General features: G+C 65.0%; 50 protein-coding genes (1 of these 50 only partly in view). 35 read left to right on the forward strand and 15 right to left on the reverse strand.

Annotated features, from left to right (window positions below; all coding sequences use genetic code 11):
* Nucleotides 1-24 precede the first annotated feature (24 nt).
* Nucleotides 25-1,311, reverse strand: coding sequence for a citrate synthase (gene gltA / locus JF515_RS03825; protein WP_203101162.1), 1,287 nt, complete (start codon nucleotides 1,309-1,311; stop codon nucleotides 25-27).
* Between the two features lie 568 nt (nucleotides 1,312-1,879).
* Here gltA and sdhC point away from each other — a divergent pair.
* From sdhC to sucD, 9 genes are all read left to right on the forward strand, one after another.
* Nucleotides 1,880-2,254, forward strand: coding sequence for a succinate dehydrogenase, cytochrome b556 subunit (gene sdhC, locus JF515_RS03830; RefSeq protein WP_203101163.1), 375 nt, complete (start codon nucleotides 1,880-1,882; stop codon nucleotides 2,252-2,254).
* A complete protein-coding gene (gene sdhD, locus JF515_RS03835; protein WP_203101164.1) occupies nucleotides 2,248-2,619 on the forward strand; it encodes a succinate dehydrogenase, hydrophobic membrane anchor protein in 372 nt (123 codons plus the stop codon). Before sdhC ends, sdhD begins: the two co-directional genes overlap by 7 nt.
* Before the next feature lie 3 nt (nucleotides 2,620-2,622).
* Nucleotides 2,623-4,398 carry a succinate dehydrogenase flavoprotein subunit gene (gene sdhA / locus JF515_RS03840; RefSeq protein WP_203101165.1) on the forward strand — a complete coding sequence of 592 codons (1,776 nt, stop codon included), beginning with the start codon at nucleotides 2,623-2,625 and terminating at the stop codon, nucleotides 4,396-4,398.
* A gap of 15 nt (nucleotides 4,399-4,413) precedes the next feature.
* Nucleotides 4,414-5,130: a succinate dehydrogenase iron-sulfur subunit gene (locus JF515_RS03845; RefSeq protein WP_203101166.1), complete on the forward strand. Its 717-nt coding sequence runs from the start codon at nucleotides 4,414-4,416 to the stop codon at nucleotides 5,128-5,130.
* A 372-nt stretch (nucleotides 5,131-5,502) separates the two neighbouring features.
* Nucleotides 5,503-8,337, forward strand: coding sequence for a 2-oxoglutarate dehydrogenase E1 component (locus JF515_RS03850; RefSeq protein WP_203101167.1), 2,835 nt, complete (start codon nucleotides 5,503-5,505; stop codon nucleotides 8,335-8,337).
* A gap of 36 nt (nucleotides 8,338-8,373) precedes the next feature.
* The gene (odhB, locus tag JF515_RS03855; protein WP_203101169.1) at nucleotides 8,374-9,636 is read left to right on the forward strand and encodes a 2-oxoglutarate dehydrogenase complex dihydrolipoyllysine-residue succinyltransferase; all 1,263 of its coding nucleotides are present in this window, start codon (nucleotides 8,374-8,376) and stop codon (nucleotides 9,634-9,636) included.
* Nucleotides 9,637-9,724: 88 nt separating this feature from the next.
* Nucleotides 9,725-11,167 (forward strand): dihydrolipoyl dehydrogenase, encoded by a 1,443-nt coding sequence (gene lpdA, locus JF515_RS03860; protein WP_203101171.1) that lies wholly within the window; start codon nucleotides 9,725-9,727, stop codon nucleotides 11,165-11,167.
* 98 nt (nucleotides 11,168-11,265) lie between these two features.
* Nucleotides 11,266-12,435, forward strand: a complete 1,170-nt coding sequence (gene sucC / locus JF515_RS03865; protein WP_203101173.1) for an ADP-forming succinate--CoA ligase subunit beta — start codon at nucleotides 11,266-11,268, stop codon at nucleotides 12,433-12,435.
* Entirely contained in the window at nucleotides 12,432-13,307 is an 876-nt protein-coding gene (sucD, locus tag JF515_RS03870; RefSeq protein ID WP_203101175.1) for a succinate--CoA ligase subunit alpha, read from the forward strand. The genes sucC and sucD overlap by 4 nt, the downstream gene beginning before the upstream one ends.
* A gap of 76 nt (nucleotides 13,308-13,383) precedes the next feature.
* Here sucD and JF515_RS03875 read toward each other — a convergent pair whose 3' ends face one another.
* From JF515_RS03875 to JF515_RS03890, 4 genes are all read right to left on the reverse strand, one after another.
* Nucleotides 13,384-14,622 (reverse strand): hypothetical protein, encoded by a 1,239-nt coding sequence (locus JF515_RS03875; protein WP_203101177.1) that lies wholly within the window; start codon nucleotides 14,620-14,622, stop codon nucleotides 13,384-13,386.
* Nucleotides 14,619-15,818 (reverse strand): MbnH family di-heme enzyme, encoded by a 1,200-nt coding sequence (locus JF515_RS03880; protein ID WP_338015166.1) that lies wholly within the window; start codon nucleotides 15,816-15,818, stop codon nucleotides 14,619-14,621. Before JF515_RS03880 ends, JF515_RS03875 begins: the two co-directional genes overlap by 4 nt.
* A gap of 6 nt (nucleotides 15,819-15,824) precedes the next feature.
* Complete coding sequence (locus JF515_RS03885; RefSeq protein WP_203101179.1) at nucleotides 15,825-16,808, reverse strand: MbnP family protein; 984 nt, start codon at nucleotides 16,806-16,808, stop codon at nucleotides 15,825-15,827.
* 258 nt (nucleotides 16,809-17,066) lie between these two features.
* Entirely contained in the window at nucleotides 17,067-17,303 is a 237-nt protein-coding gene (locus JF515_RS03890) for a PA3496 family putative envelope integrity protein (protein WP_203101181.1), read from the reverse strand.
* Nucleotides 17,304-17,662: 359 nt separating this feature from the next.
* Between JF515_RS03890 and JF515_RS03895 the strand changes: the two genes are divergently transcribed.
* From JF515_RS03895 to sixA, 5 genes are all read left to right on the forward strand, one after another.
* Nucleotides 17,663-19,222, forward strand: a complete 1,560-nt coding sequence (locus JF515_RS03895; RefSeq protein ID WP_203101183.1) for a hypothetical protein — start codon at nucleotides 17,663-17,665, stop codon at nucleotides 19,220-19,222.
* Nucleotides 19,219-20,118 carry a TIGR01777 family oxidoreductase gene (locus JF515_RS03900; RefSeq protein ID WP_203101185.1) on the forward strand — a complete coding sequence of 300 codons (900 nt, stop codon included), beginning with the start codon at nucleotides 19,219-19,221 and terminating at the stop codon, nucleotides 20,116-20,118. Before JF515_RS03895 ends, JF515_RS03900 begins: the two co-directional genes overlap by 4 nt.
* Nucleotides 20,119-20,213: 95 nt before the next feature.
* Nucleotides 20,214-22,085 (forward strand): molecular chaperone HtpG, encoded by a 1,872-nt coding sequence (htpG, locus tag JF515_RS03905; RefSeq protein ID WP_203101187.1) that lies wholly within the window; start codon nucleotides 20,214-20,216, stop codon nucleotides 22,083-22,085.
* Between the two features lie 123 nt (nucleotides 22,086-22,208).
* Nucleotides 22,209-23,240, forward strand: coding sequence for an NAD(P)H-dependent glycerol-3-phosphate dehydrogenase (locus tag JF515_RS03910; protein WP_203101189.1), 1,032 nt, complete (start codon nucleotides 22,209-22,211; stop codon nucleotides 23,238-23,240).
* Nucleotides 23,237-23,698 carry a phosphohistidine phosphatase SixA gene (sixA, locus tag JF515_RS03915; RefSeq protein WP_203101191.1) on the forward strand — a complete coding sequence of 154 codons (462 nt, stop codon included), beginning with the start codon at nucleotides 23,237-23,239 and terminating at the stop codon, nucleotides 23,696-23,698. Before JF515_RS03910 ends, sixA begins: the two co-directional genes overlap by 4 nt.
* Before the next feature lie 5 nt (nucleotides 23,699-23,703).
* On the opposite strand, the gene JF515_RS03920 is transcribed toward sixA, so the two are convergent.
* Both JF515_RS03920 and xthA read right to left on the reverse strand, forming a co-directional pair.
* Nucleotides 23,704-24,714, reverse strand: coding sequence for an ion transporter (locus tag JF515_RS03920; protein ID WP_203101196.1), 1,011 nt, complete (start codon nucleotides 24,712-24,714; stop codon nucleotides 23,704-23,706).
* Nucleotides 24,711-25,535, reverse strand: coding sequence for an exodeoxyribonuclease III (gene xthA / locus JF515_RS03925; protein ID WP_203101200.1), 825 nt, complete (start codon nucleotides 25,533-25,535; stop codon nucleotides 24,711-24,713). Before xthA ends, JF515_RS03920 begins: the two co-directional genes overlap by 4 nt.
* A 146-nt stretch (nucleotides 25,536-25,681) precedes the next feature.
* On the opposite strand from xthA, the gene JF515_RS03930 reads away from it, so the two are divergent.
* Entirely contained in the window at nucleotides 25,682-26,521 is an 840-nt protein-coding gene (locus tag JF515_RS03930; RefSeq protein WP_203101202.1) for an alpha/beta hydrolase, read from the forward strand.
* Nucleotides 26,511-27,365, forward strand: a complete 855-nt coding sequence (locus JF515_RS03935) for an alpha/beta fold hydrolase (RefSeq protein WP_203101204.1) — start codon at nucleotides 26,511-26,513, stop codon at nucleotides 27,363-27,365. The genes JF515_RS03930 and JF515_RS03935 overlap by 11 nt, the downstream gene beginning before the upstream one ends.
* A 9-nt stretch (nucleotides 27,366-27,374) precedes the next feature.
* Here JF515_RS03935 and JF515_RS03940 read toward each other — a convergent pair whose 3' ends face one another.
* Entirely contained in the window at nucleotides 27,375-28,556 is a 1,182-nt protein-coding gene (locus JF515_RS03940; protein WP_203101214.1) for a saccharopine dehydrogenase family protein, read from the reverse strand.
* 109 nt (nucleotides 28,557-28,665) lie between these two features.
* On the opposite strand from JF515_RS03940, the gene JF515_RS03945 reads away from it, so the two are divergent.
* Nucleotides 28,666-29,175 carry a DUF2505 domain-containing protein gene (locus JF515_RS03945; RefSeq protein ID WP_203101216.1) on the forward strand — a complete coding sequence of 170 codons (510 nt, stop codon included), beginning with the start codon at nucleotides 28,666-28,668 and terminating at the stop codon, nucleotides 29,173-29,175.
* A gap of 69 nt (nucleotides 29,176-29,244) precedes the next feature.
* Here the strand turns inward: JF515_RS03945 and JF515_RS03950 are convergent, their stop codons facing one another.
* From JF515_RS03950 to JF515_RS03970, 5 genes are all read right to left on the reverse strand, one after another.
* Nucleotides 29,245-30,051, reverse strand: a complete 807-nt coding sequence (locus JF515_RS03950; RefSeq protein WP_203101218.1) for an SDR family NAD(P)-dependent oxidoreductase — start codon at nucleotides 30,049-30,051, stop codon at nucleotides 29,245-29,247.
* A gap of 2 nt (nucleotides 30,052-30,053) precedes the next feature.
* The gene (locus JF515_RS03955; RefSeq protein WP_203101219.1) at nucleotides 30,054-31,343 is read right to left on the reverse strand and encodes a dicarboxylate/amino acid:cation symporter; all 1,290 of its coding nucleotides are present in this window, start codon (nucleotides 31,341-31,343) and stop codon (nucleotides 30,054-30,056) included.
* Nucleotides 31,344-31,414: 71 nt separating this feature from the next.
* Complete coding sequence (locus tag JF515_RS03960) at nucleotides 31,415-32,032, reverse strand: hypothetical protein (RefSeq protein WP_203101220.1); 618 nt, start codon at nucleotides 32,030-32,032, stop codon at nucleotides 31,415-31,417.
* On the reverse strand, nucleotides 32,029-33,327 hold the full coding sequence (locus JF515_RS03965) for an ammonium transporter (RefSeq protein ID WP_203101221.1): 1,299 nt from the start codon (nucleotides 33,325-33,327) through the stop codon (nucleotides 32,029-32,031). Before JF515_RS03965 ends, JF515_RS03960 begins: the two co-directional genes overlap by 4 nt.
* A gap of 180 nt (nucleotides 33,328-33,507) precedes the next feature.
* Complete coding sequence (locus JF515_RS03970) at nucleotides 33,508-34,008, reverse strand: EVE domain-containing protein (protein ID WP_203101222.1); 501 nt, start codon at nucleotides 34,006-34,008, stop codon at nucleotides 33,508-33,510.
* 157 nt (nucleotides 34,009-34,165) lie between these two features.
* Here JF515_RS03970 and prmB point away from each other — a divergent pair, with 157 nt between their 5' ends.
* The 8 genes from prmB to JF515_RS04010 all read left to right on the forward strand — a co-directional run bounded on the left by prmB (nucleotide 34,166) and on the right by JF515_RS04010 (nucleotide 43,663).
* Nucleotides 34,166-35,092, forward strand: coding sequence for a 50S ribosomal protein L3 N(5)-glutamine methyltransferase (gene prmB / locus JF515_RS03975; RefSeq protein ID WP_203101223.1), 927 nt, complete (start codon nucleotides 34,166-34,168; stop codon nucleotides 35,090-35,092).
* A gap of 21 nt (nucleotides 35,093-35,113) precedes the next feature.
* Entirely contained in the window at nucleotides 35,114-36,211 is a 1,098-nt protein-coding gene (gene aroC / locus JF515_RS03980) for a chorismate synthase (RefSeq protein WP_203101227.1), read from the forward strand.
* Between the two features lie 9 nt (nucleotides 36,212-36,220).
* Nucleotides 36,221-37,360: an MFS transporter gene (locus JF515_RS03985; protein ID WP_203101228.1), complete on the forward strand. Its 1,140-nt coding sequence runs from the start codon at nucleotides 36,221-36,223 to the stop codon at nucleotides 37,358-37,360.
* Nucleotides 37,361-37,464: 104 nt separating this feature from the next.
* Complete coding sequence (gene gtdA / locus JF515_RS03990) at nucleotides 37,465-38,502, forward strand: gentisate 1,2-dioxygenase (protein ID WP_238400825.1); 1,038 nt, start codon at nucleotides 37,465-37,467, stop codon at nucleotides 38,500-38,502.
* 17 nt (nucleotides 38,503-38,519) lie between these two features.
* The gene (locus JF515_RS03995) at nucleotides 38,520-39,377 is read left to right on the forward strand and encodes a fumarylacetoacetate hydrolase family protein (RefSeq protein ID WP_203101230.1); all 858 of its coding nucleotides are present in this window, start codon (nucleotides 38,520-38,522) and stop codon (nucleotides 39,375-39,377) included.
* Between the two features lie 26 nt (nucleotides 39,378-39,403).
* Nucleotides 39,404-40,591: an FAD-dependent monooxygenase gene (locus JF515_RS04000; RefSeq protein ID WP_203101231.1), complete on the forward strand. Its 1,188-nt coding sequence runs from the start codon at nucleotides 39,404-39,406 to the stop codon at nucleotides 40,589-40,591.
* Nucleotides 40,592-40,708: 117 nt separating this feature from the next.
* Complete coding sequence (locus JF515_RS04005) at nucleotides 40,709-41,674, forward strand: TAXI family TRAP transporter solute-binding subunit (protein WP_203101232.1); 966 nt, start codon at nucleotides 40,709-40,711, stop codon at nucleotides 41,672-41,674.
* 18 nt (nucleotides 41,675-41,692) lie between these two features.
* Nucleotides 41,693-43,663, forward strand: coding sequence for a TRAP transporter permease (locus JF515_RS04010; protein ID WP_203101233.1), 1,971 nt, complete (start codon nucleotides 41,693-41,695; stop codon nucleotides 43,661-43,663).
* Between the two features lie 148 nt (nucleotides 43,664-43,811).
* Here JF515_RS04010 and JF515_RS04015 read toward each other — a convergent pair whose 3' ends face one another.
* Entirely contained in the window at nucleotides 43,812-45,023 is a 1,212-nt protein-coding gene (locus JF515_RS04015; protein ID WP_203101234.1) for a DcaP family trimeric outer membrane transporter, read from the reverse strand.
* Between the two features lie 236 nt (nucleotides 45,024-45,259).
* On the opposite strand from JF515_RS04015, the gene pcaQ reads away from it, so the two are divergent.
* Nucleotides 45,260-46,189 (forward strand): pca operon transcription factor PcaQ, encoded by a 930-nt coding sequence (pcaQ, locus tag JF515_RS04020; RefSeq protein WP_203101236.1) that lies wholly within the window; start codon nucleotides 45,260-45,262, stop codon nucleotides 46,187-46,189.
* Here the strand turns inward: pcaQ and JF515_RS04025 are convergent.
* A complete protein-coding gene (locus JF515_RS04025) occupies nucleotides 46,154-47,047 on the reverse strand; it encodes a LysR family transcriptional regulator (protein WP_203101238.1) in 894 nt (297 codons plus the stop codon). The two genes, pcaQ and JF515_RS04025, sit on opposite strands and share 36 nt — an antisense overlap.
* Before the next feature lie 137 nt (nucleotides 47,048-47,184).
* On the opposite strand from JF515_RS04025, the gene leuC reads away from it, so the two are divergent.
* The 9 genes from leuC to trpB all read left to right on the forward strand — a co-directional run.
* On the forward strand, nucleotides 47,185-48,600 hold the full coding sequence (gene leuC / locus JF515_RS04030; RefSeq protein ID WP_203101239.1) for a 3-isopropylmalate dehydratase large subunit: 1,416 nt from the start codon (nucleotides 47,185-47,187) through the stop codon (nucleotides 48,598-48,600).
* Nucleotides 48,601-48,612: 12 nt separating this feature from the next.
* Nucleotides 48,613-49,251 (forward strand): 3-isopropylmalate dehydratase small subunit, encoded by a 639-nt coding sequence (gene leuD / locus JF515_RS04035; RefSeq protein ID WP_203101241.1) that lies wholly within the window; start codon nucleotides 48,613-48,615, stop codon nucleotides 49,249-49,251.
* A gap of 22 nt (nucleotides 49,252-49,273) precedes the next feature.
* Nucleotides 49,274-50,350 (forward strand): 3-isopropylmalate dehydrogenase, encoded by a 1,077-nt coding sequence (gene leuB / locus JF515_RS04040; protein ID WP_203101243.1) that lies wholly within the window; start codon nucleotides 49,274-49,276, stop codon nucleotides 50,348-50,350.
* Nucleotides 50,351-50,422: 72 nt separating this feature from the next.
* Nucleotides 50,423-51,535, forward strand: a complete 1,113-nt coding sequence (asd, locus tag JF515_RS04045; RefSeq protein ID WP_203101245.1) for an aspartate-semialdehyde dehydrogenase — start codon at nucleotides 50,423-50,425, stop codon at nucleotides 51,533-51,535.
* Nucleotides 51,535-52,551, forward strand: coding sequence for an aspartate-semialdehyde dehydrogenase (locus tag JF515_RS04050; RefSeq protein ID WP_203101255.1), 1,017 nt, complete (start codon nucleotides 51,535-51,537; stop codon nucleotides 52,549-52,551). The genes asd and JF515_RS04050 overlap by 1 nt, the downstream gene beginning before the upstream one ends.
* Nucleotides 52,552-52,707: 156 nt before the next feature.
* A complete protein-coding gene (locus JF515_RS04055; protein ID WP_203101257.1) occupies nucleotides 52,708-55,728 on the forward strand; it encodes a FimV/HubP family polar landmark protein in 3,021 nt (1,006 codons plus the stop codon).
* 100 nt (nucleotides 55,729-55,828) lie between these two features.
* The gene (gene truA / locus JF515_RS04060; RefSeq protein WP_203101259.1) at nucleotides 55,829-56,638 is read left to right on the forward strand and encodes a tRNA pseudouridine(38-40) synthase TruA; all 810 of its coding nucleotides are present in this window, start codon (nucleotides 55,829-55,831) and stop codon (nucleotides 56,636-56,638) included.
* A 37-nt stretch (nucleotides 56,639-56,675) separates the two neighbouring features.
* Complete coding sequence (locus JF515_RS04065; protein WP_203101261.1) at nucleotides 56,676-57,353, forward strand: phosphoribosylanthranilate isomerase; 678 nt, start codon at nucleotides 56,676-56,678, stop codon at nucleotides 57,351-57,353.
* Nucleotides 57,337-57,382, forward strand: partial view of a tryptophan synthase subunit beta gene (trpB, locus tag JF515_RS04070; protein WP_203101263.1) — the 5' end (the start) only. It continues 1,166 nt past the right edge of the window; 46 of the gene's 1,212 nt are visible here — the first part of the coding sequence; the start codon lies at nucleotides 57,337-57,339; its stop codon lies off the right edge, out of view. The genes JF515_RS04065 and trpB overlap by 17 nt, the downstream gene beginning before the upstream one ends.

Here is a 57,382-nt window from a genome sequence, read left to right on the forward strand (position 1 = left end):
CCTTTCTGATCGGACGACGGGCGCTTATTTGCGCTCGTTGAGCGGCACCAGGGTGCGCTCGGTCTCGCCGGTGTAGAGCTGGCGGGGACGGCCGATCTTGTAGGGATTGGAAATCATCTCGTTCCAGTGCGCCACCCAGCCCACGGTGCGGGACAGGGCGAAGATCACAGTGAACATGGAGGTCGGGATGCCGATCGCCTTGAGAATGATCCCGGAGTAGAAGTCCACGTTCGGGAACAGCTTCTTCTCTTTGAAGTACGGGTCGCTCAGGGCGATTTCCTCGAGCTTCATGGCAAGCTCGAGCTTGGGATCGTTGACGCCCAGCTCGTTGAGCACCTCATGACAGGATTCGCGCATCACGGTGGCGCGCGGGTCGTAGTTCTTGTAAACCCGGTGGCCGAAGCCCATCAGCTTGAACGGATCGTTCTTATCCTTCGCCTTGGCGACGTACTTCTCGATCTGGCTGACGTCGCCGATCTCGTCGAGCATGTTCAGCACCGCTTCGTTGGCACCGCCGTGGGCGGGGCCCCACAGGGCGGAAATGCCGGCGGCGATGCAGGCGAACGGGTTGGCGCCGGAGGAGCCCGCCAGACGCACCGTGGAGGTGGAGGCGTTCTGCTCGTGGTCGGCGTGCAGGATGAAGATCTTGTCCATGGCCCGCGCCAGGGTGGGGCTGACCTGGGTTTCCTCGCACGGATTGCCGAACATCATGTGCAGGAAGTTTTCCGCGTAGCCGAGGTCGTTACGGGGGTACATCAGCGGTTGGCCGAGGCCGTATTTGTAGCACATGGCCGCGATGGTGGGCATCTTCGCGATCAGCCGGAAGGCGGTTACCTCACGGTGTTCGGGATTGGTGATGTCCAGCGAGTCGTGGTAGAAGGCGGACAGCGCGCCGACCACGCCGCACATGATCGCCATGGGATGGGCGTCACGGCGGAAGCCGTTGAAGAAATTGCGAATCTGCTCGTGCACCATGGTGTGGTTCTTCACGGTGCCGACGAATGCCTCTTTCTGCTCGGCATTGGGCAGTTCGCCGTTGAGCAGGAGGTAGCACACCTCAAGGTAATCGGACTTGGCGGCCAGTTCCTCGATGGAGTAGCCCCGGTGCAGCAGCTTGCCGACTTCACCGTCGATGTAGGTGATCTTGGATTCGCAGGAGGCGGTGGACGTAAAGCCCGGGTCGAAGGTAAACAGGCCGTTGGCGGTCAGGGAGGAAACGTCGATCTCTTCGCGGCCCAGGGTGGGCGTCAGGATCGGCAATTCCAGATCGTCGCGGCCCTCTACCTTGAGAATGGCTTTCTTCTCGGTCATGGGAATTTCTCCTCGGTGAATAGAGGTACGCCTCCGGGATGCCGGCCAATGCAGGGTCTTGGTCGCGTTTCCCGGTGGGAAGGTCCTCCAGAGCGCGGGGGACGTTAAAGTTTTGATGGGTCTTTGTCAACGAGAAGCCGGCCCGGGCGCGGCTGGCACTTTTTCAGGGTAAACAGTGTATTAGCGCGCACCTTCGCGGGGCATTGGCGTACCCGGTACCGGTGTCGGCGGGCAAAGAGCTTTGCAAAACAAGCGATTAAGCGGGCCGCGCTAAAATGGGTCCCGGCCCTTCACGGGGCGGCCACCCCGGTGGCGGCTAATATAAAAGTCGCAGTTTGGCGTTTGTTTTGCCGCAGGCGCGGCGATATACTGCCGCCCGCGACGAAGCCTCCACCCGACGCTCCGGACCCGCCGGCCCGGCGTGGCACGGTTCAGGCTTCAGTGGGCTCCAACCCCGGCCCGGGCAGCATCGGCCTCTCCACCCAGGTGTTTCGACGCCGCCGGTGATGCCAAGTTCCCGACAACCGCTCCGGCGTGCCGCCGGAGCCCGGCAAAAGTGTAGGCTACCGTGAACGATAAGAGACCCGTTAACCTCGATCTGACGACGATCAAGTTCCCGGTCACCGCCATTGCGTCCATCACCCACCGTATCACCGGCGTGGCCATTTTCGTGGCCCTGCCCGTGTTGCTGTGGATGATGGATCGTTCCCTGGCGTCTCCGGAGAGCTTTGCGGACCTGAAACAGCTGATGACCTCGCCCCTGGCCAAACTGGTGCTGTGGGCGATTCTCGCCTTTATCTCCTACCACCTGGTGGCCGGCATCCGCCATCTGATCATGGATGCGGGCGTGGGCGAGACCCTGGAAGGCGGTCGTCGTGGCGCCACCGCCACGTTCATCGTCACCGCGGTACTGATTGTATTGGCAGGAGCCTGGGTATGGTAACGAGCGTAACAAGCCTGGGCCGTAACGGCCTTTATGACTGGCTGATTCAACGTGTGTCCGCCGTGGTGATCGCCGTGTACGTGATCGGCATGGTGGGCTTTCTGGTCTGCAGCGGCGATCTGGACTACCGCGCCTGGAGTGCTTTCATGGGTTCCGCGCCGATGCGGATCGCCAATACCCTGATGGTGTTCTCCGTGGCCGCCCATACCTGGATCGGCCTGTGGGGTGTCACCACCGACTACCTGACCGGCATGACCTTCGGCAAGGCGGCCACCAGCGTGCGTCTGATCGCGCAAATGGTGATTGCTCTGCTGCTGCTGGTTTACATCCTTTGGGGTCTGCTGATGATCTGGGGAGGCGCATAATCCATGTCCATTCGTACCATCACCTTTGACGCGATCGTCGTTGGCGGCGGGGGCGCGGGCATGCGTGCTTCCCTGCAAATGGCGCAGTCCGGTTTCAAAACCGCGCTGATTTCCAAAGTATTCCCGACCCGTTCGCACACCGTGTCCGCCCAGGGCGGCATCACCTGCGCGATCGCCTCCGCCGATCCCAATGATGATTGGCGCTGGCACATGTATGACACCGTCAAGGGCTCCGATTACATCGGTGACCAGGACGCCATCGAGTACATGTGCCAGGTGGGCCCGGAAGCGGTGTTCGAGCTGGACCACATGGGGCTGCCGTTCTCCCGTACCGAGGAAGGCCGCATTTACCAGCGCCCCTTCGGTGGCCAGTCCAAGAACTTCGGTGAAGGCGGTCAGGCCGCCCGCACCTGTGCCGCCGCCGACCGTACCGGTCACGCGCTGCTGCACACGCTGTACCAGCAGAACCTGAAGAACGGCACCCAGTTCTATAATGAATGGTACGCCGCCGAGCTGGTCAAGGACGCCGACGAGAATGTCTGCGGCGTGATCGCGATCAGCATCGAAACCGGCGAGACGGTGTTCTTCAAGGCCAAGGCCACGGTGTTCGCCACCGGCGGTTCCGGTCGTATCTACGCCTCCACCACCAACGCCCTGATCAACACCGGCGACGGCGTGGGCATGGCCCTGCGCGCCGGTTTGCCGGTCCAGGACATTGAGATGTGGCAGTTCCACCCCACCGGCATCGCCGGCGCGGGCGTCCTGGTGACCGAGGGCTGCCGGGGCGAGGGCGGCTACCTGATCAACAAGGACGGCGAGCGCTTCATGGAGCGCTACGCGCCCAACGCGAAGGACCTGGCGTCCCGCGACGTGGTGGCCCGCTCCATGATGATGGAGATCCTGGACGGCCGCGGCGACGGTCCGGATGGCAGCTACGTGTACTTGAAGCTCGACCATCTCGGCGAGGAGGTGCTGCACAGCCGCCTGCCGGGCATCTGTGAGCTGGCCATCACCTTCGCCCAGACCGACCCGGTCAAGGAGCCGATCCCGGTAGTGCCCACCTGCCACTATATGATGGGCGGCATTCCCACCAACGTTCACGGCCAGGCGCTGAAGATGAGCGGCGGCCACGAAGGCGACGCCCAGCCGGTGAACGGTCTGTTCGCGGTGGGCGAGGTGGCCTGCGTGTCGGTGCACGGGGCCAACCGTCTGGGCGGCAACTCGCTGCTTGACCTGGTGGTGTTCGGTCGCGCCGCCGGCCTCTATATCGAGGACGCGCTGCGCCAGGGCATGACCCAGTACGAGCCCGGCAACGATGACATCGACGCGGCCCTGGCCCGGGTCAACCGCTGGAATGAGTCCAAGGGCGGCGAATCCGTGCCGGCTCTGCGCAAGGAACTGCAGAGCACCATGCAGAATCACTTCGGTGTATTCCGCAAAGGCGACCTGATGGAAGAGGGCGTGGAGAAGCTGGCCAAGCTGCGCGAGCGCATCGCCAACGCCCACCTGGAGGACAAGAGCCAGTCCTTCAACACCGCCCGCGTGGAAGCCCTGGAGCTGGACAACCTGCTGGAAGTGGCGGAAGCCACCGCGATCGCGGCCTACAACCGCACCGAGAGCCGCGGCGCCCACTCCCGCTATGACTACCCGGACCGGGACGACGAGAACTGGCTGTGCCATTCCATCTTCGACCCGCGCTCCAAGCAACTGGGCAAGCGTGAAGTGAACTTCAAGCCGAAGACCGTGGACACCTTCCAGCCCAAGGTCCGGACCTACTAACGGAGACGTGTAGCCATGAAAGTCAGTATTTACCGCTACAATCCGGATACCGACCGCGAACCGAGCATGAAGGAGTACGAGGTCGACACTCAGGGCAAGGACCTGATGGTGCTCGATATTCTCGCTCTGGTGAAGGAACAGGACGAAAGCCTGGCCTACCGGCGCTCCTGCCGCGAGGGCGTGTGCGGTTCCGACGGCATGAACATCAACGGCAAGAACGGCCTGGCCTGCATTACCCCGCTGTCGGCGGTGGCGCCGGGTGTCAAGGAAGGCAAGAAGCCGCTGGTGCTGCGGCCGTTGCCGGGCCTGCCGGTGATCCGCGACCTGGTCGTGGACATGGGCGTGTTCTACCAGCAGTACGAGAAAGTGCAGCCGTACCTGCAGAATGAGTCGCCGGCGCCGGCCATCGAGCGCCTGCAGACGCCGGAGGATCGGGCCAAGCTGGACGGTCTTTACGAGTGCATTCTGTGCGCGTGCTGCTCCACCAGCTGCCCCAGCTTCTGGTGGAATCCGGACAAGTTCCTGGGCCCGGCGGCCCTGTTGCAGAGCTACCGCTTCCTGGCGGATAGCCGTGACGAGGCCACCGAGGAGCGGCTGTCCCGGCTGGACGACCCGTTCAGTCTGTTCCGCTGCCACGGCATCATGAACTGCGTGAGCGTCTGCCCGAAGGGGCTTAACCCCACCCGGGCGATCGGGCACATCCGGTCCATGCTCCTGGAACGGGGCGTGTAAGACGCAAAGAGGCGGCCCGCGGGCCGCCTTTTTTGTTTCCGAATGCGACGGGGTGGGGCCGGGAGACGCGGCTTTCGCTAAGCTTGAGCCGGTTTATGGATGGTTCGTGGCGATGTGCCGGGGTGAACCCGCCATATCGAGGCAAATTAGGCCCTACCATGGTCTTGTAGTGCCTAACAATGGCCCCATAAACGTATTACAATACCGGGCGATTCCGGCAACCCCGGAATCGCGACAGCAGGGTGGGGACGGTGCTTAAAAGGCGCCGTTTCCGTAAACAGCGATAAGCACGGGTAACAGGGTCGCGGCCCTGTGGACAGAAGCATGCATGCCCACAGGCGTGACGTTCGCCCGGCTAAGGAACGAGCGACGATGCAAGACAGTTCCATGTACCGCCAATGGCAGTCTTCCCATATCGGGGGCGCCAACGCGGCCTATGTTGATGAACTGTACGAATCCTACCTGACCGATCCCAACTCCGTGCCGGAAGACTGGCGCGCCTATTTCGAGAAACTCCCCAGCGTCAACGGCGCGGTGGAATCCGATGTGCCCCATTCGGCGGTACGCGAGCACTTCCTCCTCGAAGCCAAGAACCGTTCCCGGGTCCAGAAGATGGGCGCCAGCGCGGTCAGCTCCGAACATGAACGCCGCCAGGTGCGGGTGCTGCATCTGATCGCCGCCTACCGCAACCGGGGCCACCAGGTGGCCAAGCTCGATCCCCTGGGCATCATGGAGCGCGAGGCGGTACAGGATCTCGAACTGGCCCACCACGGCCTGAGCAAATCCGACCTGGACACCGTGTTCCAGACCGGCAATCTGTTCCTGGGCAAACCGGAAGCCACGCTCCGTGAGATCATGGACTGCCTGCAGGGCACCTATTGTTCCACGGTAGGCGCGGAGTACATGCACATCGTCAACACCGCCGAGAAGCGGTGGCTCCAGCAACGGCTGGAGGGCGTGCGCAGCCATCCGCAGTACGGTGCCGACATCAAACAGCACATTCTCGAGCGTCTGACCGCCGCCGAGGGCCTGGAAAAGTACCTGGGCAGCCGCTACCCCGGTACCAAGCGCTTCGGCCTGGAGGGCGGTGAGTCCCTGATCCCGCTGATGGACGAGATGATCCAGCGGGTGGGCAGCTACGGCGCCAAGGAAATGGTCATCGGCATGGCCCACCGTGGCCGCCTCAACGTGCTGGTGAACACCCTCGGCAAGAGCCCCCGGGACCTGTTCGGCGAGTTCGAGGGCAAGAGTTTCAACGAGAACGGCTCCGGTGACGTGAAATATCACCAGGGCTTCTCTTCCAACGTGCAGACCTCCGGCGGTGAGGTTCATCTGGCGATGGCCTTCAACCCCTCGCACCTGGAGATCGTTTCTCCGGTGGTGGAAGGTTCGGTGCGCGCCCGCCAGGACCGCCGCGACGACAGCGGTGGCGACCAGGTGGTGCCGATTCTGATCCACGGTGACGCCGCCTTCGCCGGCCAGGGCGTGGTGATGGAAACCTTCCAGATGTCCCAGACCCGGGGCTACCACACCGGCGGCACCCTGCACGTGATCGTCAACAACCAGGTGGGCTTCACCACCAGCCGTCGCGACGACGCACGCTCCACGGAGTACTGCACCGACGTGGCGAAGATGGTTCAGGCGCCGATTTTCCACGTCAACGCGGACGACCCGGAAGCGGTCTACTTCGTCACGCAGCTGGCGGTGGACTACCGCATGCAGTTCAAGAAGGATGTGGTCATCGACCTGATCTGCTACCGCCGCGCCGGGCACAACGAGGCCGACGAACCGTCCTCCACCCAGCCGTTGATGTACAAGCAGATCAAGTCGCACCCGTCCAGCCGCAGCCTGTACGCGGAGCGTCTGATCAACGAGCAGGTGTTGTCCGAGCAGGACGCCCAGAAGATGGTGGACGACTACCGGGACGCCCTGGACGAGGGCAACCACGTGGTCAAGTCCCTGGTGCGCGAGCCCAACAAGGCGCTGTTCGTGGACTGGTCCCCCTACATCGGCCACGACGTGGAGGATGACTGGGATACCGGCTACCCGCTCGCCAAGCTGCAGGATCTGGCCAACCGGCTGGAGACCGTGCCCGAAGGGCTGGTGTTGCAGCGTCAGGTGAAGAAGATCGTCGAGGACCGCCGCAAGATGACCGCCGGCGCCATGTCGATCAACTGGGGCTACGGCGAGACCCTGGCCTACGCCACCCTGCTGGACCAGGGCGTGATGGTGCGCCTGACCGGTCAGGACTGTGGCCGTGGCACCTTCTCTCACCGTCATGCGGTTCTGCACAACCAGAAGAACGGCGAGGACTACGTGCCGCTGCAGCACCTCCACGAGGGCCAGCCGCGTTACGACATCTACGACTCGCTGCTCTCCGAGGAAGCGGTGCTGGGCTTCGAATACGGCTACGCCACCACCACGCCCGGGGCACTGATTCTGTGGGAAGCCCAGTTCGGTGACTTCGCCAACGGTGCCCAGGTGGTGATCGACCAGTTCATCTCTTCCGGCGAGGCCAAGTGGGGCCGTCTCTGCGGTCTCGGCCTGCTGCTGCCACATGGCTATGAAGGGCAGGGGCCGGAGCACTCCTCCGCGCGCCTGGAGCGTTTCCTGCAATTGTGCGCCGAGCACAACATGCAGGTGTGCGTGCCCACCACCCCGGCGCAGATTTTCCATCTGCTGCGTCGTCAGGCGGTGCGCCCGCTGCGCAAGCCGTTGGTGGTGATGACGCCGAAGAGCCTGCTGCGCCACAAGCGCGCCACTTCCTCCCTGGAGGATCTGGCGGAAGGCCGCTTCCAGACCGTGATCGACGAGCACGCCGACCTGGACGTCAAGAGCGTCAAGCGCGTGGTGATGTGCTCCGGCAAGGTGTACTACGACCTGCTGGAAAAACGGGAAAGCGATGATCTGAACGACACCGCCATCGTGCGCATCGAACAGCTCTATCCGTTCCCGGAGCAGCGTCTCACCGAGACCCTGAAGCGCTACCCGAACCTGGAAACCCTGGTGTGGTGTCAGGAAGAGCCCATGAATCAGGGCGCCTGGTTCAGCACCCAGCACCATTTCCTGCGGGTGGCGAAGGCGGTCGGCAAGGACACGGTGCACTATGCGGGCCGCGACATGGCGGCGGCGCCGGCGGTGGGCTCCATGTCCCTGCACGTGGAACAGCAGCAGCGTCTGGTCGAAGACGCATTCCAGATCAAATGAGCGAAAGCGAACCGAAAAGGGTTTAAAGGAATCAGCATGGCGACAGATATCAAGGCCCCACAGTTTCCGGAATCCGTGGCGGACGGCACCGTGGCCACCTGGCACAAGAAAGAAGGCGAGGCGGTCAAGCGTGACGAACTGCTGGTGGACATCGAGACCGACAAGGTGGTGCTCGAGGTAGTGGCCCCCAGCGACGGCGTGATGGGCAAGATCCTCAAGGACGAAGGCGAGACCGTTGAGAGCCAGGAAATCCTGGGTCAGTTGGAAGCCGGTAGCGGCGCCAGCGGCGGCGCCAAACAGGAACAAAGCAGCGACGAGGGCAAGGCCGAGGCCAAGGACGATGGCAAGCAGGAAGCCGCCGCCGAGAGCGCGCCCCAGGCCGACGACAAGGGCGGTGACGACGATGCCCAGGCCGGCCCCGCCGCGCGCAAGATGATGAGTGAGCATGGCCTGTCCGCCGGTGACGTGAAAGGCACTGGCCGCGACGGTCGCATCACCAAGGAAGACGTGGAGAAGGCCCTGGCCAACCGCCAGGAGAAGCCGGCTTCCTCCTCCGCCGAATCGAAGGCGGCTCCGATCCCCGAAGCGGAGCCCGGCGAGCGCGAAGAGCGCCGCGTGCCCATGACCCGCTTGCGCAAGCGCATCGCCGAACGGCTGGTGTCCGCGCAGCAGAACGCGGCCATGCTGACCACTTTCAACGAGGTCAACATGAAGCCGATCATGGAGATGCGCAAGAACTACAAGGAAGCCTTCGAGAAGGCCCACGGCGTGCGCCTGGGCTTCATGGGCTTCTTTACCCGCGCCTGCGTGGAAGCGCTCAAGCGCTACCCGGAAGTGAACGCTTCCATCGACGGTGACGACGTGGTTTACCATGGCTACTACGACGTCGGCGTGGCGGTGTCCACCGAGCGTGGTCTTGTGGTGCCGGTGATTCGCGACGCCGACCAGAAAGGCCTGGCGGAAGTGGAATCCCAGATCATCGACTACGGCCAGAAAGCGCAGAAGGGCAAACTGTCCATCGACGAGATGACCGGCGGCACCTTCACCATTTCCAACGGCGGCGTGTTCGGCTCGCTGATGTCGATGCCGATTCTCAACCCGCCGCAGACCGCCATCCTGGGCATGCACAAGATCCAGGAGCGGCCCATGGCCGTGGATGGCAAGGTGGAAATCCTGCCGATGATGTATCTGGCGCTGTCCTACGACCATCGCCTGATCGACGGCAAGCAAGCGGTGCAGTTCCTGGTCACCGTTAAGAACTTCATCGAGGATCCGGCCCGGCTGCTGCTGGACATATAGTGAACGCCGGCACGCCCCACGCCTGCACGCTGACACGCAATGGGCGGCGTGCCAGCGTGAAGCGTGATAGTGAACCAAGGGATTTATTATGAGTGACAAATACGACGTCATCGTCATCGGCGGTGGACCGGGCGGCTACGTGGCCGCGATCCGCGCCGCGCAGTTGGGTTACAAAACCGCCTGCATCGAGAAACGCATCAACAAACAGGGCAAACCGGCCCTCGGTGGCACCTGCCTCAACGTGGGCTGCATTCCCTCCAAGGCACTGCTGGATTCCTCCTGGAAATACCACGAGGCCGAGGAAGCCTTCGCCGACCACGGCATCAAGGTGGGCAAGCTGGATCTGGACGTGAAGGCCATGCAGGAGCGCAAGGACAAAGTGGTCCTGCAGCTCACCGGCGGCGTGGCGTCCCTGTTCCAGGCCAACAAGGTGACCTGGTTGCAGGGCACCGGCCAGCTCAAAGCCAACAAACAGGTGGTTTTCACCCCCAACGAGGGCGGTGACGAGCAGACCCTGGAAGCGGACAACGTGATCCTGGCCGCCGGCTCGGTGCCGGTGGAGATCCCGCCCGCCGAGGTGGATCAGAAGATCATCGTCGATTCCACCGGTGCCCTGGAGTTCGATTCCGTGCCCAAGAAACTGGGTGTGATCGGCGCCGGCGTGATCGGTCTGGAGCTGGGTAGTGTGTGGTCGCGCCTGGGCAGCCAGGTCACCGTGCTGGAAGCGGTGGATACCTTCCTGCCCGCGGTGGACAAGCAGATCGCCAAGGAATCCCAGAAGCTTTTCACCAAGCAGGGACTCGACATCAAACTCGGTGCCCGGGTCACTGCTACCAAGAAAAACAAAAATTCCGTGCGTGTCACCTATACGGACAAAGACGGAGAGCACGAGGAAACCTTCGATCGTTTGATCGTGGCGGTGGGCCGCCGTCCCTACACCGAGGGCCTGCTTAGTCAGGACGCCGGTGTCACCCTGGATGAGCGTAATTTCATTTACGTGGACAACCAGTGCCGTACCGATGTGCCCGGCGTTTATGCCATTGGCGATCTGGTGCGCGGTCCCGCCCTGGCTCATAAAGCCATCGAAGAGGGCGTGATGGTGGCGGAGGTGATCGCCGGGGAACATACCCAGGTGAATTACGATGCCGTGCCCGGCGTCATTTATACCCATCCGGAAGTGGCCTGGGTGGGTAAAACCGAGGAAGAGGTGAAGGAATCCGGCGAACCGTACAAGGTTGGCGCCGTTCCCTTCGCCGCTAATGGCCGTGCACTGGCCGCCGGCGAAGCCGCCGGGCTGGTGAAATTCGTGGTCGACGAGAAGACCGACCGGGTGCTGGGCATGCATGTGCTTGGCCCGCAGGCCTCCGAGCTGATTCAGCAAGGTGTTGTCGCCATGGAATTTGGCGCCAGCATCGAAGACCTGCAGCTGATGGTGTTCGGCCACCCGAGCCTGTCCGAGACCGTCCACGAAGCCGCTCTGGCCACGGACTACAAAGCCATTCACGTGGCGCAACGCCGTCGTAAGAAGTAGGGCCCGCGAAAGAAACGGGCCCCACGCGGAGCGGGGCCCGAACGGCCCCGACTCTGCGCGGGAGCGCTATTCACAGACATTTTGATGGAAGTTAAGGCATGAATCTCCACGAGTATCAGTCTAAACAGCTGTTTGCTGATTACGGCCTGCCGGTTTCCACGGGATTCGCCTGCGACACCCCTGAAGAGGTGGCCGCCAAGGCGAAGGAAATCGGTGGCGATAAATGGGTCGTCAAGGCCCAGGTACACGCCGGTGGCCGCGGCAAGGCCGGCGGTGTGAAACTGGTCGACAGCCCCGAGGAAGCGGCGGAATTCGCCAAGAAGTGGCTGGGCCAGCGCCTGGTTACCTTCCAGACCGACGAGCATGGTCAGCCGGTGTCCAAGATTCTGGTGGAAACCTGCACCGACATCGCCCGGGAACTGTACCTGAGCGCGGTACTCGATCGCGCCACCCGCCGGGTGGTGTTCATGGCGTCCACCGAAGGCGGCGTGGAAATCGAGAAGGTCGCCGAGGAAACCCCGGAAAAAATTCTCAAGGCGGAAGTGGACCCGCTGGTCGGCGCGCAGCCCTACCAGGCCCGTCAGATCGCGTTCCAGCTGGGTCTGGAAGGCAAGCAGGTCGGTCAGTTCGCCAAGATCTTCACCGGTCTGGCCAAACTGTTCGACGACAAGGACCTGGCGCTGATCGAGGTTAACCCGCTGGTGATCACCGAGCAGGGCGATCTGCACTGCCTGGACGCCAAGATCAACGTGGATGGCAGCGCGCTGTTCCGCCACCCGGACATCAAGGCCCTGGAAGATCCCTCCCAGGAAGACGAGCGTGAGCGTCGCGCCGCCGAGTGGGAACTGAACTACGTGGCCCTGGAAGGCAACATCGGCTGCATGGTCAACGGCGCCGGCCTGGCCATGGGCACCATGGACCTGGTCAAGCTGAAGGGCGGCCAGCCCGCCAACTTCCTGGACGTGGGCGGTGGCGCCACCAAGGAGCGCGTCACCGAAGCGTTCAAGATCATCCTCTCCGACGACCAGGTGCAAGCGGTTCTGGTCAACATCTTCGGCGGCATCGTCCGTTGTGACCTGATCGCCGAAGGCATCATCGGCGCCGTGGAAGAAGTGGGCGTCGAAGTGCCGGTGGTGGTGCGTCTGGAAGGCAACAATGCCGAACTGGGCGCCCAGAAGCTGGCCGACAGCGGCATGAACATCATCGCCGCCAAGAGTTTTGACGACGCCGCCGAGCAGGTGGTGAAAGCCGCGGGAGGTGCCAAATGAGCGTATTGATCGACAAGAACACCAAGGTGATCTGCCAGGGTTTCACCGGCAGCCAGGGCACCTTCCACTCCGAGCAGGCCATTGAGTACGGTACGCAAATGGTCGGCGGCGTGACCCCGGGCAAGGGCGGCCAGACCCATCTGGGCCTGCCGGTGTTCAACACCGTGGCCGACGCGGTCAAGGAAACCGGCGCCACCGCCTCCGTGATCTACGTACCGGCGGCGTTCTGCAAGGACTCCATCATCGAGGCCGCCGATGCGGGCATCGAGCTGATCGTCTGCATCACCGAGGGCATCCCCGCCCTGGACATGCTGTACGTGAAGGAATACATCGTCCGCAAGGGCAATGTGCGCCTGATCGGCCCGAACTGCCCCGGTGTGATCACCCCCGGTGAGTGCAAGATCGGCATCATGCCCGGTCACATTCACAAGCCGGGCAAGGTGGGCATCGTGTCCCGTTCCGGCACCCTGACCTACGAGGCGGTCAACCAGACCACCAAACTGGGTTACGGTCAGTCCACCTGCATCGGCATCGGCGGCGACCCGATCCCGGGCACCACCTTCATCGACGCCCTGGAAATGTTCCAGAACGATCCGCAGACCGAAGCGATCGTGATGGTCGGTGAAATCGGCGGTACCGCCGAGGACGAAGCCGCTGCCTACATCAAGGAGCACGTGACCAAGCCGGTGGTCAGCTACATCGCCGGTGTCACCGCGCCTCCGGGCAAACGCATGGGCCACGCCGGCGCGATCATCGCCGGTGGCAAGGGCACCGCGGACGAGAAGTTCGCCGCCCTGGAAGCGGCCGGTGTGGTCACCGTTCGCAACCCCGCCGAAATCGGCGAGGGCGTGAAGAAGGCCACCGGCTGGTAAGTCAGCACCTTCCTCACCATAAAAAAGCCCGCCATCCGGCGGGCTTTTTTTGTACGCCTGGGCGTATCCGGAGCGATCAGTGATTATGGCCGACAGGTCCGACCGGCCAGAGACGCTGCTGCCAGATCACGCCCAGGGTCCAGCGGTTTTCCGTTTCCGGCAGACTTTCGTCGCGGACCGCCTCGGCGCGCAGCGCCACGTTGTCCCGCCACTGCCAGCGCCAGATCGCCGTAAAGCGGCGCGGGTCGTGTTCCTCCGGGTTGGCCAGGCCGGATTCGTCGCCCAGCTGTGGCGCCGCCGGACCCACCATATCGTTGTCGGTGGTCAGCTGTTCGGCGCGTACCGCGAAGGTGTGTTGCCGCCAGTGCACGGACGGTTGAATCCAGCCGCCGTCCTGGGTGCCGTCCAGGTCCGCCTGTCGACCAATGGCATCGTGCACCACTCCGTCCAGTTTCGCCCGCATCCATTCGCCTTCCAGAGCCAGACGCCAGTCGCGGCTAACACGATAGGCGAGTTCCATATGCAGGCCCTGGATGTCCGTATCCCCGGTGTAGCGAATATCGGAGAAGGCGGTGGCGGTTTGCCCCGGCGGCGCCACCGGCACATGCTGATGGCCGCCGCCGTAGCGGTGGTCCGCCCGTGCTTCGGCGGCGGCGCTGTAGAACCAGCCGCCGGCCTGGAAGGACCACCGCTCGCCTTGCCATTGGTAACGGGCGAACACATCCCAGGCGCCGCCGTCGCCGCTGTCGGTGGCGGGAAACGCCTTGCCGCGCCAGATTTCCGCGCCGGCGGAGACGCCGGCGGTTTCATGCCACCACAGGCGTGCGCCGTCGTCGTGGAAGTGCCGGCCGAAAAACACATCGTTGGCGAGTGGTGCCTCGCTGGCCAGACGCTGGGCGGCGTGGGCCATCAATGAGGGGGAGAACGCGGCGGAAAGCCGGCCCACCTCGGCCACCCAGGGGCCGTCACTCTGAATCCAGCCCACATAGGCGTGCTCCAGCTCGACGCCTCCATGGCTGTCGTCGCCTTCCGGATGGCTGGCCAGGCCGACCCCGCCAAACAGGTTTTCATCGATGCGATGATTCAGGGACAGGTTCATTTCATCCACCTGCACGCCTTCCCGGGCCGGCCAGGCATGGCCACCCATCAGCGTGCCGGGCACCTGCCAGTAGTCGTATTCCTCCACCAGGCTGGCGGAGCGCCAGGTGGCCACCAGATCCGCGTCCACGGTGGTGGGGGTCTGCGTTGTTGGGATGTAGTGGGCCTGGGCGGCGCCCGCCAGCGCCACCGTGGAAAACAAAAAAACACGTTTCATGGAGCGGTATCCTGAACAGTAACCTCGAGCCACGGATTGGAATAACGCGGGTCGTCGATGAGTTCGTGATCGGTGAGCGATTCAAGGAAAGCCACCACGTCGTCGATCTCCGCTTCACTGATGGTGAACGAGACGATGAACGGGTCCTTGTTCACGTTCATGCGGCCGTCGCCCACATGGGGCGGGGTGGTGATATTGCGGCCGCCGGCGGCGTAGTTGCGGATCACATCGCGGAGCGTGGCGGTGGAACCGTCATGGTTATAGGGGGCCGTGAGCGCCACGTTGCGCAGCGATTGTGGCCGGAACCGGCCCATGTCCGCCGGGTTGCCACTGAGTTCGTACTTGCCGGTATTGGGGGCCGGGTAGCCACTGATGCCGTCGATGTTGTACAGCCCGGTGTTGTTGAACGGCGCCGGCACCGTGGGCGTGATACGGCGGTCACGGACCGAGGCGGTGAGGGTGTAGCCCTCGTGGCAATGGAAGCACTCCAGGCGTTCGCTATTGAACAGGTTCATGCCACGTTTGGCGGACGCGCTCAGCGCCCCGACCTCGCCAGCGTTGTAACGGTCGAAGTCGCTGCGGAACGAGGTTATGCCGCGCACGAAGCTGGACAGTGAGCGCACGATGTTCTGCCACGCCAGTTCGCCGAACAGTGGATCGTCCTGCTCCGGGTAGGCAGCGGCGAACAGGCTCTGGTATTCCGGCTTTTCCTGCAGGCGCGCCAGCACCATGTCCTGGTTCGCTTCGTTGATGCCGTGTTCCACCGGATCAATGCCGAACAACGGCACCACGATTTGCTGCTCGATCTCGGTCAAGGCCGGGTTACCCCAGGTCAGGGTACGTAGCCAGGCCGCATTGGCGATGGATTGGGCATTACGGGGATGCACTTCGCCGGTGGCACCCACCGGGCGCACGCGACCGTCGGTGAAGGCCTTGTCCTGTTGGTGGCAGGACTCGCAGCTGATGGTGCCGTTGCCGGACAGATCGGTGTCGTAGAACAGGTGCCGGCCAAGCTGAAACTTTTCTTCAGTGATCCGGTTGTTGGCGGGTTCCATGGGCAGCGGCACCCAACCGGGCATGTTCCAGTTGAAATCCGACGCCGAGGCGTTTTGATCGTCCACGCGGGTGCTGCTGCCGCCGCCACAGGCGGCCAGCAGCAGACACAGGGCTGGAAGGAAAAGCCGGGTTGGGATCACGGATAATCAATCCGCGTCCACGGCACTGAACACCGGCGCGAAATCGCCGTCCGGATCGCCGCCGGGGAAGGGCAGACCCAGCCGTTCGAAGATCGGCAGGCAATCCAGGTCCACGTCCGAGGACATGCAGCCGAACGGGCCGCCCTGGTTCACGGTGATGTCGTTACCGGACAACAGGCTCGCCAGGTCCATCCGCACCACATGCTGCCGGAGATCGAAGCCGTCCACTTCCACATCCGGACGGTTGCCGTTGGCGCAGGTGCGCTCGCCGTTCACCGCTTCGCCTTCGCAGGCGGTACTGCCCAGGTGGATATAAAAGACGTTGCTGCTCGCCGGCACCTGCATTTCCAGGCGTGCGTGCACGTAGCCCATGGCCCAGCTCCAGTGCATGCCGCCGGCGCCCATGCCGCTGGCGATCAGTGGGCCGGTGGCTTCGCTACCGGGAATCGGTTCACCGGAGTCCGCGTCGATTTGCGGCTGGCCGCCCTGGGCGTCGATATGGTTGTACTTTTCTGGCACGCCCACGGAGAAACGCAGAGCGCGGATGTTTTCGTCGGCGATGTCGGCCCGGCCGGTCACCGTGTCGTAGTAATCCGGATTGGCGTCCTCGCCGGTGCAGCCCAGGCTTTTATCGCGCAGGTCGATCAGCGCAATGCCTTCTTCTCCTGCCCCCGCCTTCTGATGATCGGCGACCTGGTCGTCCAGGGTAACCGGAATTTCCCGATCGTCGTTGGTGACGAAACGGACATTGTGAATGAACAGGCGGGCGTCATTGCCGACCGCGTTATTGCCGCCGTTCAGGCCGATGCCGGCATAGGTCCGTCCGCACTCGAAGGGCTCGTTGCCGACCATGGCGCGGAACGGAATGGACACCTGGGTGGCGCCGGGCTGGCCGCCTCCGGAGCCATTGTCGGAAGAAGAAGAGCTGGAGCCGCCGCAGCCGGTGAGCACCACGCCCAGGCCCAGCAGGGCGGGAAGAACGATACGCATGGAAGGTCCCCTGGTTGGTCACTGTTGTTATCGAACCGGGGCGAGTATAGAAAAAGCGGGCGGCGGGGCGGATGTGGCAAAACGCCCCCGTGGCGCGGCAAAACGCCACGTCATGACAGGCAGGCAAAGTCTGATCAAACAATAAAAAACGACCACGGCGTTGGGGGGCGAAATGCGTATCGTCCGGGGACGCCGCGGCCCGGGCGATAAGTTCGGCGGCGGCGCCGCGTTAGCGCCGCCGCTGTCTTGCCGACCCTGTCAATGCAGGACGTCGTCGTCCTCCAATCCAAAGAACTCGTAGTCGTTCAGCTCGCGCTTGAGACGACGTTCCTCCAGCCGATCCTCGATACGATGGCGCATGTCCATATTGAAGCCGCGGGCGCGGGCCGCCTTTTCCTCCTGGACATCCTCTTCCAGATCGTCATCCACTTCATAGTCATCATTCATCAGTAGTTCATCCGACTCATAGTCTGTCTCAGCGCGTCGGTTACTCATGGTCGCCTCCTTCAGGAAATGGGGAACGGCCTTAAACAACCGGGTGCCAAGGAGCCGAACCGGGCGGCGCGGTGCTGAGTGCCTTCGTCGCCGGTCGTTTTCCTGATCACCTCAGCGCCTATATAACGTCTGATTTTCGTCCAGACAAGCATTTTTTGATGAAATCCGATGACCGGAAAAGCGCTTGTGGTCACGGCCATCCGGGCCGCCTGTCCGGTGCGGGTGTGACCACCGTCAAACCCCGGCCAGCCGGTGCCCATCGCGCCGCTCAAACGGTGGATTGCGCCGGGCCCCCTTTGTAAGCTGAGTGCTTGATGGCGGCGTGGTTGGCCGCCGCGCGGTGGGGAGACGACAACAACATGGCGGAATGGCTTGTGGTGGCCGGGGGCAGCATGTTGATCATGGCCACGGTGGGGTTGGTCAGGCAGGCGGTGTTCCGTGGCCACAGTGCGTTGCTGTTCATGATGCCGCTGGCCGGCTGGCGGCAGGTTCAGGAGCATTGGGATGCCTACGGGGTGCTGGCGTTGCTGCGGGTGCTGGGCGTGGTTTGCCTGGCCACCGGGTTGGGGCTGTTCTATGTGCAGCATCAGGTGCTGGTGCCTTCGGTGCCGGGGCCGGTGCTGAGCGGTGCCAAGGGCTCCGCCGCCCCCTCTTTCGCGCGCTCACCGGAGGCGTCGCTGTTGATGGTGCGGGGAGAGGGCCGGCCGCTCGCCGGCCGTCTGCACGGCGAACGTCTGGACGGCCCCCGGGTCACCCTGATCAATGGCGTGCTCAGTGTTCAGCAGGGTGAGGGTTTCCTGCCTGATCTGTCGGTGAGCGTGTTGCTTGACTGGGACGCGGACCGCATCGAGGAACGCCGCACCCTGCTCATCGACCCGGCGGACAGCGGGGCGCCGCCGGTGCATCTGTCCTGGACGCCGGATGGTGGCAGTTACCCGGAAACCCGCATTTTCCACGATGGCTATCGCCTGGAGCTGGCTCTGGCGCCGCTCGGCGAGGGGCAGTTCAGTGGTGCCCTGCAACTGGTGCTGCCGGATCGGGACCGCAGTTATCTGGTGGGTGACTTCACCGCCCACGCTGATCATCTGCGTTACCGTGACGGCAAGGTGGATCTGACCTTCGATCATCCGGACACCCTGGCCTACGTGGCCCGTCAGCAGCTTCTTACCCAGTACCCGGACGGCGCCGTGCAGCGCATCGTGGTGGAGAACGTGAACCTGCGCCGTGCCGCCAGCGAAGGCCAGGTGCAGGCCCGGGTGGTGCTCCGTGATGGTACCGTGGAACGGCGTCGCATGACCCTGGAGGAGGGGGGCGTGGGCTGGGCGGTGGTGCCGGGCAGCATGGAATCCCGGGTTCTCAGCGAGGCTGGAGAGGACCGTCCGGCGTCGGGTTCGGTCACCGAGGCGCCCTCACCGGCGCGGGAACCGGAGCGGCGGTTGCCGGCCTTCACGGCACTGGCCGGTTACACCGGGCAGAGTGTCACGGTGATCGCCTCGGACGGCGAGGCCACTCGCGGTCTGCTGTCCCGGGTCGGGGAGGACCGTCTCTGGCTGCGCTTGACCCTGGGGGCCGGTGAGGCGGAAATTACTCTTCGTGAGGAACGCCTGCGGGCGGTTCGCCTGGCCGACGGGACCCGGCTGTCCTGGCCCCGGGCCGGGGAGGACGCCCCGTCGCCGGCGTCCCCACGGGCGGCGAGCGGGCCGGCCACGCCGGTCAACGACCCGGCGACACCGGATGGCGATTACGCCGGCCTGGTGGGCCGCCGGGTGACGGTGACCCTGGCCGATGGTGATCGCCGCACCGGCTTGCTGCGGGCCGCCGACGACCGTCGCGTGACCCTGGCGGTGCCCATGGGGAGCGGCAGCATGGAGTATTTTTTCCCGCTCACCGAGATCGATACGATCGAGGAGGTGCAATGAAGGTGCTGATCACCGGTGGCAGCGGTTTCATCGGCCGCGCTTTGTGTGCTCGTCTGGCCGCCGGCGGCCACCGTCTGATCGTGCTCAGCCGGCGGCCGGAGAAGGCCCGGCCGTTGCTGCCGGCGGATACCCGGCTGGTGGCCTCGCTGGACGAAATCGACGATGAGGAAGTCATCGACGGCATCGTCAACCTGGCCGGGGAAAACCTGTTCGCGGGCCGTTGGACGGCGCCCCGCAAGGATCGCCTGATGGCCTCCCGGGTGGAAACCACGGCGGCGGTGATCGCCCTGGCCCGGCGGCTGCGGCATACGCCGGAGGTGCTGGTGAACGGCTCGGCGGTGGGCTTCTACGGCGATGCCGGCGACGCCGAGCTCACCGAGCACAGTTCGGCGCGCCGCAAGGACTTCGGCTACCGCCTGTGCGACGCCTGGGAGCAGCGCGCCCGCGACGCCGTTGCCCTGGGCATGCGGCTGTGCGTGATCCGTACCGGTATCGTGCTGGGCCGCGACGGTGGCATGCTGGCCCGGCTTTGGCCGGTATACCGGCTCGGGCTGGGGGCGCGCCTGGGCAAGGGCAGCCAGTGGCTGAGCTGGATTCACATCGAGGACATGGTCACCATCCTGGAGCGGGCGCTGGAAACCCCGGGCGTGGAAGGGGTGTTCAACGCCACCGCCCCGCATCCGGTGACCCAGCGGGATTTCCACCGCGCCCTGGCCGCCGCCGCCCATCGCCCGGCGCCCTGGGTGGCGCCGGCGCCCTTGCTCAGGCTCACCCTTGGCGAGCTGGCCGGTCTGTTGCTCGGTGGTCAGCGGGTTTATCCGCGCCGTCTGGAAGACCAGGGCTTCGCGTTCCGCTACCCCTACCTGCCGGACGCGCTGGCCGATCTGGCCGGCTGAACCGGACCGTCCGACCGGCGGCCCCTCTTGAAATCCGCGTGCGCGGGCCTATCTTTGCCCCAGCCGAACCATGAATTCCGCTGGAGACAACAACGATGAGTCATGACCGCGAAACCCGTGGTTTTCAGGCGGAGGTATCCCGCCTGCTGCACCTGATGGTGCATTCCCTCTACAGCAACCGGGAAATCTTTCTGCGCGAATTGATTTCCAACGCCTCCGACGCCTGCGACAAGCTGCGTTTCCAGGCCCTGGACGATGACAGCCTGATGGAAGGGCAGGGCGATCCCTGGATTCGCCTGTCCGTGGACCCGGACGCCGGCACCTTGACCATCGCCGACAACGGCATCGGCATGAACCGCGAGGAAGTGGTGGAGAACCTGGGCACCATCGCCCGCTCCGGCACCGAAAAATTCCTCGCCAGCCTCACCGGCGACCGCCAGAAGGACGCTCAGCTGATCGGTCAGTTCGGCGTCGGTTTCTATTCCGCTTTCATCGTCGCCGACCGGGTCGAGGTGTTCAGCCGGCGCGCCGGCGAGGCCGCTGACCAGGGCGTGCACTGGGAGAGTGACGGCAAGGGCGAGTTCACCGTGGAAACCCTGGAGCGCGAGCAGCGTGGTACCGCCGTGGTGCTGCACCTGCGTGACGACGCCAGGGAATTCGCCGACGAGCACAGGGTGCGCGCCATCGTGCGCCAGTACTCCGATCACGTGGCCTTCCCGATCCGCATGCCCAAGAACGCCGAGGCCGGTGACGGCGAGGAGGGGGAATGGGAAACCCTGAACTCCGCCACCGCCCTGTGGCAGCGTTCCCGTCAGGACATCAGCGACGAGGAATACCAGAATTTCTACCGCCACCTGAGCCATGATTTCCAGGACGCCCTGACCTGGAGCCACAACCAGGTGGAAGGCAACCTGGAATACACCAGCCTGTTGTACGTGCCCGCCCGGGCGCCGTTCGATCTCTACCACCGGGAAGCCAGCCGGGGCCTCAAGCTGTACGTGCAGCGTGTGTTCATCATGGACGATGCGGAGCAGTTCCTGCCGCTGTATCTGCGTTTCATCAAGGGCGTGATCGACGCGCCCAACCTGCCGCTCAACGTGAGCCGCGAGCTGCTGCAGGACCATGGCCCGGTGCGCAAGATTCGCGCCGCGCTCACCAAGCGGGTGTTGCAGATGCTCAAGAAACTGGCCGGCGACGACGACAAGTACGCTACCTTCTGGAGCCAGTTCGGCGAGGTGCTCAAGGAAGGTATTGGCGAGGACCCGGACAACCGCGAGGCGATCGCCGCGCTGCTGCGTTTCCCGTCCACCGAGAACACCGCCCCCGGCGCCGTGTCCCTGGATCAGTACCTGGAGCGGGCCGCCGAGGGGCAGGACAAGATCTACTACCTGCTCGCCGACAACCTGGAGGCCGCCCGCCACAGCCCGCACCTGGAAGTTTTCCGCAAGAAAGGCATCGAGGTGCTGTTGCTCACCGGTCGGGTCGACGAGTGGATGGTCAACTATCTGGACGAGTACCAGGGCAAGAAGCTGGTCAACGCCGCCCGGGGGCAGTTGGACATGGACGACCGCGCGGAAGAGGCCAAGGCCGAGCAGCAGGATAACCCGCTGATCGGTCGTCTTACCGAGACCCTGGGCGAACGCGTGGCCGAGGTGCGTCCCACCGGGCGGCTGGTGGAATCGCCGGCCTGTCTGGTGCTCGGCGAGGACGAACTGGGCCCGCAAATGCGCATGATGCTGGAAGCCGCCGGCCAGCCGGTGCCGGAGAGCAAGCCGGCCCTGGAGGTCAATCTGTCGCACCCGTTGCTGGAGCGCCTGCAGAACATCCAGGACCCGGAGGACTTCGCGGAAATGGCGGAATCCCTGCTCGATCAGGCGCTGCTTGCCGAGGGGCAACTGCCCAAGGACCCGGCGGCCACCGCCCGTCGACTCAACCGCCTGCTTCAGGAGCACGCCGAACGCACCTGAGGCGCCGGCCGCGCTCCGGCGCGGCCATCGCATTTTGCGCCAACAGGTCCTATGATGCCCAAAATTTTCCGCGCGCCGCGTCCGCCACCGCCGGCGGCGCGGGCACCGATTGGGGGCCCGCCCATGGAGCAGAACAAACACACCGCCGCGATCCTCGGCGGCGGCAGTTTCGGCACCGCCATGGCCAGTATCCTGGCCGAGAACGGCCACCACACCCGGCTCTGGGTGCGTGATCCGGAAACCGCCGCCGCCATCAACGAGGACCGTGAGAACCCGCGCTATTTGCCCGGTCAGTCGTTGCCCGAGGGCGTGCAGGCCACCGAGCAGCTCGAAGCGGTGCTGGAAGGGGCGGATCTGGTGTTCATGGCGGTGCCCTCCAGCGCCTTCGTTGAGGTGTTGCGTCAGGCGCGGCCGATGGTCGCGGAAGGGACCCTGGTGGTGAGTTGCACCAAGGGCATCCACGAGGATGGCTTTCTGCTCATGAGCCAGGTGCTCAAGCGTGAGTGGGACCACACCCGCATCGGCGTGCTCAGCGGCCCCAACCTGGCTCGCGAGATCGTGGAACGGAAGTTCACCGGCACCGTCATCGCCAGCCCCGATGAAGCGCTTTGCCAGACCGTGCAGAAAGCGCTCAGCTGCGATTACTTCCGGGTTTACGACAACCCGGATATCTATGGCGTGGAACTGGGGGGCGCCCTCAAGAACATCTATGCGGTGGCCTCGGGCATGGCCGCCGCCATCGGCATTGGCGAAAACAGCCGCAGCTTCATGCTCACCCGGGCACTGGCGGAAATGAGCCGCTTCGCCGTGGAACTGGGCGCCAATCCGCTGACCTTCCTGGGGCTGTCCGGGGTCGGCGATCTGATCGCTACCTGCTCTTCGTCACTGTCGCGCAACTACCGCATGGGGCATGCCCTGGGCAGCGGTCGTGATCTCAACGAGGCCCTGCAGGAACTGGGGCAGACCGCCGAAGGCCTTAACACCATCCGTCTGGTGGCCACCCGCGCCCGGGAACTGAACGTCTACATGCCCCTGGCCACCGCTCTTTACGAGATCATCCACGAAGACAAGCCGCTGAACACCATGATTGCCCGCCTGATGAGTGGCGAGCACAAGCATGACGTGGAATTCAGCTTTCACGGAGGCACGGCTTGAGAGTCTATCTGTGCCGCCACGGCGAAGCCGTGGCCCAGGCACCCACCGACGCGGAACGCCCGCTCACCGAGCGTGGTCGTCTGGAAGTGATGTCCCTGTGGCAGGATCTGCGCGCGGAAGGCGTACGCATGGAACGGCTGATCGCCAGCCCTTACCGGCGAGCCCAGCAGACCGCCCTGTGCATCGCCCGGGCGTTCGGCGGCATGGATCAGCAAGCCTGTGGCTATCTGGTGCCGGAGGCCCGCCCCGAGCAATTCCTGGACTGGCTGATCCATCAACCGGAGCAGGACAACACCGTGCTGGTCAGCCACATGCCGCTGGTGTCGCTGCTTACCGCTGCCTGGATCGGCGACCCTGGCGCCCGACCGGCGTTCCGGGTCGGCAGCGTGGCCGCCCTGGACGTGGAGGTAGCGGCGCCCGGTGGCGCGCGGCTGCTGTGGACGCGCTCGCCCGGTTAAGCGGCTCAGTCCCGTTCTTCTTCCTTCCAGTGCTGCACCGCTACCTGATCCTTCACGTGATCGAGGATTTCCAGCAGCGTCTGCTTGACCATTTCGTTGAGCTGTTCGGTGCCGCCGTGGCTGGCGCTGAGCAGGTCATCAATGAGCGCGTCCAGGCGCGGCCGGTTGGCCGGTGAACCGATATCCTCCACCAACTGATCCACCAGGGCGGTACCAGCGTCGCGCACGGTATCGCCGAGCAGGTCGATGGCGCGCGGGCCGGCCACTGGAATCGCCGCCAGGCGGCGCCCGGCGGCGGTGCGGTGCACCGCCTCGTCGGTGAGATAGACCAGGTAGTCGGAGAGCCGGTCGCGGTACTGGTCATGGCTGCGCCGGGTGGCGTCGGCGATGCGCCCGGCCAGGTAATCCACCAGTTGCTCGCGGCGTGGCGCCAGCACATCGCGCTCGATGCGGTGCATCATCGGGCCGCCGGTGCGGATTTCCCGCTGCGCCCCTTCCAGGACGTTGATCACCACCCGGTCGGAGATTTCCTCCACCAGAATGCCGTAGTACTTGATCACCGAGCGGCCGATGTAGGTGTCGCGGAAGTCCACCACGCCCAGTTTCTGCAGGCGGAACATCAGGCTCACCACGCGCAGTACCCGTAGCCAGCGGAAACTGCCCACCGGGATGCAGCCAAGCAGGTCGTACCAGTGCACGAACGGGTAAAAGAACCAGCGGTGATAGGTGTGCCGGCCGATGGCCACCGCCCAGCGGATCACGAACTCGGTGAGGTAGACGGTGACGAACGCCAGATCAATCTCGAAGAAGTTGGCGTGCACCTGCTCCTTGTAGACGCTGAAAAAGCCGGGCACCCAGGCGCGCAGCAGTTCCTGCACGCTGTCCACCCGAAACACCCAGTCGAACAGAATCAACGACAGATTGACGACCACCAGCAGGATCATCAGGACGTCGATCAGGAAACCCAGGGAATCCAGGCCGGGGCGCAGCTTTTTCAGGTGGACATGAACGCTCATGAGGGCAGGTTATCGAACCGGCTCCACACCGGACAGTGGTCCGACGGTTTTTCCATGGCGCGGATGTCGTAGTCGACGCCGGTATCGCTGAGCCGTTCCAGCAACGCCGGCGTGGCCAGCACGGTGTCGATGCGCAGGCCGCGGCGCGGGTCGCGCTCGAACCCCCGGGAGCGGTAATCGAACCAGGAGAACACGTCGTCGGTGTCCGGATAGCGGTGGCGAAAGGTGTCCACCAGCCCCCAGTCGGTGAGCCGTTGCCACCAGTCGCGTTCCTCGGGAAGGAAGCTGGTCTTTCCCTCGCGCAGCCAGCGCTTGCGGTTCTGTTCGCCGATGCCGATGTCGCGGTCGGTGGAGGAAATATTGAAATCCCCCATGACGGCGAGTTGTTCGGTGGGGTCGTGCTCGGTCTCCAGGTAGCGCTGCAGGTCCTCGTAGAACTTGCGCTTGGCCGGGAACTTGACCGGATGCTCGCGGTTCTCGCCCTGGGGAAAGTAGCCGTTGAGCACCGTCAGCGGCGCGCCGCCGGCGTCCTTGAGGCGGCCGATGATCATGCGCCGCTGGGCGTCCTCGTCGTCACCGGGAAAGCCGTAGCGCACCGCCTCCAGCGGCTCGCGGGTGAGCAGGGCGACGCCGTAATGGCCTTTCTGGCCGAAATAGTAGGGGTGGTACCCCATGTCGCGCACCGCCTGTTCCGGGAACTCGCTGTCCTGGACCTTGGTTTCCTGCAGGCCCACCAGGGTGGGGCGGTACTTGTCGAGCAGTGTCTCCAATTGATGGAGACGGGCGCGAATGCCATTGATGTTGAATGAAACCAGCGTCATATCACCTCCGTTTGCGGCGCATTGTACACCACCGGACCGGCCGCTGAGCGAATCGGTAAATGAGTTTGACCGACGGGAAAGGTATCATCGGCGTTTTCGTGGCGACGCCGCCGTTTTCGCGTCGCCCGGTTTCGAGGAGAGAGGCAATGAACGACGCGGCCCCTTTGGCCGACGCCAAGCCGGTGCTGGCTTTCGCCCACGCCAATGGTATCCCCGGCCACAGCTACGACACCTTTCTGGACCCGCTGCGCGAACACTATGACGTGCGCGTGGTGGAATGCCTGGGTCAGGACCCCCGCTATCCGGTGGACGGCAACTGGGAGAGCCTGAGCCTGGAACTGGAAGCCTTCCTGGAGCCGTTGCCCAAGCCCATCATCGGCCTCGGCCATTCCATGGGTTCGGTGCTGATGTTCTGGGTGGCGCACCGTCATCCGGACTGGTTCCGGGCCCTGGTGATGCTCGATCCGCCGGTGGCCAACGGCCCCCAGGGGCTGGTCTACCGGCTGGCCAAGGTCACCGGCTTGGGTGACCGTTTCTCGCCGGCGAAAAAGAGCAAGGGCCGGCTGGACTACTGGGCCACCTGGGACGACGTGGAGAGCTACTTCAACTCCCGGGGCCTGTTCAAGGCGTTCGATCCGCGCTCGCTGAAGCATTACCTGGAGCACGGCCTGGAACGTCACGGTGACGGCTGGCGCCTGCGCTTCCGCCCGGAGGTGGAGGTGGCGGTGTTCCGCGAGACGCCCACCGGCGTCACCTCGCTGCCGCGTCTCAAGGTGCCCGGCGCCCTGGTCACCGGCGAGCAATCCCCCAAACTGTTCCATCAGGGTGGCGCCCGCCATGCCCGCCGTCACCGCATGAAGCGGCTGTTCGCCCCGGGCAGCCACATGTACCCGCTGGAACGCCCGGAGCAGACCGCCGCCCAGGTACTGGGCATTCTCGACGATCTGCTCGGTGCCCGGCATCGGGAGACCGCCGATGAGCGCTGAAACTCCCCGCGAACGACGCTTCACCGCCTTCGGGCAAACCCTGGCCGGCCTGCAGTGGGACGGCGACGATGGCGACGCGCTGCCGGTGCTGGCCCTGCACGGCTGGCTCGACAACGCGGCCTCGTTTCAGCCCCTGGCGGGCTACCTGGGCCGGCCCCTGGTGGCGCTGGACTTCGCCGGCCACGGCCACTCCGATCATCGCCCGCCCAACCAGGCCACCCACTACGTGGACCACGTGCGCGACGTACTGGCGGTGGCCGACGAGCTGGGCTGGGAGCGCTTCATCCTGATGGGACATTCCATGGGGGCCGGGGTCGCCTGCCTGTTCGCGGGCACCTTCCCGGAGCGGGTCGAGAGGCTGGTGCTGATCGAGGGGCTGGGGCCGCCGGCCACCGCCGCCAAGGACGCGCCGGAGACCCTGCGCAAGGCGATCAACCAGATGCTCACCCTGGGGGAGAAACGCAAGCCGGTCTACCAGGACCCGGAACAGGCGGTCGCCGCGCGCCTGCCCGCCCTGGGCGGGCTCGCCGAAAGCTCCGCCCGGCTGCTCTGCGAGCGCGGCCTGGAACGGGTGGCCAAGGGCTGGACCTGGCGCACCGATGCACGCCTGCGTCTGACCTCGTCGCTGCGCCTCACCGAGGAGCAGGTGGAAGGCTTCGTGCGCGCCATCGTGGCGCCCACGCTGCTGCTGATGGGCGAGCAGGGGCTTGGCGGCGATGGCCGTTTCGATCATCGCATCGACTGGCTGGAGGATGTCACCGTGGGCCGCCTGCCCGGGCGCCATCATTTGCACATGGACGACCCGGCGCCGGTGGCCGCCGAGGTGCGGAAGTTTCTGGGCTGACGTCCAGCGTCATTCCCGCTCAAACACCATGCCCGCCGCTTGCAGGCGCTCGATCAGGCGATCGCCCAAAGCCATCACCGGCGTTACCACGCCGGTGTGATCCGGCGGCGTGGTGTCCAGCCCCAGCCCCATCACCGTTTCCGAGAGCATCTTGGCGGTCTCGTCATAACCGGGGTCGCCGCCGGCCACCCGGCAACGCACCTCGGTGTCGCCGCAACGGCCCCGCAACCGTACCTGGAACCAGGACCGGGCCCGGGTGGCCGGGTCCGGTCCGACTCCGGCGGGGCGGCTTTTCAGCAGGCGGCGGCGTAGCGGGCCGATCTGCGCGGCGAGCACCAGGCCGCCCACGCCGGCGGCCCCGCCGACCAGCTTGGGCAGGCTGGATGTAACCAGATAGTGGCCGTAACGGAACGACGGCCCGTAGTCCTCGATGGCCCGCGCCGAACGCATCACCACCAGCGGGTCGATGGTCGGCATGGGCGCCAGCCAGCCACCCAGCTCGTCGTCCTTGCGCGGCCGCATTGACAGGGCTCCCACCGGGCGCGGGTACCACCGTTGCAGCCGGCTTTGGGCATCGCGCAGCCGGTCGCGGTTGGCCCGGGGCCGGGCGAAGGCCTCCAGGGCGGAGTGCCAGGTGCCGCCGGAGAAGGAGCCCGAGAACGACACCGCTCCTTCCAGCGTCACCGGAGCGTTCAGGCGCCCGCCGTGGGCCTTTTCCAGCTCCCGCACGGTGAACAGGGCCCCGGCGTCGTAGGGAATGGAATCAAATCCGCAGCAATTGACGATGGCGCAGCCGGCTTTTTGCGCCGCCTCGTGATAGCGCGGGATCAGGGTATTCACGAATTCCGGTTCGCCGGTAAGATCGCAGTAGTGGGTGCCATGCTCCACGCAGGCACGCACCAGCGGCTCGCCATAACGTACATAGGGGCCGACGGTGGTCGCCACGGCGCGGGTTTGGGCGGCCAGTTCCGCCAGGCTCAACGGGTCGCCGCTGTCCGCTTGCAGCAGGGCAGGGGCGTCGGCGGTGCCCTCCAGGCCGGCGGCCACCTGTTCCAGACGGGCGCGGTCGCGACCGGCCAGGGCCCAGGGGGTGCCGGAGGGCAGATGGCGGGATAAATAGTGGGCGGTGAGTCCACCGGTGAAGCCGGTGGCGCCGAACAGGACCACCGCGTAGGGGCGGGATGTGGCCATGGAGCCTCCTTGAAGGGGGGAAGTGGCATTGGCTGTGACGGCAGTGTAGCGTTGCCGGCCCGGGCTGGCCCATGACCGTACCGCCCGGGTTTTGCATTCGGGAGAGAATATGGAAGAGAAAGTCGAACGCCGCTATCCGGTGAACGTGGAAGAGCTGTACGCGATTCTCACCAGCAAGGCGTTTTTCGAACAGCGCTATGCCTGGGGAAAGGTGGAGGATTACCGTTTCGAGGCCTTCGAACCCCAAGGCGACGGCTTCCTGATCCGCATCGTGCAGCCCATGGCGATCCGCCTGGACAAGGTGCCGGGCTTCGCCCGCAAGTTTCTGCCCGAGCAGGCGGAACTGACCACCGAATTCCGTTGGCACCCGGCCAGCGGTGGCTACCAGGCGGAGTACCGCTTCGTGCTCGGCCATGTGCCGGTGAAGGTGGGCGGCACCATGACCCTGCGCCAGGATGGTGACCAGGCGTTGCAGAGCACCCGGGTGGCGGTGAAATCCTCGGTGCCGCTGGTGGGCCGCAAGCTGGAGAGTTTGATCGCGGAACGCTTCGAGCAGGCCCTGGAGGGGGACTACCGCCACACCATCCGTTACATCGAGGAGCACCACGACGCCGGTTAAGGAGCCTCTGAATAACGCCTTGCGCACTTCAGGCCACGCTGAGCACGTAAGGCGTTGTTCAGAGGCTCCTTAGGAATGGCGGCGCAGCCGCCGGGCCTGTTCCATCATCTTTTTCACGAACCAGCGCGGGCGCCAGCGCTTGCGGCGCCAGGCCCGTTTCGCTTCCGGCTGTGGAAAAATATGCAGCGGTCGCCCGGGCAGCGCCTGGAGAATGCGTTCGGCGACCGCGCCGGCGGATTCCGGCGCCCGCTCCAGGGCCCGCTGCAGCCGCGCCCGGCTGAGGGCATCGGCGGCCGGCATGCGGCGGCCCAATTCGCTGGGGAACAGGTCCGGGCATACCACCGAGACGTGAATATTCAGCGGCGACAGCTCCGCCGCCAGGGCCTCGCTGAGACGGATCAGGGCGGCGTTGCAGGCCACGTAGCCGGCCATGCCCGGTGGCGCGGTGATGCCGGCCAGGGCCGCCACGTTGACCAGATGGCCGTGGCCCTGGCGCTTCATCAGGGTCAGCGCGGCCTGGCAGCCATGCACCGCGCCCATGACATTGACCCGCCAGAGTTGATCCCAGCCGCTCTCGTCCAGGGCCTCGAAGGGCCCGGCGGCGGCCAGCCCGGCGTTATTGATCACCACGTCCAGGCGCTCCCAGCGCCGCTGGATGCGTTCCACCGCCTGGCGCAGGTCGCGCTCCCGGCTTACGTCCGCGGCCAGGAACAGCACCTCGCCGCCGGCCTGACGCAGTTGCTCGGTCAGCGCCTGGCCGGCGGCTTCCTCCCGGTCCAGCAGGGCGACCCGGTAATCGCCCACGGCGCGCTCGGCCAGAGCCCGGCCCAGGCCGTGGGCGGCGCCGGTGATCAGCATCACGGGATGGCCCTTCATTTTCAGAGTGGGTCCGCGTCCAGCTCGCGCATCGGCGAGCGCAGCACGTCTCCCTCGCCCTCGCTGCGCGCCAGCAGCACCGCGCCGACGCTGTCGCCCCACACGTTCACCGCGGTGCGGCACATGTCCAGCAGCCGGTCGGTGACCAGAATCAGACCGATCGCCTCCGCCGGCAGGCCAATCACGCCCAGGATCACGGTGATCGCCACCAGACTGGCGGCGGGGATGCTGGCCACCCCGATGGAGGTGAGCAGGGCGGTCAGCACGATCACGAACTGGGTGGTCAGGCTCAGATCCAGACCGTAGGCCTGGGCGATGAAAATCGCCGCCACGCATTCATACAGAGCGGTGCCGTCCATGTTGACGGTGGCGCCCAGCGGCAGTACGAAGCTGGCGGTGCGGTTGGACACTCCGGAGCGTTTCTCCACGCATTCCATGCTCAGCGGCAGGGTGGCCGCCGAACTGGCGGAAGAGAAGGCGGTGAGCAGCGCCGGAGTCATGGCCTGCAGGTGGCGCCACGGTGAACGCTTGGCGAGAAAACGGATCAACAGCGGCATCACCACGAACATGTGCAGCCCCAGGGCCAGCAGTACGGTGATGAAGAACAGGGCCAGCGGCTCCACCGCGTCCAGCCCGGTGCGGGTCACGGTGGCGGCGATCAGCCCGAACACGCCCAGCGGCGCGAAGCGGATGATCACCATGGTGATGCGCAGCACCACCTGGTAGATGCCTTCCACGGTCTGGCGCAGGTGCTCGCCGGGGGCGCCGCCCAGGGTGCGCAGGAAGTAACCGAAGAACAGGGAGAACACGATCAGCCCCAGCATCTGGGTCTCGGCGGCGGCCTGGAACAGATTCGGTGGCAGCAGCTGGCGCAGGATCTCCGTGAAGTCCGCCGCGCCACGGCCCTCGATGCTTTGCAGCGCCTGGTCGGTTTCCTTGGCCAGGCCGAGCAGATCCTTGGCCGGTTGCCCGTCGATGACGCCGGGCACGATCAGGTTGACCACCACCAGCCCGACCAGGATGGCGATCAGGCTGGTGGCGAGATAGAACACCACGGTCTTGGCGCCCAGACGACCCAGGTTGTCGTCGTCGCCGACATTGATCATGCCGCTTATGATCGCCGTGGTGATCAGAGGCACCACCACCATCTTCAAGGCGTTGATGAACAACTCGCCGACCAGGTCGTAGGCGGGCAGCAACGGCAGGCCCAGCAGCCGGGTGCCTTCGGAGGTGACCGCGCCGGCCAGACCGCCCAGCACCATGGCCAGAAAAATCTGGTGATGTAATTTCATTCAGCGGCCCTTCACGCCGGTAGGAACCGGCAAGCTTAAAGACCCGGTGGAACCCTTGGCAACCCGCCCGGCTAGAGCAGGGTACCGAGAGCGCCGCCCAGCTCCGGCCGGTCCCGGCGTACCTGGTCGGCGGCGGCCTTGAGCAGACGGTCCGCGCGCACCGGGCCGAAACGCTCGCACAGCAGCACGTAGCCACGGTTGACCAGCGCCGCCAGGGTGCCCCGGTCCAGGGGGATCAGATCGGCGCGGGGGTGATTGAACCAGTATTCCACCCCCTGGCGGTGATCGTCGGGCAACCCGGCACGGCGCAGGTCGGTGAGCTGGTCGAGCCGTAGCTGGCTGGCCTCGGCTTCGTTGAGTTGCGCCCAGAGCGCGCTCATCAATGCCTGGAACGCCGCCGTGCAGGGATGTCCGGCGGCGTTGGCCCGCTCCGGGTGGGCCAGCGGATCGGCGGCCAGGCGGCGTTCCGGCAACGACATGGCCTGCACCAGGTTGAGATGCAGGTCGTGGCGTCGCCCGGCCAGGTCGAAGCGCTTGCACAGGTCGCTCACATAGCCCTGTAGGGAAAAGCGTGGCCGGTCGGCGTATTCGCGCTGCCACAGGGCCACCGCCTCGACCACGTCCCGGGCGTCCAGGTAGGGCGCCAAACCGGTGGCCAGGGCCCGGCGGCGGCGCTCCTCCGGGCTCATGGCCGGGTCTCCAGGCCGTCGGCCACCTCCGCGTCATAGAGATGGGGCTGGGCGAATTCCGGGTAGCCCAGTTCCGCGTGCTCGCTGACGTCCAGGCCCCGTTGTTCATGTAAGGGCGGCGCCCGCAGGCCGGCGGTGAGCGATACCACCATGTACAGAATCAGCGCCACGAAGAAGGCCCAGGCGAAGGCCACCACGATGCCCAACAGTTGCACCGTGATGCGCTGGGGGTCGAACAGGTCGCCGCTGTAGAACAGGCCCGCCGCCAGGGTGCCCCAGGCGCCGGCGAAGGCGTGCACCGGCACCGCCGAGACCACGTCGTCGAGTTTCAGCGACAGCAGCATACGACTGCCCGGGCCCACCAGCAGCCCGGCGATCAGCCCGGTGAGCACGGCGAAGCCCGGTACCATGGTGGCGCACCCGGCGGTGATGCCCACCAGGCCGGCCAGGCTGCCGTTGACGGTCTCGGTGAGTAACACCGGCCGCCGGGTCAGTAAGCGGTACAGGGCCGCCCCCAGCGCGCCGGCGGCGGCGGCCAGCTGGGTGTTCAGGTTGATCAGCGCGATGTCCACGCTGGCGCCCACCGTGGAGCCGCCGTTGAAGCCGAACCAGCCGAACCACAGCAGAAAGCCCCCCAGGGCCACGAAGGACAGGTTGTGGCCGCGGATTTCCCGGGCCTGGCCCTGGTTGTCGAAGCGGCCCAGGCGCGGCCCCACCACCAGGATGCCGGCCAGGGCACACCAGCCGCCGACGCTGTGGACCACGGTGGAACCGGCGAAGTCCACGAAGCCCAGGCGGGCCAGCCAGCCGTTGCCGTTCCAGGCCCAGTTGCCGAACAACGGATAGATCACGCCGGTGATCACCACCGCTCCGGTCAGGTAACCCAGGTAGCGGGTGCGTTCGGCCATGGCGCCGGAGGCGATGGTGGCGGCGGTGGCCGCGAACATGAGCTGGAACAGCAGCAGGGTCCACAGGTCGCTGTCGCCCTGACTGGGCGCGAACAGGCTCTGGCCCACCCAGCCGCTGGGATTGGCGCCGAACATCAGGCCAAAGCCCAGGGCCCAGAACGCCAGGGTGCCCACGCACAGGTCCATATAGTTCTTCATGACCACGTTGATGGCGTTCTTGGCGCGGCTCAGGCCGCTTTCCAGCAGCGCGAAGCCGGCCTGCATGAGGAATACCAGCGCCGCGGCGATGGCCACCCAGACCACGTCGGCGCCGGAATATTCCAGGGTGTCGGCCAGGCCCGGCACGGGCACAACCAGAAGGGCGAAGAAGATGGCGCGTCGTTCCATGAGACCCCCTCGATCGTATTGTCGAGGGGAGCGCTGCAACGGCTATGCCAAGGTGTGCAAGGCCGGTTCAGGCCGCCCGGCGCCGGGGGTGGCATGGCGGCTTGCGCGAAGATGGGGCGCCGCCGGCGGCTGGCGGCGTCAGTGCTTCAGGACAGGGCAGGGCCAGGACAGGGCGGGGACTCAGGAGAGAGCGGGGGACCAGGCGCCGGCCATTGCCAGTTCCGGCTCGCACAGGGCGAGAATCTGCTGGTACTGGCGGTCGGTGATGTGCTGAATGGACAGACGCGGGCGAATCACCAGTTCCATATCGGCGAATTCCGCGCGCTGGCGCATCTCCGAGAGCGGCAGTGGCTGCTTATAGGTGGTCACGTAGCGCACATCCACCTGGTACCAGCGAGGCATGTCCTCGCTGCTGCGCGGATCGAAGCCGGCATGGTCCGGGTTGAACTGGGTCGGGTCCGGGTAGGGCGCGGAGGTCACCCGGGCCTCGCCGACGATGGACGGATTCTTGCCCCGTGAGTGGTAGATCAGCACCCGGTCGCCGTCCTGGATTTCATCGCGCAGGCGGTTGCGTGCCTGGTAGTTGCGGACCCCGTCCCAGCCGGTGGTCTGGTCCGGCGCGGCCCGCAAATCCTGCAGGCTGAAATCCTTCGGCTCGGTCTTGAATAACCAGGTGCGCATAGCGTTCCTCCAGGTATGGACCGGCAATGTAACACGTATGGCAACAAAGTCATTGTTATTTAATCAATGGTATTTCAATGGATTCAAGGGGTCCGGAAGGCGGAACAGAAAGGCCGGGAATATGATACTCTTGCGCGCTTATTTCGGAGGCGTAGTCGTGATCGAACCCCGCGAACAGCAACAGGCCCAGGCCACACTTCAAACCCCGCGCGATTGCCTGCGCTGGGGGGAATCCGTGCTGCGCCGGGCCGGTGTTTTTCTCGGCCATGGCACCGACGATCACGGCGATGAATGTCTGGCGCTGCTGCTGCACGTTCTGGCGTTGCCCTCGGACAGCGATTCTCGCCTGCTGGACGCGCGCCTGCTGCCCGATGAGATCGAGGCATTCGTGGGGCTTATGAAGCGGCGCGTCAACGAGCGGGTGCCGGCGCCGTACCTCACCGGCGAGGCCTGGTTCTGCGGCCTGCCGTTCCAGGTCGACGAGCGGGTGCTGATTCCCCGTTCGCCGCTGGCGGAGTTGATCGAGGCCCGCTTCCAGCCGTGGCTGGACCCGGACCGGGTCGAGCGGGTGCTGGATCTGTGCACCGGCAGCGGCTGCATCGCCATTGCCTGCGCCCACGCCCTGGAGACCGCCACCGTGGACGCCAGCGACCTGTCCGAGGACGCCCTGGCGGTGTGCCGGGCCAATATCGAGGCCCACGGCCTGACCGACCGGGTGCGGGCGATCCAGGCGGACGGGCTGGATGGCCTGGACGAGCGCTACGATCTGATCATCTCCAATCCGCCCTATGTGGATGCCGAGGATCTGGCGGCGATGCCCGAGGAGTATCGCCACGAGCCGGAACTGGCTCTGGCCTCCGGCGACGATGGTCTGGATTTCACCCGCCGGTTGTTGATCGACGCGCCGGACCATCTCGCCGAGGACGGCGTGCTGATCGTCGAGGTGGGCAACAGCGACCGCCACGTGATGGCGGCCTGGCCGGAGGTGCCGTTCCTTTGGTTTGAATTCGAGCGCGGCGGGCACGGGGTATTCATGCTCGAGCGCCGTCAACTGGTAGAATACCGCGATCACTTCACGGGCTGAGCCGCCCTAACGAGGAAGAATATGGCCGGGAACAGTTTTGGTGAGCGCTTTCGCGTCACCACCTTCGGTGAAAGCCACGGCGCCGCTCTCGGCGCCATCGTGGAGGGCTGCCCGCCGGGGCTGGCGCTTAGCGAGGCGGACCTGCAGCATGAGCTGGACCGACGCAAGCCCGGCACCAGCCGCTACACCACCCAGCGCAAGGAGCCGGACCAGGTGCGCATCCTGTCCGGCGTGTTCGAAGGCAGGACCACCGGCACCTCCATCGGCCTGCTGATCGAAAACACCGATCAGAAATCCAAGGATTACGGCAACATCGCCGCCACCTTCCGGCCCGGCCACGCGGACTACACCTACACCCAGAAATACGGCTTTCGCGACTATCGCGGCGGCGGTCGCTCCTCGGCCCGGGAAACCGCCATGCGCGTGGCCGCCGGCGCCATCGCCCGCAAGTTCCTGGGCGAGCACCTGGGCGTGCGGCTGTACGGCGGGGTGGAGCAGATCGGCCCGATCCGCGCCGAGAAATTCGACTGGGACGTGGTCAACACCAACCCCTTCTTCTTCCCGGACGCGGACAAGATTCCCGCCCTGGAGCAACTGATCAACGACCTGCGCAAGGAAGGGTCATCCATTGGCGCCCGGGTCAGCGTGTACGCGGACAACGTGCCGCCGGGCTGGGGCGAGCCGGTGTTCGATCGCCTGGACGCGGATCTCGCCAAGGCGCTGATGTCGATCAACGCGGTCAAGGGCGTGGAAATCGGTGACGGTTTCGAAGTGGTCAACCAGCGCGGCGAACAGCACCGTGATGAAATCACCCCGCAGGGTTTTCTCAGCAACCACGCCGGCGGCGTGCTCGGCGGCATCAGTTCCGGGCAGGTGATCCGCGCCAGCCTGGCGCTCAAGCCCACCTCCAGCATCACCATCCCGGGGCGCTCCATCACCCTGGACGGCGAGCCCACCGAGGTGGTCACCAAGGGCCGCCACGACCCCTGCGTGGGCGTGCGCGCCACCCCCATCGCCGAGGCCATGCTGGCCCTGGTGCTGATGGACCACTACCTGCGCCACCGCGCGCAGAACGGAGACGTGACGCCGCCGCTGGCGCCGATCCCCGGCCAGGCCTGAGGGATCGGCATGCCGTATTACTGGCGCCTCTCCGCCTTTTATTTCCTCTACTTCGGCCTGTTGGGCACCCTGGTGCCCTACTGGTCGCTGTACCTCAAGGACCTGGGATTCTCCGCCACCACCATCGGCCTGCTGATGGCGGTGCCGCACCTTACCAAGGTGGTGGCCCCCAACCTGTGGGGCTGGCTCGCCGACCGCAGCGGCGCCCGTTTGCGCATTATCCGCCTCGGCAACCTGGCGGCGGCGCTCGCCTTCCTGCCGGTGTTCTGGGCCGACCAGATCTGGTCCATGGCGATCCTGCTGGCGGTGTTCAGCTTCTTCTGGAACGCGGTGCTGGCCCAGTTCGAGGTGGTCACCCTGCATACCCTGGGCGACCAGGCCCACCGCTACAGCCAGGTACGGGTGTGGGGCTCGCTGGGCTTCATCGCCTGTGTGTTCCTGGTGGGCATGGCTCTGGATCACCTGCCCATGAGTCTGCTGCCGTGGGTCATGTCCGCGCTGCTCTGGCTACTGTGGCTGGCCACCTTGACGCTACCGGGGGAGCGGGGTGAGGCGCGTCGCAACGCCGACGGCGGCCTGATCAAGCTGCTTAAACGCCGCGACATCCAGATCTTCATGCTGGTGGCCTTCCTGATGCAGGCCTCCCACGGCCCGTACTACACCTTCTACAGCATCCACCTGGAAGACATGGGCTTCCGCAAGCTCACCGTGGGCACGCTCTGGGCGGTGGCGGTGGTCTCCGAGGTGGTGGCCTTCCTGGTCATGCACCGCCTGATGACCCGCTTCGCCCTCAACCGCATTCTGCTCACCTGCCTGCTGCTGGCCACGGTGCGCTGGCTGGTGGTGGCCCTGTGCGGCGACAGCCTGCCCTGGCTGGGCGCCGCCCAGCTGCTGCACTCCGCCAGTTACGCCAGCTTCCACGCCGGCGGCATCGCCTGGGTACAGCGCGCCTCCGGCCGGGCCTTCGCGGGCCAGGGCCAGGCGCTGTATTCCAGCCTGGGGTACGGCGCCGGCTGGGGCCTGGGGTCCGGGCTCAGCGGCCTGGCCTGGCCGCATCTGGGCGTGTACTGCTTCCTGATCGCCGGCGTGCTTACCCTGGCCGCCGCCGCCTTGATCAGGCGCCTGCCCGAGGCGTCGGAGAATGGTTAACCAAAAGTTAATTAGAATGGAGAATCTTTCAATTTAATTAAGAAAATGCCTTTCCTATAGTCACCAGCGACAACATAACAACAACGTCGCAATGAGGTATGGCTATGGCAGGCAGCTCGCTCTCCCCGCATCGCCGGGATTTTTATGACCGGCTCGCGGCGTTCGATACCGCGCCGCTGTGGGAAGTCCTCGGGACCATCGTGCCCCGTGAACCGACCTCCCGGTACCACGCCCACCACTGGCGTTACGCCCAGCTCCGGCCGCTGTTGCTGGAGGCCGGTGATCTGCTCACCGCCGAGGAGGCGGAGCGCCGTGTACTGGTGCTGGAGAACCCGGCTTGCCCGGGCCAGTCTCGCGCCACTCCCAGTCTCTACGCCGGCCTGCAGTTGATCCTGCCCGGCGAAACCGCCCCCGCCCATCGACACACCCCGTCGGCATTGCGCTTTCTGATCGAAGGCGAGCAGGGCTACACCTCCGTGGGCGGAGAGCGCACCACCATGCGCGAAGGGGACTTCGTGATCACCCCGGCCTGGGCCTGGCATGACCATGGCAATGACGGCGACCAGCCGGTGATCTGGATGGACGGACTGGATATTCCGGTACTCAGTTACTTCGAATCGGTGTTCTCCGATCCTCATGAGGAAAGCCGGCAAGCGCTCAGCCGACCGGAGGGGGATTCCCTGGCCCGTTACGGCAACAATCTTGTGCCAATCCAGGCGCGAAGCCCCTACGGGCCGACCACGCCGATCTTCAACTACCCCTACGAGCGGACCCGCGATGCGCTGTTGAAAGCCGCGCTGGGGGCATCGCCGGATGAGCATTGGGGCACCACCCTGCGTTATGCCAACCCGCTGGACGGGGGCTGGGCCATGCCCACTCTGGCGACCTGGATGACCCACCTGCGCAAAGGTGAACGGACCCTGCCGATGCGTTCCACCGACAGCCTGGTCATGCACGTGGTGGAGGGCAGGGGGGAGGTCACCATCGAGGGCCGGCCGTTGGCGTTCGAGCCCAAGGACGTGGTGGCGATCCCCGGCTGGCAATGGCGCCACCTGTCCGCCAGCGAAGACTGTTTCCTGTTCTTTTTTTCCGATCGCGCCATCCACGAAAAGCTCGGCTTCTTTCGTGAGCAGCGCCAATAGAGCCCAGAGGTAATTCAATGCGTATTTGTAGATTCGACGACAATCGCGTCGGTGTGGTGATCGGCGAGAAAGTGGCCGATGTGACCGATGTGGTCACCGAGGCGCTGCCGCCGCAGCGCTGGCCGTTGCAACGGGGTGATGCCTTCATCGCCGCCTTGCCGGCGTTGCGCGAGCGCCTGGAGGAGGCGGCCTCGCGGGCGCCACTCACGCCGCTTGACCAGGTCCGCCTGCTCAGCCCGGTGGCGAATCCGGGCAAGATCATCGCCGCGCCGGTGAACTACATGAAGCACGTGGAAGAGTCCCGCGAGGACGCGGGCATCAACTTCGGCACCGAGATTTCGCTGATCGACCGCTATGCTCTTTTCCTGAAGGCCAACAGCTCCCTGGTCGGCGCCGGGGAAGGCGTGGAGATTCACCACGATGATGGTCGCCGCACCGACCATGAGGTGGAACTGGCGCTGGTCATTGGCAAAAAAGCCCGCAAGGTGTCCGAGCAGGAAGCGTTGGAGTGCATCGCCGGTTACTTCATCGGCCTGGATATCACCATCCGTGGCACCGAGGACCGCAGTTACCGCAAATCCCTGGATACCTTCACCGTGCTCGGTCCCTGGCTGGTCACCGCCGATGAGTTTGGTTCGCCGGAGTCCGTGGAACTGGACATCAAGGTCAACGATGAGCCCCGCCAACACGCCAATACCCAGGACCTGATCTGGTCGGTGGCCAGGATCATCTCGTTCGCTTCGCATTCCTACACCCTGGAACCCGGCGACGTGATTCTCACCGGCACGCCGGAAGGGGTTGCCCCCATCAAACGCGGAGACCGCATGGATGCCTGGATCGAGGGCATCGGTGCCATGCGCGTACAGGTCCGTTGAGACGCCACCATAAGCGGAGTGAGCAGATGACAGAAAAAAATGTCCTGATTGCCGGTGGCGGCATTGGCGGACTGACCGCCGCCGCCTGCCTGCTGCAGCGGGGGATCGACGTGGACGTCTACGAACAGGCGGATGAGCTTGGCGAGGTAGGCGCCGGCATCCAGGTGAGCGCCAATGCAAGCCGTGTTTACCAGCACATTGGCATTCTTGATGACCTGGTGGAAGCGGGCTCCTGCCCCGAGGCCTATCGGTTTCGCCTGTTTGACAGTGGTGAAGTATTGCAGACCATCCCTCTGGGCGGTGCTTATGTGCGTCGTCATGGGGTGCCCTATGTGTCCGTGCATCGCGCTGACCTGCACCGGCTGCTGGTCGAGCGGGTCACCGCCCTCAAACCGGATGCGATTCACCTGGGCGTCGAGGTGACCGGTTTCGAGGAGTTGCAGCAGGGCGGCGTGACACTGCGGTTCGCCGATGGTGGTTGTGTCACCGGTCGGGCCCTGTTGGGCGCCGATGGCATCAAGTCGGCGGTGCGACGGCAGATCGTCGGCGCCGCGCCAGTGACCTACACCGGAGACGCGTCCTGGCGAGTGGTGGTCGAAAGCGAGAACGTGGCCGAGGAACATCGGCAACGCACCGTGGACATCTGGGTCGGGCCCGGCAAGCACGCGGTGACCTACCCGATGCGAGGTGATCGTCTGATCAACCTGGTCGGTTGCGTGGAGCATGACGAGTGGGATGAAGAGTCCTGGGTGGCGAGTCGGCCATGGCATGAACTCAAGGAGGACTTCCAAGGCTGGCATCCGTCCATTGGCGCGCTGATCGACGCCGCCGATCGCGATCACTGTTATCGCTGGGCGATGAATAACCGCCCGCCGGTGGAAAACTGGACGAGCGGGCACGCCACTCTGCTTGGCGACGCGGCGCACCCCACCTTGCCATACATGGCACAGGGCGCCGCCATGGCGGTGGAGGACGCCGCGGTGCTGGCTCGTGCCCTGGAGGCCGAGCCCCGCACCGACGAGGCTTTGCGGCTCTATCAGCGCAACCGCATCGAGCGCACCACCCGCATCGTCAACGAGTCGTCTTCCAACCGGCGCCTGTTCCATCTCAATTCCACTGCTGAATTGCGCGAAGAATTCGCCAAGCGCGATATCAGCTCGGAACGGTCAGCCTGGCTGTTCTCATACGACCCGGTACGGGTGGACATGCTCTGAAACGATTGACTTTACGCAGCGGGGAACACGCGGCGCTAGGATGATGGTTTTTTTCGCATTCCCACCCGCGCTCCCCAATACAGTCCGGTAACCGTGACGGTTAAGGAGAAAAAAGAAATGATAATGACAACGACCCGCAAGCTGCTTATTACTCTGTCCGCGATGATGGCGATGTCCGGCGCCGTCCAGGCGCAATCCTTCGGGATTGGAACCGCCGGCGGCGGATCTTCCACTTACAGCATTGGCGCCGCCATCGCCAATGTCATCTCCAAGGCCACCGGCGATCAGTATCTGGTTCAGCCCTATGGCGGCACCGGTCGGGTCATGCCGCTGGTGAACAGCGGTCGCACCGACTTCGGCCTGGCCAATATCCTCGAGGTCAGCAATGCCTTCCACGGCAAGGGCGACTTCGCCGGACATTCCCACGAGAACCTGCGAGTGGTGGCGGTGTTGTATCCGTTCGACGTCGGTTTGTTCGTTCGTGATGACGCGCCGTTTCAATCGATCAACGATATTAAAGGCGCACGCATTTCGTCCGGTTACAGCGGCCAGCGTATCATCGGTGAGCTGATCGACGCGGCGCTGGCCAACGCGGATCTGAGCATGGATGACATGGACGCGGTGCCGACCACCAATTTGTTGTCCAACGCGGACGACTTCACCGCCGGCCGCACCGACATCGGCTTTTTTGCTCTTGGTTCCGGCAAGCTCAATGAAGTCGACGCATCCGTGGGCGGTATCCGCTTTATTCCGTTCAATATTGACGCTCAGGCCCAGGTGCGCATGCAGGAGCTCATGCCGCAGACCTATGTGCGCGTGGTGCGGCCCGGTGACAATCTCACCGGGCTGGATCAGCCGATGCCGATGATGGCCTACGACTACATTCTTTATGCCGGTAAACATGTCTCGGACGAAGCAGTGCGACGACTGGTCGACGGGATCGTGGAGAACCGTCAGGCGCTGGCGGAAAATTACGCCAACCTGGGTCGGCTGGACCCGAAAAAAATGGCGAAGAATCTTGGCATTCCCTATCACCCGGGCGCCATTCGCTACTACAAGGAAAACGGGCTCTGGTCCCGCTAGGCCATCGGGTAGCGAATCATGACGACATTGACCGACGCCGAGCATAATCGGATCGGCCCGCCAGGGGGCGTCCGCTGGGCGCCCTTCACTCGGGCCTCGATCGCGATTCTTATCACCGGCCTGAGTCTGGGCTGGACCGCCGAATTACCCCGCTTGCTTTGGGGGCGGGTTTATCTGGTGCAGGAATTTTCCCTTATCATTCTCGGCCTGTGCCTGGCGCTGATTTATCTGAGCCGTGATCCTCGTGGGCGCGCCTGGCCGGGGGCGCCGTCCCTTGTCAGCACGGCGGCCGCGCTCATCGCACTGAGCGCCTGCTGGTACGCGGCCTACCGCTACAAGGTGCTTTCCGCGCAGATGTTCTACTTCCCGGTGGAGACCTTCATTATCGGTGCCATCGTGGTGCCGGCGGTGGTGGAAGGGCTGCGCCGCATGGTTGGCTGGGCGCTGGTGATCATCGTCCTGCTGTTCATCGCCTACGGATTGTGGGGCAACGCCATGCCCGCGCCGTTCACCGCGCGGCCCTGGAGCGTGGCCGACCTGGCGCCGCATCTGGTGCTGGATACTACCGCCATGGTTGGCTTGCCGATCACCATCGGTGTCACCGTGGTGATTCCCTTTATCTTCTTCGGGGTGCTGCTGAACAAGGCCGGCGGCGGTGACTTCTTCTCCGATCTGGCGGTCGCGGCGGTGGGCCGTTTCCGTGGCGGCAGCGGCAAGATCGCCATCGTCGCGTCGGCGCTGTTTGGCACCATCTCCGGCAGCGCCGTCTCCAATGTGGTTTCCACCGGGGTGATTTCCATCCCATTGATGAAACGATCCGGTTTCAGCGGTCGGGTTGCCGCCGCCACGGAGTCGGTGGCCTCGACAGGTGGGCAGTTCATGCCGCCGGTGATGGGCGCGGCGGCCTTCCTCATGGCCGAGCTTTCCCAAACGCCTTACGAGACCATCGTGCTGGCGGCGGTATTGCCCGCCCTGTTTTTCTTCTTCGCCGTTTTCATGCAATCCGACGCCGACGCGATTTGCCAGGATGTGGCGCCGGTGCCTCGGGAGGATCGAAAACCCTTTTCCCGGGTGATGCTGGAAGGCGGCCATTTTGTCCTGCCGTTCGTATTGCTGATCGTGTTGCTGTTCAATTTCAATCAGTCTCCGGAGCTGTCGGCGTTGGCGGCGGCTGGGCTGGTGGCGGTGCTGGGCCTGGTTCGTGGCTACGGCGGCGACCGCATCGGCCTGGCGGATCTGATCGACTCCTTCAAGAAAACCGGCACGGCATCCATGGAGATTCTCGCCATCGTCGCCGCCGCCGGCTTCGTGATCGGCATCCTCAATGCCACCGGGGTGGTGTTCGCGCTAACCTCCATCATGGTCGATCTGTCCGGTGGTAACGTGCTGCTGCTGCTGGCGCTCACGGCGGTGATCAGCATTATTCTTGGTATGGGAATGCCAACCGTCGCCGTTTATGTGTTGCTGGCCTCTCTGGTGGTGCCCGCTCTGGTTTCCGCCGGGGTGCCTAAATTGTCGGCGCATATGTTCGTGCTGTATTACGGCATGATGTCGATGATCACGCCGCCAATCGCCATTGCCGCCTATGCCGCCTCGAGCATCGCCGAGGAAAAGCCACTGGCGGTATCGGTAACCGCCATGCGCTACGCCTGGCTGGCCTATCTGGTGCCTTTCATCTTCGTGTTTCGTCCCGAGATGCTGCTGAGCAAGTCGCACCTGGAGATCCCGGGGCTGGTGGAGGTGGTGCTGGTGACCACGCTGCTGATTCTGATCCTTAACGGCGCGCTGTCCGGCTATTTCAAGGGGCGGCTGAGCGTCGCGCTACGGGTGTTACTGGCGGCCACCGGCGTGGCCGTGTTTCTGGCCTTGCTGAGCGGTGTCCAGGCGCCGCTGGTATACACCGGCGCGGTTCTCATCATGCTGGCCTGCGCGGGGCGCCGAGCCTGGCGCCGGCGGGTATGGAGCCCAAGCGCCGGCCAGCGCTCCTGAGCGCGGCGACTTTCTCGCTCGACCCTTGGCGCCCCCGGAGCTACCTCCGTGGGGCTTTTTTTTGTTTATCGCGGTGTGGCAGGGAAGTGATGGGCGGGTACTGTATCGGGGGAATCGCATGGGCGCCCGGCCGGGCGCCCGTTGAGCTTCAGAATTGATAGAGCAGGCTGGTTTGCAGGCGGTTGGCGGTTTCCGATTCGCCGTTGACCTGTTCCAGGTCCACGCGTTGCAGCTCCATGCCCACCATCATGCGGTCGGTGACATCCCAGATAACATTGGCGAAGCCATAGTCCAGCGTCTCGAAGTGCTCGCCATACAGATTCTCGGGAAGATCCTGGCGCAGTCGTGAGTAGCCCACGGACGCGAACCAGGAGCGGTTGAAGGTCTGGTTGAGCGATGCGCCGAACGCGCTCAGATCCACGGTTTCCAGATGCCCGTTGCGCACATAAACGTCCGGTGCGCGGCGATGTCCGGTATTGCCTGGGTTACCCATGTAGTTGCCGATCCCGGTGCCGCCAATGACATTGCCCTTGAAGGTCAGGCCGTTGAACAACGGCAGGCTGATTTGCGCCAGTGCCCCGTAGCCGGTGGCGGAGTCATCCACGCTGCCTTGCTCACCATTGGTTGACAGTTCGCGGGCCAGCAGCGACAGGGTGAACATGCGCCGGTACTCGTAGCGCACGGTAAGGTCGGGAAGCCCGTTTTCGCCGCTGGCGGCGCTGTTCGGGTCGGGCTGCGCGCCGGCCCGGGCGATCACGGTGTCCGGGTCTTCCAGCGCCACCGCCAGGGTGCTGGAGCCTAGTTTGCGGGTGTAGCGCAGCTGCGCCTTGCGATCAAACGCATAGCCCTTGGGGCTGCCCAGCGCCAGGGTTCGAGGCGTGGCCACGAAGCTCATGAAATTGGTCCAGGTCTGGCCGGCCAGCAGCCCGTTCATCTCGCCATAGGCGTGGCGCAGATTGAATTTTTCATCGGGCATGAAGTGCCCTTCGAAGTAGGAGGTCAACACGCCCATGCCGGTACGCGTGTGGGTACGGAAGTTAAGCCGGGACTCCGCCGCGGTGAAGCTGGTGCGGCCATCGGTCCGGTTGCCGTCATCGAGGACGTTGAAAGGGGTGGTCGAGGTGCCCAGGTCGTAGTCGAAGTCATAGAACATATCCAGCTTCGCATAGCCGCCGAATGCCACGTCGGTGTCGGTGCCCGGGATGTTGAAGGTGCTGCGATGGTTCCAGGGAGGGCCTACCCGGCTGGGATCACCGGTGACCACCGGCTGTCCGGCCTCGACGACGTCGAAAGCCCGGGCCTGTGGCGTCGCGAGACAGCACGAGGCAAGCATAAGCGGAACAAGAGGGTGCGCTTTCATTGGCTTTTCCTTTTCTCTTCTGGGTGTTGTTATTCGCTTTTCTCGGCACGAACGAACCCACCCGCCGTGGTTCGGCGGGTTGCCTTGGGAGGTAATGAAAGGCCGGGCGATGCCGGTGAACCCGACTATAGGAAAGGGTTTTTATTAATTAAATTGAAAAAAGCGGACTTACAATTAACGTAAGGTTAACTAGAATGGCGCCTTGAGCCGTCCCACCAATAACAACGGAGAACGCCGTGGACCGCCGCTTGAAACTGCGTCACTTTCAGTGCTTCCTGGCCGCCGCCCGCTCCCACTATCTGCGCGAAGCCGCCGAGTCCCTCAATATCACCCAGGCAGCGGTGACCAAGACACTGAATGAACTGGAGCAGATCGCCGGGCATCGCCTGATCGTGCGTGATCGCTCAGGAGTGAAGCTCACCCACCAGGGGGAATTGTTTTTCCACTACGCGGCGGCGGGCATGGCGGCCCTGGAGCAGGGCTACGACGGTCTGCAGGCAGACCCGGCGGCACCTCGTATCGAAGTTCGCCTGGGTGTATTGCCGACGGTGGCGGCGCGCTTCTTGCCCCAGGCCACCACCCGCTTTCTTGAGGAAACCCGCCGTTCGGTCAACTTTTCATTGCTCACCGGCCATAACCAGCACCTGCTGGAGTTGTTGCATCAGGGCAAGGTGGATTTGGTGGTGGCGCGCATCGGCTCACCGGACGACATGCAGCAGTTGGAGTTCAAGCATCTGTACGCGGAGCCCCTGGTGCTGGTGGCCCGCGCCGGCCACCCCCTTTGTCAGGCGGGAGGCGTGCGGCTCCGTGACGTAAGCCGCTATCCTTTTCTGCTGCCACCGGTGGGTACCCGTATCCGGCCTCTGGTGGAACAGGCACTGACCAACCTGGGGATTCCGATGCCGAGGACGGTGATCGAAACCGTCTCCAATACATTCGGACGATCCTTTCTGCGTACCTCGGAGGCGGTATGGATGATCTCCTACGGGGTGGTGGAAGATTACATCGAGGCCGGTTTGCTGAGCCTGCTCGCCGACCCGATCGAGAACACCAGCGACCCGGTGGGCGTGATCCGTCGCCAGGATCAGGAGCTGGACGCCGCCACACGGCAGATCACGCATATCCTGCTGTCACAGACCCGCCATCTGCGTCCCCTGGGGCGCTGACTCCAGGATGGTCATGAACGCCCGCGCCGCGTTGGAGCGGGTGCGGCCCGGATGGGATACCACGCCGAGGCGTCGTATCGGCAGGGAGTCGGCTACGTTCAGGCGTACCACGGTGTCGTCGAGCATGGTTTCCGGCAGCACGCTCCAGCCCAGGCCGATGGACACCATCATATGGATGGTCTCCAGATAGTTGGTGGACATGGAGATGTTCAGATCCAGGCGGCGCTCCAGGAACAGGCTTTCCACGATGCGGCGGGTAAAGGTGACCGGGGAGGGCAGGATGGCGCTGTAGCCGGTAAGCGTGTCCAGCGGCACCCGTTCGAGCCGGGCCAGGGGGTGCTCGGGGGCGGCCATGAACACCAGCGGGTCGTTCCACACCACCTGGGTGTGCAGGCGTCCGTCCGGTTGTGGCGGCAGGGTCACCACGCCCAGTTCCAGATCGCCGTGGCGCACCGCTTCCCAGGCTTCCTCGGAATCGATGAAATGGATATCCAGCTTTACCTCCGGGTAGGCCCGCGAGTAGCGGCGCAGCACCGGCGGCAGGCGGTGCAGGCCGATGTGGTGGCTGGTGCCGATGCGCAGGGTACCCGAGACGCCGCCGGTCAGGTCGCTGATGGCCCGGCTCATGTCCTCCAGATCCAGCAGTACCCGGCGGGCGCGGGGGCGCAGGGCTTCACCGGCCTCGGTGAGGCGGATACGCCGGCCGACCCGGTCGAACAGCCGCGTGCCCAGTTGTTGTTCGAGCTGGGCGATGCGCTTGCTGACCGCCGGCTGGGTCAGGAACAGTCGCTCCGCGGCGGCGGAAAAGGAGCCGGTGTCGGCCACCGCCATGAAGACGGTGAGGGAGTGTGTGTCCATGGAATTCCAGCCCGCTTATTGATAACCATCTGGAATCCTAAACATAAAAAATATGAATTGGAATTATCGAATGCCCCTGCGTATGGTGTGCCTACCCTGAAGATTCCCCTATTGAACCAGGACCAGGACGAAGACCTATGGCTGGCAAAACGCTTTACGACAAATTGTGGGACGCCCACCTGGTCGCCGAACGCGAGGACGGCTCGGCGTTGATTTACATCGACCGGCAGATCATCCACGAGGTGACCTCGCCGCAGGCGTTCGAGGGCCTGCGTCTGGCGGGCCGCCAGCCGTGGCGGGCCGGCGCGTCGGTGGCCACCATCGACCACAATGTGCCCACCACTCCGTTCAACAGCGCCGCGGATATCGAGGACGAGACCTCGCGCATCCAGGTGACCACCCTGCAGGACAACACCCGTGAGTTCGGCATCACCGAGTACGGCATCGGCGACGTGCGCCAGGGTATCGTGCACGTGATGGCCCCGGAGCAGGGCGCGGTGCTGCCCGGCATGACGGTAGTGTGCGGCGACTCCCACACCTCCACCAACGGCGCGCTGGCCTGTCTGGCCCACGGCATCGGCACCAGCGAGGTGGAGCACGTGCTGGCCACCCAGACCCTGGTGGCCAGCAAGATGAAGAACATGCAGGTGCGGGTGGATGGCGACCTGGGGCCGGGCGTTACCGCCAAGGACGTGGTGCTGCACATCATTGGCGTGATCGGCACCGCCGGCGGTACCGGCCATGCCATCGAGTTCGCCGGCAGCGCGATCCGCTCGCTGAGCCTGGAAGGCCGTATGACGGTCTGCAATATGTCCATCGAAGCCGGCGCCCGCGCCGGCATGGTGGCGGTGGACGACACCACCATTGATTACGTGCGCGCCCGTCCGGCGGCTCCCAAGGGCGCCGACTGGGACAAGGCGGAAGCCTACTGGCGCACCCTGGTGTCCGATGACGACGCCGAGTTCGACACCGTGGTGCGGATCGACGCCGCCGATATCAAACCCCAGGTGTCCTGGGGCACGAGCCCGGAAATGGTGGTGGCGGTGGACGCGCCGTTGCCCGATCCCGCCGCCGAGCAGGACGAGGTGAAGCGCTCCGGCATGCAACGGGCTTATGAATACATGGGCCTGGAGCCGGGCATCAAGGTCAGCGATATCAAGGTGGACCGGGTGTTCATCGGCTCGTGCACCAACTCCCGCATCGAGGACCTGCGCGCCGCCGCCGAGGTGGTCAAGGGCCGCAAGAAGGCGGACTCCGTGAAGCAGGTGCTGGTGGTGCCCGGTTCCGGGGTGGTCAAGCAGCAGGCCGAACAGGAGGGCCTGGACAAGATCTTCCTGGAAGCCGGTTTTGAATGGCGCCAGCCCGGCTGTTCCATGTGTCTGGCCATGAACCCGGACCGTCTGCAGCCCGGCGAACACTGCGCCTCCACCTCGAACCGTAACTTCGAGGGACGCCAGGGCAATGGCGGTCGCACCCATCTGGTGAGCCCGGCCATGGCCGCCGCCGCCGCGGTGGCCGGCCACTTCGTCGACATTCGTGATTTGGACGCGTAAGGAGCGGTCGTCATGGAAAAATTCGTTAAACATACCGGCCTGGTGGCGCCGCTGGACCGCGCCAACGTGGACACTGATCAGATCATTCCCAAGCAGTTTCTGAAGTCCATCAAACGCACCGGCTTCGGCCCCAACCTGTTCGACGAGTGGCGCTATCTGGACGAGGGCCAGCCGGGCCAGGACAACGATGCGCGCCCGAAAAATCCGGACTTCGTGCTCAACAAGCCCGAGTACCAAGGCGCCAGCGTACTGCTCACCCGGCGCAACTTCGGCTGTGGCTCAAGCCGTGAGCACGCCCCGTGGGCGCTGATGGATTTCGGCTTCAAGGCGATCATCGCGCCCAGTTACGCCGATATTTTCTACAACAACTGCTTCAAGAACGGCCTGTTGCCGATCGTGCTGCCGGACGCTACCGTTGACGAGCTTTTCAAGGCCGAGGCCGCCAGTGACGACTTCCGGCTTACCATCGACCTGGAAAATCAGCAGGTGCTGACCCCGGAAGGACAGGCCCTGGCGTTCGAGATCGACGGCTTCCGCAAGCATTGCCTGCTCAATGGTCTGGACGAGATTGGCCTGTCCCTGCAGCAGGCGGATGTCATCCGCGCCTACGAGGCACGCCGCGCCCAGGCCGAGCCCTGGGTATTCGAATAGTGAACGAGGAAAAGAGAGCACAATGAGCAGTATTCTGGTGTTGCCCGGTGACGGGATCGGTCCGGAAATCGTGGATGAAGCCCTGCGGGTGCTGGAAGCCGCTAAGACGCGCTTTGGTCTGGATGTCGACCTGGAACAGGGCCTGGTGGGCGGCGCGGCCTATGACGCCGAAGGCGACCCGTTGCCGGAGGGCACGCTGGCCAAGGCGCGCGCCGCCGACGCTATTCTGTTCGGCAGCATTGGCGGGCCCAAGTGGGACAATATCGAGCGCGACAAGCGTCCGGAGCGCGGCCTGTTGCGGTTGCGTTCCTCCCTGGGCCTGTTCGCCAATCTGCGCCCGGCGATCCTGTTTCCGCAACTGGCCGGCGCCTCCAGCCTCAAGCCGGAGGTGGTGTCCGGGCTCGACATCCTGATCGTGCGTGAGCTGACCGGCGGCATCTACTTCGGCCAGCCCCGTGGCATCAAGGAAGAGAACGGCGAGCGGGTCGGCTTCAACACCTACGTGTACTCCGAATCGGAGATGAAGCGCATCGCCCGGGTCGCCTTCGATCTGGCCATGCAGCGCGGCAAGCGCGTGTGCTCCGTGGACAAGGCCAATGTGCTGGAGGTCACCGAGCTGTGGAAGGAAGTGGTCACCGAGGAGGCCAAGGCCTACCCGGAGATCGAGCTGTCGCACATGTACGTGGACAACGCCGCCATGCAACTGGTGCGCGCGCCCAAGAATTTCGATGTCATCGTGACCGGCAACCTGTTCGGTGACATCCTTTCCGATGAAGCCGCCATGCTCACCGGCTCCATCGGCATGCTGCCCTCCGCGTCCCTGGACGAAAACCGCAAGGGCCTGTACGAACCCTGCCACGGCTCGGCGCCGGACATCGCCGGGCAGGGCATCGCCAACCCGCTGGCGACGATCATGTCGCTGGCCATGCTGATGCGTTACAGCCTGCAGCGCGGCGATGTGGCCGACGCCATCGAGGCGGCGGTGGAAAAGGTACTGGATCAGGGACTGCGAACCGCGGATATTCACACCGAGGGCACCCGCAAGGTGAGCACCGGGGAGATGGGCACCGCTGTCGCCGAGGCACTGGCCAACGGCTGACCGCGGCATCGCCACCCCGTTCATCCATAGAAGACAGAGAAGGGCGGCATGCTCTTCGGGAGAACAGACTCAATGAAGAAAGTCGGTTTTGTAGGTTGGCGTGGCATGGTGGGCTCGGTGCTCATGGACCGCATGCGCGCGGAGAACGACTTCAAGGACATCGAGCCGGTATTTTTCTCCACTTCCCAGGTGGGTCAGCAGGGCCCGGACGTGGGCAAGGACATTGCGGTGCTCGGCGACGCCAAGAGCATCGATGAGCTCAAGCAACTGGATGTGATCGTCACCTGCCAGGGCGGCGACTACACCAATGAGGTGTACCCCAAGCTGCGTGAAGCCGGCTGGGACGGCTACTGGATCGACGCCGCCTCCGCCCTGCGCATGGCGGACAACAGCGTGATCGTGCTGGACCCGGTCAACCGGGGCGTCATCGATCAGGCCCTGGATAAGGGCGTCAAGGATTACGTGGGCGGCAACTGCACCGTGAGCCTGATGCTGATGGCCCTGGGCGGCCTGTTCAACGCCGGCCTGGTGGAATGGGCCAGCGCCCAGACCTACCAGGCGGCCTCCGGCGCCGGTGCCCAGAACATGCGCGAGCTGATCGCGCAGATGGGCGCCATCCATGGTGACGTGGCCGAGCAACTGGCCAATCCGTCCAGCGCCATTCTCGACATCGACCGCCAGGTGGCGGCCACCATGCGCGGCGACGGGCTGCCCCATGAGCACTTCGGTTTTCCGCTGGCCGGCTCCCTGCTGCCCTGGATCGACAAGGAAATGGACAACGGCCAGAGTAAGGAAGAGTGGAAAGCCCAGGCCGAAACCAACAAAATCCTGGGTCGTGGCGACCAGCCGATTCCGCTGGACGGCACCTGCGTGCGTATTGGCGCCATGCGCTGCCACGCCCAGGCGCTGACCGTGAAACTGACCCGCGACGTGCCGCTGGACGAGGTTCATGACCTGGTCGGCCAGGCCAACGACTGGGTCAAGGTGGTCCCCAACGAGAAAGAAGCCACCCTGCGCGACCTGACGCCCACCGCCGTAACCGGTACGCTGACGGTACCCGTGGGCCGGCTGCGCAAGCTCAACATGGGTGGTGAATATCTGAACGCCTTTACCGTGGGCGACCAGTTGCTGTGGGGCGCCGCCGAACCGCTGCGCCGCATGCTGCGTATTCTTCTGGAGCACTGATGACAAGCACCGTCGATCTGGCCGTGGTGGGAGCCACCGGCCTGGTGGGCGAGGCCTTTCTCGAACTGCTCGCCGACCGGAATCTTCCGGTCGGCGAGTTGTTCGTTCTGGCCTCCGACAACAGCCTCGGCAAGACCCTTCAAGTCGGCAAGCGCAACTTCAAGGTAGGCAAGGCCGAGGACTTCGATTTTTCCCGCGTGCAATTGGCGGTGTTCGCCGCCGGCGCGCGGGTGTCCCAGGAGCTGGTGCCGCGCGCCGCCGAGGCCGGCGCCCTGGCGCTGGATCTGTCGCCGGCGTTCCGCTACGAGCCGGATGTGCCGCTGGTGGCGGCCGGCGTCAACGAGGAACAGCTCGGCGCCGCCCGGGAACGCAATATCGTGGCCGCTCCGGACGCGGCCACCGTGCAATTGTTGCTGGCGCTCAAGCCACTGTTGGAGCTGGGTGACCTGTTGCGGGTGTCGGTGACCCAGTTGCAGGGTGCCTCCGCCGCCGGTCGCAACGGCGTGGAACGGCTGGCCCGGCAAAGCGCCCGGTTGCTTAATGGCCTGGACGCGGAGGAGGGCGGTGATCCACAACACGCCTTCAACCTGCTGCCGGTAGCCGGCAGCATGCAGGACAACGGTTACACCAGCGAGGAACTCAAGCTGATGCTGGAGACCCGCCGGGTGCTGGCCCAGCCGCAACTGGCGGTGGATGTGAGCTGCGTTCAGGTGCCGGTGTTCCATGGCATCGCCCAGACCGTGGTGGTGCAGGGCACCCTGCCGCTGGCCCTGGCCCAGGCGGAAGCCTGCTGGGATCAGGCGCCGGGTCTGCAGATGGACGAGGGCGGCGAGGCCGACAGCGCCTCTCCGGTGGCGCAGATCCGCGCCGACCTCGGCGTGCGTCTGGCCCGTGTTCGCGAGGACATCGACGGGCAAGGCGCGCTAAGCTTCTGGACGGTGGCGGACAACATCAAGACCGGCGCCGCCTACAACGCGGTGCTGCTGGTGGAAGCGTTGCTAAAAGACTATCTGTGATGAATACTTAGCGGGAATATGTGACGCAGTTTCTAGGTGTCATCGGTAATTTACTGCACAATCCCACCTTGCCGTTATGGGTACAAGGGAACGGCGTCGCGATTATTTTGCGGCCTGCACGAGCGGGGACGGGATAATAAGTAAAGGGTTCGATCAATGCTCCGAAGACTTGGGATAGGCTTTATCGCCCTGGCGGCCATGTCGCCCGGGCTGGCGGCTGCACTGGGGGTGGGGGAGTATGAGCTGAACTCCTATCTGAACCAGCCGCTCGACATGACCGTGCAGCTGCAGGATCTGGGGGATTTGTCCAAGGACCAGATACTGGTCGAGCTGGGGTCCCAGGAGCAGTTCGACAACGCCGGCGTTGAGCGCGCCTACTTCCTCAATAGTCTCGATTTCGAGGTGACGCTGGATGCTTCCGGCGACACCGGGCAACTGCGCATCACCTCCGATCAGCCGGTCCGGGAGCCTTACCTGGACTTCCTGGTGCAATTCCTCTGGCCCACCGGCCGGTTGATGCGTGAATACACCGTCCTGCTTGATCCGCCCAGCTACGCCGACGCCGACAGCGCCGTGACCCCGGCGCGCAGCGAAGCGCCGCCGCGTCCGGTCAGCCGTCCGGCTCCGTCCCAGCCGGAGCGTCCGCGCCCGGCGCCGGTCCGGGCGCCCGCGCCCGCGCCGGTCGGCACCGAAGCTCCGGTCGCCGATACCGCTTCCACCGATACCGCCGAACAGCGGACCTATCGGGTCGGTGCCTCCGATACCATGTGGCGCATCGCCGAGCGCACCCGCCCCAACGCCGGCGTGTCCGTGCAGCAGATGATGCTGGCGATTCAGGAGCGCAATCCGGACGCCTTCATCAACAACAACGTGAACCTGGTCCGTGAAGGCGCGGTGCTGCGTCTGCCGTCGGAAAGCCAGGTGCGCGACCTCTCCAGCCGCGAGGCGCTGTCCCGGGTGGCGGCGCAGAACCGCGAATGGCAGCGCCTGCGTGATCAGCGCGCGCCCGCCCCGTCCCGGGCACCGGTGGACGCCACCGGTCGCCAGCAGGCGGACCGTGATGGCGCCGGCGCCGATGGCGACGGCCGGGTCACTCTGGTCACTCCGGACAGCGCCGAAGGCGTGGGCGACGGGGACGGTACCGGCAGTGCTGGCGGCGGCCAGGCCAACACCGCCGCCCTGCAGAACGAACTGGCGATCCGCGATGAGAACCTGGACCGCCTGCAACGGGAAAATGACGAACTGCGCAGCCGCATCGGCGACCTGGATGGTCAGGTGGAAGTGAGCCAGCGGCTGCTGGAGCTGCGCAACGAAAAAATCGCCGCGCTTCAGGAAGAACTGCGCCGCCTGAGCGAACAGCAGGGCACCGAGGTCGATCCGCAATTGCTGGAAGAGCCCGCCACGCCGATGCCGGTGGAGCCGGACGGCGGTATCGGTGACGGCGCGGTCGGCCCGAACGGCGAGACCGCCGAAGGCGCCGACCCGGACCAGGGTACCGCGCCGCGCGATGCCAGCGGAGGTGAAAGTGGTGACGTCGCCGGCGGCAAGGCGCCGGCCACCGATCAGGCCGCGCCGCCGGGTGGCCAGTCGGGCGACACCCGGGATAACAAGGCGGCGAACCCGCCGCCCAAGCCGAAACCGGCCACCCCCGCCAGCGACGCCGGCGGGGGTATCGTCGATCTGATCATGGGCAACCTGATCTACATCGGCGCCGCCCTGGCGGTGCTGTTGTTGTTGATTCTGCTGGCCGTGCGCCGCCGTCAGGGCGGCGACAACGGTGGCGATGACGAGGCCGGTTTCGGTGACGATGACGGTGGTTTCGACGCCACGCCGGTGATGGGCACCGAGGGCGACGAAGAAGATTCGCGGGACGCCGGCGTGCCCCAGGAAGACCTGGACGACGAGCACATGGACCCCATGGAGCGCGCCGACGTCTATGTGGCCTACGGTCAGTACCCCCAGGCGGTGGACTACCTGCGCAATGAGATCAATCAGGCGCCGGAGCGCGGCGATCTCAAGATCCGCCTGCTGGAACTGCTGCGCGAGATGAACGACGACAACGGCTTCCATCAGCAGGCGGCCATGTTCGCCGGCACCAGCGTCGCGGTCGACGCCGCCATCAAGCGCCTGGGCGGCGAGCCCGGTGACGCCGACGAGTACGCGGCCATCGCCGACGATCCGGAAGAGGACGGTCCCCAGGAGGAGGAAGAGCTGTCCCTGGACGACCTGGAGCTGGATCTGGCCTCGGATCTGTCCGACGGCGGTTTCGACGATGGCGCGATGGTCTCCTCCGATCAGAGCGAGGGCGATGATCAGGGCGGCCTGGAACTGGACGACTTTGATTTCAAGCTGGACGACGATGACCAGCCCGCGACCGCCGGTCTGGAGGCCGGGGATACGGACAGCGCCGACGGCGACGAGCAGACCCTGGAATTTGACGAGCTGGTGTTGGATGAGCCGGACGCCGCCGGTGAACCCATGGCCGCCGAAGGCGACGACGACGGGGCCTTTGAGTTCTCCCTGGATGACGATGGCGAAGAAGGCACGACCTTCACCGAGGATGAGCTGGCGGCTCTTGATCAGGCCGATCAGCGAGCCCGTGAAGGCAGCGACGCCACCGCCTCCGACCTGGGCGATCTGGAACTGGATGATCTGGAGCTGGACGATCTGGACGTGGAGCTGAACGACGGCCCGGCGCAGGACTCTCCGGCCGCCGATGCCGAGATCGCCGACAGCGTGGAGGAGCCGCGTGCCGACGTGGACGATCTGGATTTGTCCCTGGACGATTTGGATCTCAGTGACGATGACGCTCCGGAAGATCGGGTCGGTGACGCGCCGCTGAGCGAGGCCGCCGAAGCCGATGAGCCGGATGCCCTGGCGTCGGCGTCTCGGGAGCTGGACGACCTGGAGCTGGAATTCGGTGACGATGAGGCCGAGCCCGCTCCGGCGGTCGCTGGCGCGGCGGGCCCGGACAAGGGAGACGACATGCTCGGTGATGACGACGATTTCGACTTCCTGGGCGAGACCGACGAGAACGCCACCAAGCTGGATCTGGCTCGCGCCTACATCGACATGGGCGACGCGGAAGGTGCCCGGGACATTCTCAACGAGGTGCTTTCCGAAGGCAGTGAGGAACAGCAGGGCGAAGCCAAGGAACTGCTTGCCCGGGTAAGCTGATCCGCTTCAGCCGCGATTCCCGACAAAGTACGCTAAACTACACCAGGGGCGATGCCATGAAGGCATCGCCCCTTTCCTTTTTGCTGTGTGTGGACCAACGATGACCCGAATCGCCCTGGCGGTGGAATATGACGGCAGCGCCTTCCATGGCTGGCAGACCCAGCAGCCCGGCGTGCGCACGGTCCAGGAAGAGGTGGAAAAAGGGCTGTCGCGGGTGGCGGACCATCCGGTGACGCTGGTCTGCGCCGGGCGCACCGACGCCGGGGTACATGCCACCGGTCAGGTCTGTCATTTCGATTCCGACGCGGATCGGGACATGAAGGCCTGGGTGATGGGCGGTAACCGTTTCATTCCCGACGACGTGGCGATCCGCTGGGCGGTGCCGGTGGATGAGGACTTCCACGCCCGTTTCAGCGCCCACCGGCGCTGCTACCGCTACGTGATTTACAATCACCCCCGGCCGCCGGCGCTGTTCCGCCGCCAGGTGACCTGGAACCATCGCCCGCTGGACGTGGACGCCATGGCGTTGGCCAGCCAGCATCTGGTTGGCACCCACGATTTCACCTCCTATCGCAGCGTGCATTGTCAGGCGAAGTCGCCGGTGAAGACCCTGACCCGCTTTCAGATTCACCGCCGCGGGCCGTTGATCGTGCTCGAAGTGGAGGCCAATGCGTTCCTGATGCACATGGTGCGCAACATGGCCGGCGTGCTGATGACCATCGGCGCCGGCTACCGGGACCCGGACTGGGCCCGCCAGGTGCTGGAGGCCCGCGACCGTACCCGGGGCGGCGTCACGGCGCCGCCTTATGGGCTCTATCTGGTGGAGATCGGCTACCCGGACGCTTTCCCGCTGCCCAAGCAGCCGCGCGGCCCGCTGTGGCTCGCGGACCTGGATGGCGGCCATAATTGACGCCGTACTCGCTTCGGTCTGCTATGATGGATTTCGCATGAACGCACCCCGGGTTAAAATCTGTGGCATCACCCGCGCCGAGGACGGCCTGCACGCCGCCCGCGCCGGGGCCGACGCCATTGGCCTGGTGTTCCACCCGGCCAGCCCCCGTTACGTGACACCCCGGCAAGCCGCCGATATCGTCGCCGCTCTGCCGCCCCTGGTGACCACCGTGGGGCTGTTCGTGGACGCGGCGCCGGAAACCGTGGCTTCCGTGCTCAATGAAGTGCCCCTGGATCTGCTGCAGTTCCACGGCGATGAATCCCCGGCTTACGGTGCCGCTTTCCGGCGACCCTGGATCAAGGCGCTACGCATGCGCGACGGCGCCGACCCGGCCGCCGAGGCGGAACGTTATGCCGCCGCCGGCGCCCGGGGCTTGCTGGTGGACAGCTATGTACCCGGGGTGCCCGGTGGCACCGGCGAACGCTTCGACTGGTCGCGGCTGCCCGGCGAGCTGGCTCTGCCGTTGATTCTCGCCGGTGGGCTGGACCCGGATAATGTCGCCGCCGCGGTGCGTGCCACCCGCCCCTGGGCCGTGGATGTGAGCGGCGGGGTGGAGTGCCGGGGCGACGACGGTCGCCGCCTCGGCGGCATCAAGGATTCCGGCGCGGTGACCGCCTTCATTCGCGCCGCTCAGTTCCATGACGAAGGAGTAACAGGTGACTCAACGTCCTGACTATAAGGCTTTCCCCGATCAGCGGGGCC

The organism is Alloalcanivorax marinus, assembly GCF_016785095.1.
Lineage (GTDB): Bacteria > Pseudomonadota > Gammaproteobacteria > Pseudomonadales > Alcanivoracaceae > Alloalcanivorax > Alloalcanivorax marinus_A.

Coding starts and splice junctions, on each gene's coding strand:
- JF515_RS03900 (WP_203101185.1), top strand. CDS start 19,219: ATGAAGGTGCTGATCACCGGTGGCAGCGGTTTCATCGGCCGCGCTTTG.
- leuB (WP_203101243.1), top strand. CDS start 49,274: ATGAGCAGTATTCTGGTGTTGCCCGGTGACGGGATCGGTCCGGAAATC.
- JF515_RS03945 (WP_203101216.1), top strand. CDS start 28,666: ATGGAAGAGAAAGTCGAACGCCGCTATCCGGTGAACGTGGAAGAGCTG.
- JF515_RS03885 (WP_203101179.1), bottom strand. CDS start 16,808: ATGCGTATCGTTCTTCCCGCCCTGCTGGGCCTGGGCGTGGTGCTCACC.
- JF515_RS03845 (WP_203101166.1), top strand. CDS start 4,414: ATGAAAGTCAGTATTTACCGCTACAATCCGGATACCGACCGCGAACCG.
- JF515_RS04050 (WP_203101255.1), top strand. CDS start 51,535: ATGACAAGCACCGTCGATCTGGCCGTGGTGGGAGCCACCGGCCTGGTG.
- JF515_RS03960 (WP_203101220.1), bottom strand. CDS start 32,032: ATGAGCCCGGAGGAGCGCCGCCGCCGGGCCCTGGCCACCGGTTTGGCG.
- JF515_RS04005 (WP_203101232.1), top strand. CDS start 40,709: ATGATAATGACAACGACCCGCAAGCTGCTTATTACTCTGTCCGCGATG.
- htpG (WP_203101187.1), top strand. CDS start 20,214: ATGAGTCATGACCGCGAAACCCGTGGTTTTCAGGCGGAGGTATCCCGC.
- JF515_RS03875 (WP_203101177.1), bottom strand. CDS start 14,622: ATGAAACGTGTTTTTTTGTTTTCCACGGTGGCGCTGGCGGGCGCCGCC.
- JF515_RS04015 (WP_203101234.1), bottom strand. CDS start 45,023: ATGAAAGCGCACCCTCTTGTTCCGCTTATGCTTGCCTCGTGCTGTCTC.
- xthA (WP_203101200.1), bottom strand. CDS start 25,535: ATGACGCTGGTTTCATTCAACATCAATGGCATTCGCGCCCGTCTCCAT.
- JF515_RS04025 (WP_203101238.1), bottom strand. CDS start 47,047: ATGGACACACACTCCCTCACCGTCTTCATGGCGGTGGCCGACACCGGC.
- JF515_RS03950 (WP_203101218.1), bottom strand. CDS start 30,051: ATGAAGGGCCATCCCGTGATGCTGATCACCGGCGCCGCCCACGGCCTG.
- JF515_RS03930 (WP_203101202.1), top strand. CDS start 25,682: ATGAACGACGCGGCCCCTTTGGCCGACGCCAAGCCGGTGCTGGCTTTC.
- JF515_RS04055 (WP_203101257.1), top strand. CDS start 52,708: ATGCTCCGAAGACTTGGGATAGGCTTTATCGCCCTGGCGGCCATGTCG.
- JF515_RS03995 (WP_203101230.1), top strand. CDS start 38,520: ATGCGTATTTGTAGATTCGACGACAATCGCGTCGGTGTGGTGATCGGC.
- odhB (WP_203101169.1), top strand. CDS start 8,374: ATGGCGACAGATATCAAGGCCCCACAGTTTCCGGAATCCGTGGCGGAC.
- leuD (WP_203101241.1), top strand. CDS start 48,613: ATGGAAAAATTCGTTAAACATACCGGCCTGGTGGCGCCGCTGGACCGC.
- aroC (WP_203101227.1), top strand. CDS start 35,114: ATGGCCGGGAACAGTTTTGGTGAGCGCTTTCGCGTCACCACCTTCGGT.
- JF515_RS04010 (WP_203101233.1), top strand. CDS start 41,693: ATGACGACATTGACCGACGCCGAGCATAATCGGATCGGCCCGCCAGGG.
- JF515_RS04000 (WP_203101231.1), top strand. CDS start 39,404: ATGACAGAAAAAAATGTCCTGATTGCCGGTGGCGGCATTGGCGGACTG.
- JF515_RS03940 (WP_203101214.1), bottom strand. CDS start 28,556: ATGGCCACATCCCGCCCCTACGCGGTGGTCCTGTTCGGCGCCACCGGC.
- truA (WP_203101259.1), top strand. CDS start 55,829: ATGACCCGAATCGCCCTGGCGGTGGAATATGACGGCAGCGCCTTCCAT.
- sdhD (WP_203101164.1), top strand. CDS start 2,248: ATGGTAACGAGCGTAACAAGCCTGGGCCGTAACGGCCTTTATGACTGG.
- JF515_RS03920 (WP_203101196.1), bottom strand. CDS start 24,714: ATGAGCGTTCATGTCCACCTGAAAAAGCTGCGCCCCGGCCTGGATTCC.
- gtdA (WP_238400825.1), top strand. CDS start 37,465: ATGGCAGGCAGCTCGCTCTCCCCGCATCGCCGGGATTTTTATGACCGG.
- JF515_RS03910 (WP_203101189.1), top strand. CDS start 22,209: ATGGAGCAGAACAAACACACCGCCGCGATCCTCGGCGGCGGCAGTTTC.
- JF515_RS03895 (WP_203101183.1), top strand. CDS start 17,663: ATGGCGGAATGGCTTGTGGTGGCCGGGGGCAGCATGTTGATCATGGCC.
- sucD (WP_203101175.1), top strand. CDS start 12,432: ATGAGCGTATTGATCGACAAGAACACCAAGGTGATCTGCCAGGGTTTC.
- JF515_RS03965 (WP_203101221.1), bottom strand. CDS start 33,327: ATGGAACGACGCGCCATCTTCTTCGCCCTTCTGGTTGTGCCCGTGCCG.
- JF515_RS03850 (WP_203101167.1), top strand. CDS start 5,503: ATGCAAGACAGTTCCATGTACCGCCAATGGCAGTCTTCCCATATCGGG.
- lpdA (WP_203101171.1), top strand. CDS start 9,725: ATGAGTGACAAATACGACGTCATCGTCATCGGCGGTGGACCGGGCGGC.
- JF515_RS04065 (WP_203101261.1), top strand. CDS start 56,676: ATGAACGCACCCCGGGTTAAAATCTGTGGCATCACCCGCGCCGAGGAC.
- JF515_RS03955 (WP_203101219.1), bottom strand. CDS start 31,343: ATGAAATTACATCACCAGATTTTTCTGGCCATGGTGCTGGGCGGTCTG.
- JF515_RS03970 (WP_203101222.1), bottom strand. CDS start 34,008: ATGCGCACCTGGTTATTCAAGACCGAGCCGAAGGATTTCAGCCTGCAG.
- leuC (WP_203101239.1), top strand. CDS start 47,185: ATGGCTGGCAAAACGCTTTACGACAAATTGTGGGACGCCCACCTGGTC.
- sdhA (WP_203101165.1), top strand. CDS start 2,623: ATGTCCATTCGTACCATCACCTTTGACGCGATCGTCGTTGGCGGCGGG.
- JF515_RS03985 (WP_203101228.1), top strand. CDS start 36,221: ATGCCGTATTACTGGCGCCTCTCCGCCTTTTATTTCCTCTACTTCGGC.
- gltA (WP_203101162.1), bottom strand. CDS start 1,311: ATGACCGAGAAGAAAGCCATTCTCAAGGTAGAGGGCCGCGACGATCTG.
- sucC (WP_203101173.1), top strand. CDS start 11,266: ATGAATCTCCACGAGTATCAGTCTAAACAGCTGTTTGCTGATTACGGC.
- JF515_RS03935 (WP_203101204.1), top strand. CDS start 26,511: ATGAGCGCTGAAACTCCCCGCGAACGACGCTTCACCGCCTTCGGGCAA.
- JF515_RS03890 (WP_203101181.1), bottom strand. CDS start 17,303: ATGAGTAACCGACGCGCTGAGACAGACTATGAGTCGGATGAACTACTG.
- asd (WP_203101245.1), top strand. CDS start 50,423: ATGAAGAAAGTCGGTTTTGTAGGTTGGCGTGGCATGGTGGGCTCGGTG.